Annotated in this window: 46 protein-coding genes, 2 tRNA genes and 3 pseudogenes; 30 read left to right on the top strand and 21 right to left on the bottom strand. The window is 35.5% G+C overall.

Annotation, left to right across the window (positions count from 1 at the left end; translation table 11 throughout):
* The 5 genes and pseudogenes from ACFILU_RS07720 to ACFILU_RS07740 form a co-directional block, all read left to right on the top strand.
* Nucleotides 1-276 (top strand): annotated as a pseudogene (locus ACFILU_RS07720) (exonuclease); the annotation flags it as partial.
* Nucleotides 277-386: 110 nt separating this feature from the next.
* Entirely contained in the window at nucleotides 387-878 is a 492-nt protein-coding gene (locus tag ACFILU_RS07725; RefSeq protein ID WP_375675490.1) for a hypothetical protein, read from the top strand.
* Nucleotides 875-1,330 carry a hypothetical protein gene (locus ACFILU_RS07730; protein ID WP_375675491.1) on the top strand — a complete coding sequence of 152 codons (456 nt, stop codon included), beginning with the start codon at nucleotides 875-877 and terminating at the stop codon, nucleotides 1,328-1,330. The genes ACFILU_RS07725 and ACFILU_RS07730 overlap by 4 nt, the downstream gene beginning before the upstream one ends.
* Before the next feature lie 75 nt (nucleotides 1,331-1,405).
* Entirely contained in the window at nucleotides 1,406-1,654 is a 249-nt protein-coding gene (locus tag ACFILU_RS07735) for a hypothetical protein (RefSeq protein ID WP_375628770.1), read from the top strand.
* Nucleotides 1,655-1,656: 2 nt separating this feature from the next.
* The gene (locus ACFILU_RS07740; protein WP_375675493.1) at nucleotides 1,657-2,700 is read left to right on the top strand and encodes a tyrosine-type recombinase/integrase; all 1,044 of its coding nucleotides are present in this window, start codon (nucleotides 1,657-1,659) and stop codon (nucleotides 2,698-2,700) included.
* 1,569 nt (nucleotides 2,701-4,269) lie between these two features.
* Here the strand turns inward: ACFILU_RS07740 and ACFILU_RS07745 are convergent.
* Nucleotides 4,270-5,490, bottom strand: coding sequence for an MFS transporter (locus ACFILU_RS07745; RefSeq protein ID WP_375675494.1), 1,221 nt, complete (start codon nucleotides 5,488-5,490; stop codon nucleotides 4,270-4,272).
* Complete coding sequence (locus tag ACFILU_RS07750) at nucleotides 5,487-5,960, bottom strand: hypothetical protein (protein WP_375675495.1); 474 nt, start codon at nucleotides 5,958-5,960, stop codon at nucleotides 5,487-5,489. Before ACFILU_RS07750 ends, ACFILU_RS07745 begins: the two co-directional genes overlap by 4 nt.
* Nucleotides 5,961-7,103: 1,143 nt before the next feature.
* Here ACFILU_RS07750 and ACFILU_RS07755 point away from each other — a divergent pair.
* From ACFILU_RS07755 to ACFILU_RS07770, 4 genes and pseudogenes are all read left to right on the top strand, one after another.
* Nucleotides 7,104-7,529, top strand: coding sequence for a DUF5930 domain-containing protein (locus tag ACFILU_RS07755; protein ID WP_375675497.1), 426 nt, complete (start codon nucleotides 7,104-7,106; stop codon nucleotides 7,527-7,529).
* A gap of 872 nt (nucleotides 7,530-8,401) precedes the next feature.
* Nucleotides 8,402-8,656: pseudogene (locus ACFILU_RS07760) on the top strand (late control protein); the annotation flags it as partial.
* 206 nt (nucleotides 8,657-8,862) lie between these two features.
* Nucleotides 8,863-9,558, top strand: a pseudogene (locus tag ACFILU_RS07765) (phage late control D family protein); the annotation flags it as partial.
* Nucleotides 9,515-10,975 carry a replicative DNA helicase gene (locus ACFILU_RS07770; protein WP_375675498.1) on the top strand — a complete coding sequence of 487 codons (1,461 nt, stop codon included), beginning with the start codon at nucleotides 9,515-9,517 and terminating at the stop codon, nucleotides 10,973-10,975. The pseudogene ACFILU_RS07765 and the gene ACFILU_RS07770, both read left to right, overlap by 44 nt.
* Nucleotides 10,976-11,155: 180 nt before the next feature.
* Here the strand turns inward: ACFILU_RS07770 and ACFILU_RS07775 are convergent.
* Nucleotides 11,156-11,232 (bottom strand) — tRNA-Met (locus ACFILU_RS07775).
* Between the two features lie 163 nt (nucleotides 11,233-11,395).
* Between ACFILU_RS07775 and ACFILU_RS07780 the strand changes: the two genes are divergently transcribed.
* Entirely contained in the window at nucleotides 11,396-12,352 is a 957-nt protein-coding gene (locus ACFILU_RS07780; protein ID WP_273790823.1) for a Gfo/Idh/MocA family protein, read from the top strand.
* A 49-nt stretch (nucleotides 12,353-12,401) separates the two neighbouring features.
* Nucleotides 12,402-13,520: a DegT/DnrJ/EryC1/StrS family aminotransferase gene (locus ACFILU_RS07785; protein ID WP_375631199.1), complete on the top strand. Its 1,119-nt coding sequence runs from the start codon at nucleotides 12,402-12,404 to the stop codon at nucleotides 13,518-13,520.
* Between the two features lie 325 nt (nucleotides 13,521-13,845).
* Here ACFILU_RS07785 and ACFILU_RS07790 read toward each other — a convergent pair whose 3' ends face one another.
* Genes ACFILU_RS07790 through ACFILU_RS07800 form a run of 3 tightly spaced genes read right to left on the bottom strand, consistent with a single transcriptional unit; the run spans nucleotide 13,846 to nucleotide 15,112 of the window.
* The gene (locus ACFILU_RS07790; protein ID WP_375660011.1) at nucleotides 13,846-14,112 is read right to left on the bottom strand and encodes a hypothetical protein; all 267 of its coding nucleotides are present in this window, start codon (nucleotides 14,110-14,112) and stop codon (nucleotides 13,846-13,848) included.
* On the bottom strand, nucleotides 14,102-14,488 hold the full coding sequence (locus tag ACFILU_RS07795) for a hypothetical protein (RefSeq protein ID WP_375631197.1): 387 nt from the start codon (nucleotides 14,486-14,488) through the stop codon (nucleotides 14,102-14,104). Before ACFILU_RS07795 ends, ACFILU_RS07790 begins: the two co-directional genes overlap by 11 nt.
* Before the next feature lie 27 nt (nucleotides 14,489-14,515).
* Nucleotides 14,516-15,112: a DUF1134 domain-containing protein gene (locus tag ACFILU_RS07800; protein WP_375675500.1), complete on the bottom strand. Its 597-nt coding sequence runs from the start codon at nucleotides 15,110-15,112 to the stop codon at nucleotides 14,516-14,518.
* A gap of 213 nt (nucleotides 15,113-15,325) precedes the next feature.
* Between ACFILU_RS07800 and chpT the strand changes: the two genes are divergently transcribed.
* A complete protein-coding gene (chpT, locus tag ACFILU_RS07805; RefSeq protein ID WP_273790820.1) occupies nucleotides 15,326-15,964 on the top strand; it encodes a histidine phosphotransferase ChpT in 639 nt (212 codons plus the stop codon).
* A 223-nt stretch (nucleotides 15,965-16,187) separates the two neighbouring features.
* Here the strand turns inward: chpT and ctrA are convergent, their stop codons facing one another.
* Nucleotides 16,188-16,889, bottom strand: coding sequence for a response regulator transcription factor CtrA (gene ctrA, locus ACFILU_RS07810; RefSeq protein ID WP_273790819.1), 702 nt, complete (start codon nucleotides 16,887-16,889; stop codon nucleotides 16,188-16,190).
* A gap of 565 nt (nucleotides 16,890-17,454) precedes the next feature.
* Here ctrA and ACFILU_RS07815 point away from each other — a divergent pair.
* On the top strand, nucleotides 17,455-17,841 hold the full coding sequence (locus ACFILU_RS07815) for a flagellar export protein FliJ (protein WP_273790818.1): 387 nt from the start codon (nucleotides 17,455-17,457) through the stop codon (nucleotides 17,839-17,841).
* A gap of 130 nt (nucleotides 17,842-17,971) precedes the next feature.
* Here the strand turns inward: ACFILU_RS07815 and ACFILU_RS07820 are convergent, their stop codons facing one another.
* Entirely contained in the window at nucleotides 17,972-18,247 is a 276-nt protein-coding gene (locus ACFILU_RS07820) for a DUF1153 domain-containing protein (RefSeq protein ID WP_273790817.1), read from the bottom strand.
* Nucleotides 18,248-18,638: 391 nt separating this feature from the next.
* On the opposite strand from ACFILU_RS07820, the gene mnmA reads away from it, so the two are divergent.
* A complete protein-coding gene (mnmA, locus tag ACFILU_RS07825; protein ID WP_375621388.1) occupies nucleotides 18,639-19,862 on the top strand; it encodes a tRNA 2-thiouridine(34) synthase MnmA in 1,224 nt (407 codons plus the stop codon).
* 280 nt (nucleotides 19,863-20,142) lie between these two features.
* Here the strand turns inward: mnmA and ACFILU_RS07830 are convergent, their stop codons facing one another.
* Nucleotides 20,143-20,952: a TrmH family RNA methyltransferase gene (locus ACFILU_RS07830; protein ID WP_375655117.1), complete on the bottom strand. Its 810-nt coding sequence runs from the start codon at nucleotides 20,950-20,952 to the stop codon at nucleotides 20,143-20,145.
* A gap of 768 nt (nucleotides 20,953-21,720) precedes the next feature.
* Here ACFILU_RS07830 and ACFILU_RS07835 point away from each other — a divergent pair.
* Complete coding sequence (locus ACFILU_RS07835) at nucleotides 21,721-22,629, top strand: cation diffusion facilitator family transporter (protein ID WP_375631194.1); 909 nt, start codon at nucleotides 21,721-21,723, stop codon at nucleotides 22,627-22,629.
* A 1,298-nt stretch (nucleotides 22,630-23,927) separates the two neighbouring features.
* Here the strand turns inward: ACFILU_RS07835 and ACFILU_RS07840 are convergent.
* Nucleotides 23,928-24,767 (bottom strand): DUF1460 domain-containing protein, encoded by an 840-nt coding sequence (locus tag ACFILU_RS07840; protein ID WP_375675501.1) that lies wholly within the window; start codon nucleotides 24,765-24,767, stop codon nucleotides 23,928-23,930.
* 768 nt (nucleotides 24,768-25,535) lie between these two features.
* On the opposite strand from ACFILU_RS07840, the gene ACFILU_RS07845 reads away from it, so the two are divergent.
* Nucleotides 25,536-26,756, top strand: coding sequence for an MFS transporter (locus ACFILU_RS07845; protein ID WP_273790812.1), 1,221 nt, complete (start codon nucleotides 25,536-25,538; stop codon nucleotides 26,754-26,756).
* Between the two features lie 872 nt (nucleotides 26,757-27,628).
* Here ACFILU_RS07845 and carA read toward each other — a convergent pair.
* Complete coding sequence (carA, locus tag ACFILU_RS07850) at nucleotides 27,629-28,825, bottom strand: glutamine-hydrolyzing carbamoyl-phosphate synthase small subunit (RefSeq protein WP_375675502.1); 1,197 nt, start codon at nucleotides 28,823-28,825, stop codon at nucleotides 27,629-27,631.
* A 257-nt stretch (nucleotides 28,826-29,082) separates the two neighbouring features.
* Between carA and ACFILU_RS07855 the strand changes: the two genes are divergently transcribed.
* Nucleotides 29,083-29,535 (top strand): GatB/YqeY domain-containing protein, encoded by a 453-nt coding sequence (locus tag ACFILU_RS07855; RefSeq protein WP_273790810.1) that lies wholly within the window; start codon nucleotides 29,083-29,085, stop codon nucleotides 29,533-29,535.
* Between the two features lie 677 nt (nucleotides 29,536-30,212).
* Here the strand turns inward: ACFILU_RS07855 and ubiC are convergent.
* The 4 genes from ubiC to ACFILU_RS07875 all read right to left on the bottom strand — a co-directional run bounded on the left by ubiC (nucleotide 30,213) and on the right by ACFILU_RS07875 (nucleotide 35,905).
* The gene (ubiC, locus tag ACFILU_RS07860) at nucleotides 30,213-30,719 is read right to left on the bottom strand and encodes a chorismate lyase (protein ID WP_375621383.1); all 507 of its coding nucleotides are present in this window, start codon (nucleotides 30,717-30,719) and stop codon (nucleotides 30,213-30,215) included.
* Nucleotides 30,720-31,815: 1,096 nt separating this feature from the next.
* Entirely contained in the window at nucleotides 31,816-32,067 is a 252-nt protein-coding gene (locus ACFILU_RS07865) for a GlsB/YeaQ/YmgE family stress response membrane protein (protein WP_273790808.1), read from the bottom strand.
* 858 nt (nucleotides 32,068-32,925) lie between these two features.
* Nucleotides 32,926-34,617 carry a Na/Pi cotransporter family protein gene (locus ACFILU_RS07870; RefSeq protein WP_375664072.1) on the bottom strand — a complete coding sequence of 564 codons (1,692 nt, stop codon included), beginning with the start codon at nucleotides 34,615-34,617 and terminating at the stop codon, nucleotides 32,926-32,928.
* Between the two features lie 70 nt (nucleotides 34,618-34,687).
* Nucleotides 34,688-35,905: a mechanosensitive ion channel family protein gene (locus ACFILU_RS07875; protein WP_375631190.1), complete on the bottom strand. Its 1,218-nt coding sequence runs from the start codon at nucleotides 35,903-35,905 to the stop codon at nucleotides 34,688-34,690.
* Nucleotides 35,906-36,040: 135 nt separating this feature from the next.
* On the opposite strand from ACFILU_RS07875, the gene dnaG reads away from it, so the two are divergent.
* The 3 genes from dnaG to ACFILU_RS07890 all read left to right on the top strand — a co-directional run bounded on the left by dnaG (nucleotide 36,041) and on the right by ACFILU_RS07890 (nucleotide 41,456).
* Nucleotides 36,041-37,978: a DNA primase gene (gene dnaG / locus ACFILU_RS07880; protein WP_375631189.1), complete on the top strand. Its 1,938-nt coding sequence runs from the start codon at nucleotides 36,041-36,043 to the stop codon at nucleotides 37,976-37,978.
* Between the two features lie 390 nt (nucleotides 37,979-38,368).
* Entirely contained in the window at nucleotides 38,369-40,384 is a 2,016-nt protein-coding gene (gene rpoD, locus ACFILU_RS07885; protein WP_273790804.1) for an RNA polymerase sigma factor RpoD, read from the top strand.
* A gap of 610 nt (nucleotides 40,385-40,994) precedes the next feature.
* Nucleotides 40,995-41,456, top strand: coding sequence for a YcgN family cysteine cluster protein (locus ACFILU_RS07890; protein WP_273790803.1), 462 nt, complete (start codon nucleotides 40,995-40,997; stop codon nucleotides 41,454-41,456).
* Between the two features lie 27 nt (nucleotides 41,457-41,483).
* On the opposite strand, the gene ACFILU_RS07895 is transcribed toward ACFILU_RS07890, so the two are convergent.
* The gene (locus ACFILU_RS07895; RefSeq protein ID WP_273790802.1) at nucleotides 41,484-42,227 is read right to left on the bottom strand and encodes an SIMPL domain-containing protein; all 744 of its coding nucleotides are present in this window, start codon (nucleotides 42,225-42,227) and stop codon (nucleotides 41,484-41,486) included.
* 170 nt (nucleotides 42,228-42,397) lie between these two features.
* Between ACFILU_RS07895 and ACFILU_RS07900 the strand changes: the two genes are divergently transcribed.
* Both ACFILU_RS07900 and ACFILU_RS07905 read left to right on the top strand, forming a co-directional pair.
* A tRNA-Ile gene (locus tag ACFILU_RS07900) sits at nucleotides 42,398-42,474 on the top strand.
* Nucleotides 42,475-44,183: 1,709 nt separating this feature from the next.
* Nucleotides 44,184-44,366 (top strand): hypothetical protein, encoded by a 183-nt coding sequence (locus ACFILU_RS07905; RefSeq protein ID WP_273790801.1) that lies wholly within the window; start codon nucleotides 44,184-44,186, stop codon nucleotides 44,364-44,366.
* On the opposite strand, the gene ACFILU_RS07910 is transcribed toward ACFILU_RS07905, so the two are convergent.
* Complete coding sequence (locus ACFILU_RS07910; RefSeq protein WP_007347852.1) at nucleotides 44,290-44,604, bottom strand: helix-turn-helix domain-containing protein; 315 nt, start codon at nucleotides 44,602-44,604, stop codon at nucleotides 44,290-44,292. The two genes, ACFILU_RS07905 and ACFILU_RS07910, sit on opposite strands and share 77 nt — an antisense overlap.
* A 756-nt stretch (nucleotides 44,605-45,360) precedes the next feature.
* Here ACFILU_RS07910 and ACFILU_RS07915 point away from each other — a divergent pair.
* The 3 genes from ACFILU_RS07915 to ACFILU_RS07925 all read left to right on the top strand — a co-directional run bounded on the left by ACFILU_RS07915 (nucleotide 45,361) and on the right by ACFILU_RS07925 (nucleotide 46,447).
* Nucleotides 45,361-45,645, top strand: coding sequence for a hypothetical protein (locus tag ACFILU_RS07915; RefSeq protein ID WP_375645318.1), 285 nt, complete (start codon nucleotides 45,361-45,363; stop codon nucleotides 45,643-45,645).
* 267 nt (nucleotides 45,646-45,912) lie between these two features.
* Nucleotides 45,913-46,224: a hypothetical protein gene (locus ACFILU_RS07920; protein ID WP_273790799.1), complete on the top strand. Its 312-nt coding sequence runs from the start codon at nucleotides 45,913-45,915 to the stop codon at nucleotides 46,222-46,224.
* 52 nt (nucleotides 46,225-46,276) lie between these two features.
* On the top strand, nucleotides 46,277-46,447 hold the full coding sequence (locus ACFILU_RS07925; RefSeq protein WP_375631186.1) for a hypothetical protein: 171 nt from the start codon (nucleotides 46,277-46,279) through the stop codon (nucleotides 46,445-46,447).
* A 531-nt stretch (nucleotides 46,448-46,978) separates the two neighbouring features.
* Here the strand turns inward: ACFILU_RS07925 and ACFILU_RS07930 are convergent.
* Both ACFILU_RS07930 and ACFILU_RS07935 read right to left on the bottom strand, forming a co-directional pair.
* Complete coding sequence (locus ACFILU_RS07930) at nucleotides 46,979-47,158, bottom strand: DUF1508 domain-containing protein (protein ID WP_273790798.1); 180 nt, start codon at nucleotides 47,156-47,158, stop codon at nucleotides 46,979-46,981.
* A gap of 390 nt (nucleotides 47,159-47,548) precedes the next feature.
* Nucleotides 47,549-48,088, bottom strand: coding sequence for a helix-turn-helix transcriptional regulator (locus tag ACFILU_RS07935; RefSeq protein ID WP_273790797.1), 540 nt, complete (start codon nucleotides 48,086-48,088; stop codon nucleotides 47,549-47,551).
* 360 nt (nucleotides 48,089-48,448) lie between these two features.
* Between ACFILU_RS07935 and ACFILU_RS07940 the strand changes: the two genes are divergently transcribed.
* Complete coding sequence (locus tag ACFILU_RS07940; protein ID WP_375658186.1) at nucleotides 48,449-49,501, top strand: DUF475 domain-containing protein; 1,053 nt, start codon at nucleotides 48,449-48,451, stop codon at nucleotides 49,499-49,501.
* Nucleotides 49,502-49,942: 441 nt separating this feature from the next.
* Here ACFILU_RS07940 and pncA read toward each other — a convergent pair whose 3' ends face one another.
* Together pncA and ACFILU_RS07950 are read right to left on the bottom strand one after the other, a co-directional pair.
* A complete protein-coding gene (gene pncA / locus ACFILU_RS07945) occupies nucleotides 49,943-50,551 on the bottom strand; it encodes a bifunctional nicotinamidase/pyrazinamidase (RefSeq protein ID WP_273790795.1) in 609 nt (202 codons plus the stop codon).
* 46 nt (nucleotides 50,552-50,597) lie between these two features.
* Nucleotides 50,598-51,134, bottom strand: coding sequence for a hypothetical protein (locus ACFILU_RS07950; RefSeq protein ID WP_375666928.1), 537 nt, complete (start codon nucleotides 51,132-51,134; stop codon nucleotides 50,598-50,600).
* 161 nt (nucleotides 51,135-51,295) lie between these two features.
* Here ACFILU_RS07950 and ettA point away from each other — a divergent pair, with 161 nt between their 5' ends.
* From ettA to ACFILU_RS07970, 4 genes are all read left to right on the top strand, one after another.
* Nucleotides 51,296-52,945, top strand: a complete 1,650-nt coding sequence (gene ettA / locus ACFILU_RS07955; RefSeq protein ID WP_375675503.1) for an energy-dependent translational throttle protein EttA — start codon at nucleotides 51,296-51,298, stop codon at nucleotides 52,943-52,945.
* 672 nt (nucleotides 52,946-53,617) lie between these two features.
* Nucleotides 53,618-54,556, top strand: a complete 939-nt coding sequence (locus tag ACFILU_RS07960; RefSeq protein WP_375675504.1) for an ArsR/SmtB family transcription factor — start codon at nucleotides 53,618-53,620, stop codon at nucleotides 54,554-54,556.
* Between the two features lie 685 nt (nucleotides 54,557-55,241).
* Complete coding sequence (locus tag ACFILU_RS07965; RefSeq protein WP_375660735.1) at nucleotides 55,242-55,463, top strand: hypothetical protein; 222 nt, start codon at nucleotides 55,242-55,244, stop codon at nucleotides 55,461-55,463.
* 1,697 nt (nucleotides 55,464-57,160) lie between these two features.
* Entirely contained in the window at nucleotides 57,161-57,538 is a 378-nt protein-coding gene (locus ACFILU_RS07970; RefSeq protein ID WP_375631184.1) for a hypothetical protein, read from the top strand.
* Nucleotides 57,539-57,671 lie beyond the last annotated feature (133 nt).

A 57,671-nucleotide genomic window follows, 5' to 3' on the forward strand; every position in this document is an offset into this window, starting at 1 on the left:
CCACAATCAACCACGCATTTGCGCTTCTTTATATATGACGAAATCAAGCCTGAATATATCGCACAGATGCAATTCCAAATGGCGTGCACAGGACGCAAATGGTGTCATTTCATGAGCTATAATCCAAACTTTGTAGGTAGATCTACTGGTTTGAGAATGAAAATCAAACGCGTCCACCGTGATGAGAAACACATTGAAGAGATTAATAAAGCGGTCGAAATTTTTTTAGGGGAAATAGAACAAGAGATGCAAAAGATTTTGACAAAAGCCGCTTAAACCTATGGGGGTGCTCTCTCCTCCCAGCACCCCCGCCCTTTCCTAACAACTTTCAACACATGCGTGCTTCACGCTACGGGTGGATTGTACGCAAATCAAGGAAATAAACCATGGAAAAGAAATACGAACTTACTGATGAAACAACTGAGGTTGATGGCAAAACTCTCCACCGCATTCGTGCCTTACGAGACTTTGGTGGTATTAAAGCAAACGACCTAGGCGGTCTTATAGAACATGAAGGCAACTTATCCCATGAGGGCAATTGTTGGATTTGGTATAAGGCTTGTGTTTTTGGAGATGCACGTATTTATGGCAAAGCAGAAGTTTTCGATGAACCATGCATTTACGGTCATGCAGAAGTTTACGGTGATGCATATATTTGCGGTGAACCTAGCGTTTTTGATAATGCAGAAGTTTATGGCAATGCACAAGTTTACGGTGAGGCATACATTTACGATAGGGCGCGTGTTTACGGCAATGCGCAAGTTTACGGTGATGCGCATGTTTACGGTCATGCAAAAATTTACGGTGATGCGTGTGTATGTTGGGACGACTGGATTGATGGCGATAAAAGAATCTCAACTGGAGAAAAGACCAGATGAAAAAATACGAACTTACTGATGAAACAATTGAGTTTGATGGATACATTACGCTTTACCGCATACGTGCATTAAAAGATTTTGGTGATGTTAAAGCAGGCGACCTTGGCGGCTTTGTAGAGTATGAAGACAATTTAAGTCAAAAAGACGATTGCTGGATTTATAATGATGCCAAGGCGTATTGTTGTGCCAAGATTTACGATAGTGCTAAGGTTTATGATAAAGCACAAATTGGTGATTGTGCCGAGATTTTTGGCAATGCAAAAATTTATAATAACGTCAAAATATATGATGGAGATATTTTTGGATACACACAAATTTATGGAAATGTGATTATTGATGCCGATTCAAGAATTTATGGCAATGTAAAAATTTATGATAATTCAGAAGATTGTAAACAAACTATGACCGCCCAGAACGGCGACTCTTCAACAAAAGACGACATTCCTTTCTAGCAACACAAACCAACTTTTAACACCAGCGTGATTCACGCCACGGGTGAATTACATCTAAAATGAAGGGGAATAAACATGCCACACCGCTCACCTACTATCACGCAACCAGCTATTGCTCGTGCTTTAAGAGAAGCTAAAAAACAAGGATGTGAACTCATAGAAATCAAACCTACAGGGGAATTATTAATTCATATCAATAAAACCATAACACCAACAACGATAGATAATACTTATAGCATTGACGATTTTCCACCGCTTGAAAACGAGCAAGAAGACTACGAGACCAGCAAAAGCTGCCCCTCTGTCGACGGTATAAAGTTTTAGCCATGCCAAAACGCCGTCCACCGCATCTTGTTCGTGAACGTACACGCCATGGTAAAGTTATATGGTATGTACGTATTGGTCATGGACCACGGTTTCGGATTGAAGGAACCTATGGAACGCAAGAGTTTGTTGACAATTATACGCTGGCTATTAAACAAGCGCAAAATGGCTCCTCCAAAACAAAGAGGCGTACCAGACTCACAGAAGGGTCTTTCGATTGGTTATTGCATCAGTATTTACAAAGCATGCAATGGCATAATCAATCAGAATCTACTAAAAAAGTTAAATATCGAATTCTGAATAATGTTTCTAAACATATCGGTGATCGTGCATATAAAAGCATAAACAAACAACACATTCTTGAAGCCGTAGATAGAAGGCGAGAGACCCCCGCGGCGGCAAGACATTTTTTGACCTCTTTAAACGGTCTTTTTAATTGGGCGGTTGATAATGCCCTTTTAAATAGAAATCCTGCCTTTAATATAAAAGCACCAAAATCTTTAAACAGTGAGGGATTACTGCCATGGCTAGAAGAGGACATAGACAAATATTATCACCGTTGGTCACATGGTACACATGAACGCGTCTGGATTGATGTTCTTCTTTATACAGGCTTGCGTCGTGGTGATGCCGTTCGTATCGGCTGGAAAGACGTCAAAGATAATATCATTTATCTCAAAACAGAAAAGAGCCAATTTAAAACAGATGTTTTTCTTCCTATTTTACCAGAACTAGAGGAAACCCTTAAAATTGGTCCTATAGGTAATGAAACATTCATTTGTGGTAAAGGTGGAAATAAGCTTGTCAAAGAAAGTTTTGGTAATCTGTTTCGTAAAGCTTGTAATGCAGCAGGTATTAAAAAATCAGCGCACGGATTGCGAAAATTAGCAGCAACACGTGCAGCCAATGCTGGTGCGACAGTTTCGCAAATGAAAGCGCTTTTTGGCTGGACAGAAGATAACATGGCATCCCTTTATACCAAAACAGCCGATAGAAAACGCCTTGCAATAGAAGCAATCAAAAAGCTACAAAAAGGTTCGGGATAGACATAAAAATAAGTTAAAAGAATCAAAGGAATCAAAACTCCCGAACTTTTATATAATCTATTGATTTTATATAAATATAACGCTCTCTTCCTCTCCGCCATCTATTGTTATAAAAGCAGTTGATTGTGTATAGGAATTTTGTTTTCAGTGATTTGTGCTCATTTGCTTTTCTACTAATCTCAATTTTGTGAAGTTTTTTGATTTCTTTTCTTGCTAGACGTTTTCTATCAGCTACTCTGCTATAGAGTGGTGCTATTTTATCTTCCTTCCATCTAAATTTATGTGCGAAATTGTAATACCTGTTATTAGCAGCGCGTGTGGTTGCTCATTTTCTTAATTCCTGTGTTGATTTTTAATTTTATGTTTCATGAAACAAGTTACAAAAATTTCTTTTCTAATGGTGTAAACTAAAGCAAAACCAATGGGGGATATTTTAAGCGCAAGATGTTTCATGTAAATCGCTATTGTTGATAAAGGAGAAAGCGAAGCTCTGTTATAGCAATCACATTGACGTTGCATATTTTTTAGCTAAGGATTGCTTATTTATTTTATGGATATAGGGAGCAGCATGAACGTTTGTAAGAATAAGCGGCCGTAAAGCTAGATATGTTACGGATTTGGTTCTGCAAAGTGTTTTTGATCTCCCTATGTCGTTTCAATCGTTTGGTGGCATATTTATTATTTTATGACGTTGTTTTGCTAAGCTTTTGCTTTTGCTTGTCAATCAACACCTATTCCTTATACAACGGCATATTTGAGATCAATATTTAAGATGGTTTACTGCTTTATCGGTTATGTCAGCTTTTATATATCAAATAGGGGAGAAAATATTGTATATATCTGTTAGCGAGTTATTTCTAAAAACGGAAGGATCTTTTAATTTTGAAAAAAATATGAAAGCGGAAAAGATGGAAATGAGCTCCCATTTTTATCATCATCTTATTAATTCAGTTTTACAACTTTCATGAATCTCTATGGTCGTGTCTTTTAAATAATGAAGATTGCGTATCTCACGCTTTTGTTTATCCCGTTGGGATTATGCCTCTCATATAAAAAGCATGTTCTAAACACAAATATACTTGTGTTGCCAATTTATGCACTTGTTTTAAAGAGATATCTTTGCAATGTGTATAAGCCATTTTGCGACGCCACCTCGTAAATGGTATAAAACACAAAAGTTTCTGTGAGACACATAAAGCCTTATAAAGCCACACCATTTGTATCCTTATGAAGATGCAAAGAGGCATATTATATATCTGCCTTCCTGTTGTTATAGATTTTAACTATGAGAGTTCATAAAAGGCATTTTTTCTTTTCTAAATCGTTTTTATCTATACGGCTTTCTCCACTTATGATGTGCAAGCAAATGATTTTGGTTGTTTCAACCATAAAAATAGATTGGAAAAGAAAGAATCTTACAATATTCAAGTTTGGTATATTATGATTATAAATCAATGTGTTGCTTTATATTTGCATTGTATATTGAAAGTTGGATGTGGCAATGCTCTCAAAAAAGTATCGATTTCTTTTAGAAGAAAACATTGTGGGTGAAATGTTATGGTTTTCCTCTCACAGAGACTTTTGAGAGTGTTTCATCCATCTCATGACAACCAAACCACACATGAAAAAAGTAATGGTCGGTAATATTAGGTAGTAAGACGGAGAAACTTTTGCAGGAAGAAAAGAAATAATACTCAATACTGTAATTGAAAATATTCTTCCGCTAAAAGAGACAGCACCAACAACACCGGAAATATGCTGCGTTTGTTTTTGGTTAAGTTCTGAGAAAAATAAGCTTTTTGCACCGATCGGTACAGTGCAAATAAATCCATGGATTAAAGAGAAGGCGATGACTGATGCAGCAGTTTGATGGCTATGAACTGAAAAATAGAGCGCTATGCACATCAGCGCAGAAAAGAAGGAAAAATATTTTATAGAATTCTTATATTTTTTATCAAGAACATGATACTTAGACATCAGTAAATTTGAAAAATATTGTGCTGAAAAGGCTCCAATATGGCAGCACATCAAGACGAGCATTTGCGAACCGTTGAGGTGATGAATTTTCCCCCCTGAAAGTATTATCGGTTGCCAGAAATGATAAATAATCTGAATACCAGCGCTAAAAAGGCACATAAGGAAAATAAACCATGCTCCTCCTACTGTGTTTTGAAAGATCCAGAGCGTTTCCTTGGCATTGTGCAAGATTGTATTTGTTTTGGACGTTTCAATTGTCGTTTTCTTTGCTTCAGGAACAATAAGGAATATCAAAAAAATAAATCCCATCATGAGGCATGAGATGATATATCCCATAAAATATTGTCCAGAGTAATAGATCGTTCCAATGCCTATAATCCCACTGAGAATACTTCCGAAAGAGTTAACTTGGTGGTAGAGATGAGCATAATGCGAAAAATGATCCTGTTTATCGCCTAGAGAATGGTAAATCCATCCGTCAATGGCGCTGACAATGATGCAAATGCCCGCTGCATAGAGAATTTGCGCAATAATAAGTGCTGTCATATTGGGAGCTTGAAGGCATAGAAGATAAAATACTCCTGTCATAAAGACCCCAGCCATAACGGAATATTTACGCCGATATCTGTCAGATAAAACAGCGCAGGGAAAATCAAGCAGCAGAATAGTGGTGGAAAAGACAACCTGAAGCAGAGCTAATTGCGCCAGACTAACTCCCATGGACATTAAAAAAATAGCATGGTAAACACCAATGAGCATGCGGACAGCATTATAGGAGCCATAGTTGAGAGCAAGGGCGCGTGGTCTGTTCATTGTGTTGTTCCATAGATTGTACAATAAGAATTTCCACTGAAAAGAATATTTTTCTGTGAAAAGGTAGCGGTTTCATATCCCCATTCAGGGATCGGTGGAAAACTGTTTTCCATAACCACCCCAAAATTAAAAAGGTCCCTTAGTCTATATGAGACTTCAAAGCGTATTAATGAGAGCAAATGATGCAATTTTAAAGTGATTATGAGGAGCAACATAAGCCTCATAAATGAGATTGTCATCTTTTGAGGGGGGGTGCTTGTGGGGCTGTTGCTTTCATAGCAATCATTTTGTCTAGATCTGTAAAATGATCCTAGGACGGCAAGATCATTGACATAATTAGAACTTATAGAGGCTTGTTTATTTTTTATATACCATTTACTGATCCATTCTCTTTGCTGATCAGGTGAAATAGCACAAATGATCCATAAATCGGTTTTTGGTAATTTTTTGATATCTTTTTTTATAGTCATCAACATTTGTAATCCCCCCCTTTCTTTCTGACTGTTTCTCCGTATCACTTTACGTCTAAAAAAGTTTTTTTCAGAATTCATCTTTACTTTATTTATTAAAAAGATTGTCTCGCAAGGTGCTTTTTAATCCCGTCATTACGATTAAGAATTAAATTTCTGATATATAAGAGGAAGGGTGCATGATACATTGTGACTAAATACATAAATCCCTCCGTATCCTGAAATGACGATTTCCTTTTGCAAAACAGTATCTTGAATGGAAGCTCGATAACCGTTACGTTGATTATGGAAATGATAACCTAAAAGAGTGCTTATGAGTGCTTGAAGATATTCTTTAGATATTACAGACAGGACAAGAAAATAGTTTAAAAAAATCAAACGTAGGATGAAAGCTTTCATCTTATGATGGGTAATGGTGAATTTTAAACTTCATCTACTGTTTTTTTGAGCTACTGTGCTGTAAGAAAGATCAAACTCCCCCAATTCATGTCTCTAATTTAGATCATTGATCATAAATATTATATACTGTCTTTTCAAATTATAACTTTGCTCATTGTTTGTCTTCACTGATTAAATCAACATTTCTCTAAAAATGCCGCTTGAGAAAAATGCATTCTATCAGTTTAATACTCTATGATCTTTTAATTAATTTAAGGAAGATAGCATAAAATATACGATAAAAAATGAATAAATTTCAATCTTTGTAAAAAAACACAAACTTTTTACTGCTGCTGATAAAAAACAAAGCTATATTAAAAGTAGCTTTATACCCTTCAATATCATTGGTTGTGTTTATCTGTTTTGTCTACTCATTATTTCACCATTGTTAATATGATTGTTAATCAAAATATCATTTTTGAATTATTTATAGCATCGTATTAAACTCTTTTAAAGTCATGGATAAAAGATTAAATTACTCCTCTAGAGATATAAAACTAGATAGAAAATTCCATGGCTACTCTGTTGAATAAATTAGTTTTTATAGATTTACTCTATGTGTAGCGTATTTAATTGTTGTACAACTTATCATTTTTTATTTTTATTATAGATTATTTAAAATAGATTTAATAAATTTTATTATGAATATTTTGATATGAATTTATATGTCTATTTAAATTGTTGTGTTCAGAGAAAAATAAAAAAATGTTTACAAAAAAAGTTCTGTTTAGAGAAGGCTTATTGCTTATCATATTTTTGCTACCATATTTTTTGTCTACCTCGCATGGCTATACGGGTATAGATAAATTATTTTGTTCCAAAGTGGTTAGGGAGCGCGATGATGCTGTTCAAAAGTTGGATTCAGTCAAGTTTGAAAAAGAAAATGCTGAACGGGGATGGAACGATACCATGAAAATATTGAATATGATGATAGACGACTTGAAGAGAATAGCTCTTGAACAGCAGGAACTCTATTTGGCATTGCTGAAAAATATGCCAAACAACAAACAACTTTCTTATAAATATCAAACAACTCTAAAACGCAATGATGCGGTTTTTGAGCGGCTCGAGAAGGCTTTTACTTTATTTGAGCATGTTGAAAAGGACAGAAGCCTTTCGAGGGCTAGGTGAAGCAAATAAGCATAAAGATCAGTCTCAAATGTTACATTACTTAGAAGTGATTTCTGAACATCATGGACATGTTGATGGACTCAATAAAGAACTTGAAAGGCTCAATCACGAAGTTGATAGTTTAAACAATAGGCTTCAAAATTTGAAGAAAATATCTCGATAAGAAAACAGAAAGTTGTTCATTGATGCAAATGAGGAAGAATGCATGAGATCATGAATAAAGATTTCATTGAAAAAGGAATGAACGATGGGATTTGCAATAGTACTCATCATATCCGTTATGGTTATTATAGGGACTCTTTGTTTTTTGTGTAACAGAAACTGTGAAAGAGCGGAAAGAGATAGATGGAAAAGATATGGAGAAGCACCAGAAACACGCTCCGAAAATGAAAGAAAAAATGAGACCAGTATGACAATACAAGAAACATAACCATTTCATGAGACACTTTAAAATCCAGATAATAAGGTTTTGGGAGTCTCTTCAGCATTTGATAAAGAATCTGAAGTTTTCGCGTTTAAAGAAGTTATGGTCCTTTCATCGAAGGAATATAAAATAATCATCTGCATATTTGTTATCATTTTGGCAGTGGACTTTGTTATCCAGATGTTGGATAAGGTCATTATCCAAGTATTGGATGGGGGCAGAGAGTTTGATATCTTTACTTTTATATGTATTTTTAGCTTATTTATTTTGATCTGTTGTTTTATGGCTATCCCGATTATTTTAATTTTACACAATACGATTGAGGAAAAAATTGAAAAAAATACTTCAGCAATATAAACAGATTTGAAATGAGAGAATCTTACAATATTCGGGTCTCTCATTCAATATACAAAACAGTAAATTATCATTATAAATCAATGTGTTGTGTAATAAAGCCGATACATTTGAAGCAGAGTTTGATGATAGTGGCAATGATTTAGAGGTTCCCTCAAGCAATAGTGCGCTACAGGTGATCTTTGGTTATGAGAACAGCATCAGTGCATTTATGGGGTGTTTTGTTGTCGAATCGGTTGTAAGTTGTGGTGGCAGTGATGGAGAGATTTTGCGCCTTTGTGGCAAAAGTGCCTCAATGCGTAAAGAGCTCAAAGAACAGGTGAGTGAGCATTTTGATCACAAAACTGTTGGTGAGATTGTTGAGACACTTGCCAAACGCCATGGCTATCAAGCAAAGGTCAGTCCTCAGTTCACTCAACAAACTTTGCCTTATGTGATTCGTACAGATCAATCGGCTGTTGATTTTTTAACCCGCCTTGCCGATCGCATGCGGGCACGTTTTTTGATCAAGGACAATAAGTTTTTGTTTTTAAGCGGAGATAATTTACCAGCATTAGCAATCNACATTTTGACCACCAAACCATTGGTGAGATTGTTGAGACACTTGCCAAACGCCATGGCTATCAAGCAAAGGTCAGTCCCCAGTTCACTCAACAAACTTTGCCTTATGTGATTCGTACAGATCAATCGGCTGTTGATTTTTTAACCCGCCTTGCCGATCGCATGCGGGCACGTTTTTTGATCAAGGACAATAAGTTTTTGTTTTTAAGCGGAGATAATTTACCAGCATTAGCAATCCATAAGCACGACTGTTCCAACTGGGAATTTACGTTAGAGCCACGTACGCAATATGGCACCATTGAAGCTTCTTATTTTGATCGCTCAAAAGGGCAGCAATGCCAAGTCAAACATCAGACAGGGTTTAGCGGTCCCGTGCGGCGTTTACGGACTTGTTACACTTGTGAGGAGGAAGCACGAGCTGCTGCTGCTTCCGAGTCGGACAGGTTGTGTCGTGCTGTAGGCAGTGGTTCTTTGACCCTTGAGGGACGCCCTGAAATCATGGCGGATCAACCTCTTTTATTGCAAGGGTTTCGTGGGCAAATCAATGGGCCATGGAAAGCCGCGACCGTCACCCACTGCTATGAGAAGCAAAGCGGATACACCACAGAAATCACCTTTGAGGCACCAGACAAGGGAAAAGAAAGCAATGAGAACACTGAACATGCTAAAAACAGAAAATCCAAGAGATAACTTTGCTTCTTCTTTTCGTCAACTTCCCCATAATATTGAAGCAGAGCAGGCATTACTTGGAGCAATCCTGATTAATAATAATGCACTCGATCGCGTTTCAGACTTTCTCAAAGCAGAACATTTTTTTGAAACGCTACACCAAAATATCTTTGAGATTGTCTTACAAATTATTCAAAAGGGTCATCTTGCAAACCCCATTACAATCAAGCCCTATATCCAAATGGAAGAAAAAATTGGAGATATTACTGTATACCAGTATGTTGTTCGCTTAGCCACAGAGGCAGTCACTATTATTAACACTGAAGATTATGGACGCGTTATTTACGATCTTTTTATCCGCCGGTCTTTGATTAATCTTGGCAATGAAGTTGCCAATACAGCCTTTGATGCTCCTGTAGAGCTCACGCCTACCCAACAAATTGAAACGATTGAAAATCAGTTATTTGAGCTCGCCGAAAAAGGAAAATATGGGGGTGGGTTTGAAAACTTTGATACAGCCATTGCAAAAGCACTTAACATGGCAAGCGCTGCAAAAAAGCGTTCCTCACAGCTTTCTGGGATAGCTACCCATATCAAAACCCTTGATGAGAAAATGGGGGGGCTACAGCCATCTGATTTGATTATCATAGCGGGACGCCCTGGTATGGGGAAAACCTCTCTGGCGACCAATATTGCTTTTAATATTGCCAATGCTTGTAAGCGTGATAACAGCCAAGAAAATGAAGGGGGCATTGTTGGTTTCTTTTCACTTGAGATGTCAACAGAACAGCTTGCAACTCGTATTATCTCAGAACAAATAAAGGTTTCTTCTTCTGATATGCGTCGTGGTAATATCTCAGAAGAGCAATTTACCAACATCATTTACGCAATGCGTTCCTTACAAACAATCCCTCTTTATATTGATCAAACGGGGGGTGTATCCCTTGCACAATTGGCCGCCCGTGCAAGGCGTCTCAAACGACAACATGGTCTAGATGTCTTGATTATCGATTATATCCAACTCATGACAAGCGGTTCAAAGCGTTCATTAGAAAATCGCGTTCAAGAAATTACAGCCATTACCACCGGATTAAAAGCACTTGCAAAAGAACTCAATATTCCCATCATTGCTCTGTCACAACTTTCGCGTCAAGTTGAAAACCGAACCGATAAACGTCCACAACTCTCCGATTTACGTGAATCTGGTTCAATTGAGCAAGATGCCGACATTGTTTTGTTCGTTTATCGTGAAGAATATTATCTCAAAAATGAAGAACCCAAAGAAGGCACTGCTGAGTATAGCAAATGGCAAGATGCAATGGAGAAAGCCAAGGGTAAAGCCGAGGTTATTATAGCAAAACAACGCCATGGTCCGACAGGAATCGTCCCCCTTGCCTTTCAATCCGACTTTACATGCTTTAGTGATCTGGAAAAATAGGAGCAGAAAAATGCGTTAAAGAGAGCTTTAAATACCCTTTGAAAGGCATTTGAAGACCCTTTGAGAACATCTTTAAAACTCTTTAAAAAAAATAAATTGGTACAAAACCTAGTGGCAAAATATACAAAACCCGCTGGCAAGCTACACTGCTGACAAACTACACACACAATAAAAAAGTAATGGTAGCGGAGGAGGGATTTGAACCCCCGACACAAGGATTATGATTCCTCTGCTCTAACCTACTGAGCTACTCCGCCAAAATAAGCAATCATAATTGTCAATAATTACATCTTTTGCGGATATAAGGGGTAGAATAGTAAGATGTCAAGCATCGTTTTTAAGCTTTTCTCTTGTCATTCTATATTATCCTCGATATGTAAAAGTGTAATTTTATATGATAAAGTAAGGTAAGGCATGAAAATGGTGCCACGTGTAGCGGTTTTAGGATGCGGTCATTGGGGTGAAAATCATATACGGACACTCCACTCTCTCGGAGCTTTAGCAGCAGTTTCTGATATTGATAATGATCGTGCTGCTAGTTTTGCAACACTGTATGGTGTAGAGGTTGTTACACCAGATGATCTTTTTACTCATCGAGATATTGATGCGTTGGTATTAGCGTTGCCGCCACAATTGCATACGCAAAATGTGCTCCGTGCTGTTAAAAATGGTAAAGATGTTTTGGTGGAAAAACCAATAGCCTTGAATGTTTCTGATGCTAAACGCCAAGTTCAGGAGGCTGAGGCCTATGAGCGAGTTTTTATGGTGGGCCATATTTTACGTTTTCATCCGGCTTTTGAAAAAATGTGTGAATTGGTGAAAAACGGAGATGTGGGAGATGTGCGATATATTTATTCTCATAGATTAGGCTTTGGAAAATTTCACACACACAGTGATGCTTTATGGGATCTTGCCCCTCATGATCTCTCAATGATTTTGGCGTTGACAGGATGCGAACCTTCCGAAATTCGCGGTGAGGGGGCTGCTGTCGTTGATCAGATTTCTGATTTTTCTCATATTCATATGATTTTTCCAAATGGTGTGCGTAGTCATCTTTTTACTTCACGCTTAAGCTCTTATCGTGAGAGGCGTTTAATTGTTGTTGGAACAAAGGCTATACTCGTTTTTGATGATATGGAACCGTGGAGTCGTAAATTGGCAATGCACCATTTTGCTGTTTGGAAAGAAAATCAAGAGTGGGCTTTTAGCATGGATGAGCTGAATTATATTGATGTTTGTGAAGACTTGCCGCTTACTTGCGAATTACGGCATTTCCTTCATTGTATTGAAACGCGTCAATCACCTCGTACAAATGGTGATGATGCTATTGCTGTTTTACGGATTTTAACAGCTGCTGATGTCAATTATGATAGATAAAAGAGATAGGTAGCGCTTTTGCATTCTTGTGATGATCAATGGAGTTAATATGCAATTCATCGACCTTGGGGCGCAGCGTGCGCGTATTGAAGATAAAATTAATTCTGCAATTGCGCATGTAGTCGCTAGTGGTAAGTATATTTTGGGGCCAAAAGTAACAGAATTTGAAGAGAAATTGGCAGAATATCTTGGCGTTAAACATGTGATTGCATGTGCTAATGGAACAGATGCTTTGAAGATGCCTCTTATGGCTAAAAATATTGGTCTAGGGGATGCTGTTTTTTGTCCTAGTTTTACATTTTCAGCAACGGCTGAAGTGGTTGCTTTGGTGGGGGCTGAACCTGTTTTTGTCGATGTTTTACCTGATACATTCAATATTGATGTTGAAAAACTTTCTCACGCTATCGAAATGATAAAAAAAGAAGGACGTCTAAAGCCAAAGGCTATTATTGCTGTTGATTTATTTGGGCTTTCTGCTGACTATGTGCAAATTGCTCAAGTGGCTGCCAAGGAAAATCTTTTTGTAATTGAAGATGCTGCTCAATCTATGGGGGGGAGAAGCGGTAATACTATGTGTGGTGCTTTTGGTGATGTGGCTGCTACAAGTTTTTATCCTGCAAAACCATTAGGATGTTATGGCGATGGAGGCGCTATGATGACCAATGATGATCATTTTGCAAAACTTTTACGCTCTATTTTGTTTCATGGTAAAGGTGAAACGCAATATGACAATGTACGTATTGGTATGAATTCGCGCCTAGATAGCATTCAGGCTGCAATTTTACTAGAAAAGTTTGTGATCTTTGAAGATGAAATGGAAAAGCGTGTAGAAATTGCTCAACGCTATTCCAATGGCTTAAGAGATATTGTTACAGTTCCAGAAATAGGAGAAAATATTCGTTCTGCTTATGCACAATATACGATTAAGGTAAAAGAACGGGATAAATTAAAAGATTTTTTACAAAAAAATTCTATCCCTACAATGATTTATTATAAAACTCCTTTACATCAACAGCCAGCTTATAAACACTTCCCTTATGTAAAAGATTCCCTTTCTGTTTCAGAGTCTTTGGGAGAGTGTGTTTTAAGTTTACCAATGCATCCTTACTTGACACAAACGGATCAGGATATGATTATCAAAAAAATAAGAGATTTTTATCACTCTTGAGAGCGTATTTTTATCCTTAAAATTATGGTCAAATCTCTATTGGTGATCCATCTTAGAAGGTATTTTTTGTTAGAGTGTGTGACCAATGTCTTTGGTATTATTTGCTTTCTAGAACCTATGAAATGTTGTTCTTTAGAGCGGAGATATGATTAGCAAGTGAATCTGCTAGACAAGAAGATATTTTTTAACAGAACGATATAGGCTAAAAAACTTTTTCCTTTAGCTTAGCAGAAAAGTCACGTTTAATAAAAAGGATTTGGGTTATGAAAGTTACAATGAACCTTTGTTGATTTTACTCTTCATTTAAGGTGTTTTAAAAGATAACTTATTTAACAGGGCTTTTGGAGAGAAAAGTTATTTTTTTGCGAATACGTGAGGCTAGGTCATTTTTGTTTTTTGATTTTTGAATCAATGTGTTGATGGGTGATGTATTCCCCTCTTGTAGCGCTATTTGAGCTGCCAATGTTGCTGCAAGTTCTTTTGTTTCTTCACGGAGTTCTTCCAGCAATTGGTGGTTAGCAGTCGGGTCAAGCTCATGAGTTTGGATTTTTTGTAAGCGTTGCTGATAGAGTGCGATTTTTTCACGCATCATTTTTCTTTCCTTTGAAAGTGTGTAGTGTGGCGATATTTTGTTTGATTGCTATCGCTTCTTTGGTGAGAGTATCTTTTGTGGGGAGGCATAGCCGATAAAATTGTTCTGTTACTTGGCTCAGTTGTATTTTTTGTTGGGCATATTTTTTTTGCAAAAATTCATACTTTTGTTGGTTGTTTGCTAATTCTACAGCATGTTGTGCACGAAGAAAATCGTGATTTGCTTCTATTTCCGCGAGTGATAATGGCATTTTCGCACAAACATCTTTATACGCAAAATGAACGGCTTTCCGCCAAATAAAAGGAGATAAAAGCACCAGTAACCAAGAAGTGAAAGCAACTCCGAGTATAAAAAAAAGAAATGATTGAATAAGCATAATACCCCTTTTCAAATAAGAATACGTTTAAAACGGATTCCATGTCGGTTTAGGTGTTAATTTTAAATATCCTACATTGATACCAAGGCGTGCGCCGACTCCTGTACGTATTGGGATTAACAAGGTATTATGGTATTTTAGGACATGAAAACCAACACCTGCAATTAAATAGGCCGAACCTGAAATACCACCATAGCGTCTCCATAAATTATTTATGCCATTAAGATTGTAAACTAAGATCATTAAACGGGAGCCTTGGCCGCCAAAATCCCATCCTACTGAGGGACCTTGCCAAAAAACTTTATGTTGACCATAGCTTTTGGTAAAAACCCTTCCTTCGCCATAGGTTAATCCAGCAAAAAAGGCACCAGAAGCTTCTTCTCCTAAAATATAGGCATTGGGATAACCGTATTTTGAAAAAATATTTTGAATTGCAACAGCCAAACCACTGGCTGTTTTTCCAAAAAAAATATGACCAGAATCAATAATTTCTTGGAGTGAATAATGAGGCTCGTTTTGCTCTATTGGTTTTAGTTGAGCATGTGTGGTGTTTATGGTGATGAATAAAAGGAAGATTAAAGATATAATATTTCTGTACCAGTATTTGAGCAGAGAGAGAGCCATGGAGTTTTCTCCTTTTATTAGTGATAAACAAAAAGATAATATTAGAATTTTCATGCTATTCAAATAAAAAATAAGATATAAGGTTATTTAAATTCTTGAATTTATTTCTGATTTTTTAGCATGATTGTTAATATTTCCTATTATGCATCAGATGTTAAGAGTTTTTCTTTAAAATAAAGTTTGTTTTTTTGAATCTAGGAGTTTTCAATCATTATGACGTTAGATATTTCTTTGAAGCCTATGGATCTTGCTGCTTTGCTTTGTAGTCGTATTTGCCATGATTTGATTTCACCTGTGGGGGCTATTCAAAATGCAATGGAGCTTTATGATGAAGGAGGAGCTGAAGAAGATGCTTTACAATTGGTGCGTTTATCCGTTGCAAGTGCTGCTGCACGTCTACAATTTGCGCGATTGGCTTTTGGTTTTGCTGGTGCAAGTGGAGGACAAATAGATACACGGGCTGCAGAGCAGGTTGCTCAACAATATATGAAAGAAGAAAAAGCAACATTAAAATGGCAAGCTTCTTCTTTATTGTTAGAAAAAGATGAAGTTAAACTTTTGCTTAATTTATTATTGATTGCAAATGCAACAGTTTCTCGTGGTGGTGAAATTGTTGTTATGATTTTGCAAGAAGAAAATAAACGTTCTTTTCGATTTGAGGTTTTCGGTAGAACTCTCCGTATACCCCCTCATTTTCTTGCGTTATTCCGTGGAGAAGTTCAAGAAGAGCTTGTTGATGCACATGTCATCCAATTTTATTACACAATGTTACTTGCTCAGATGACAGAGATGAAAATAAATATTGATGAAAGTGATGGTTGTATTGTTTTAGAAAGTATAAAAAAGCTTTGAATAAGAGAGAAGCGCTTAAGCTGTGTTGGGAAAAGTGGCTTCGATTGAATTTATGAGCGATAAGGTTATATGTGTAAATTTGGTGTGGTTACTTCTTAAGCTTTAAGCGCTTTCTATATGAGATTTTTGGTGTGCGAGTTTTCTACTTTTAACAGAGAAAAGATCTCGGGAAAAAATCTCGGCCCGCTACACTCCGAGATTTTACAATGTGCATGTTCACTGCTTAAGCGGTTTTTCGTACGTTCTCTTCAACTGGATCACGTAAAACATAACCACGTCCCCAAACTGTATCAATGTAATTTACACTAGAAGAGACTGCTTCCAATTTTTTCCGCAATTTACAGATAAAAACATCGATAATCTTTAGTTCTGGTTCATCCATTCCACCATAGAGATGATTGAGAAACATTTCCTTGGTAAGGGTGGTACCTTTGCGTAAAGAGAGAAGCTCTAACATTTGGTACTCTTTACCGGTTAAATGAACAGGGCGCCCTGCAACTTCGACAGTTTTTGTGTCAAGGTTAACGGTGAGATCTCCGGTAACAATAACCGATTGTGCATGTCCTTTAGAACGACGAACAACTGCATGGATACGTGCAATGAGCTCATCTTTATGAAAAGGCTTCGTCATATAGTCGTCTGCTCCAAAGCCAAAACCACGAACCTTGTCTTCAATGGCATTCATACCAGAAAGGATTAAGACAGGAGTTTTTATTTTTGCCAATCTTAGAGTCCGCAAGACATCATACCCTGACATGTCAGGCAAATTCAGATCAAGCAAAATGATATCATAATCATAGAGTTTTCCTAAATCGATACCTTCTTCACCCAGATCAGTGATATAAACATTAAAGTTAGCCGACTTTAACATCAACTCAATGCTTTGAGTAACTGCTCTATCATCTTCAATTAATAATACGCGCATTTTAGATCCCTCACTTTGCTCCTTCACGAATCATAAGGAGCATTTCTATTTTATATCAGTTAGCAAAACCACTGTTATAAAAACAATTCATTAAATCAAACACTTATAACAAAGTGTTTATGAACATTTTAGTAGTACGCGTAACAATCACTACTAAATTCCCCACTATCCATGATAGTGGTTAACAAAATATTTTTATTTTTGAAAGAGGCTACAAAATTATTTTAGAAAAATCCCATATTTTTTAACATAATAAACAAAGAAGGGCTTTTTCTATAAACTTTAACTTAAAAAAAATTTGTAAAAGAGCGTTATAAATTACTTTTTTACAATTTCAGTGTTTATTTACTGAGCTTTAAACCTCTTCATTTATAATGGGGGGAAAAGTTAAAGAAATAGTTATTGCTCTTTAAAGCAGATTGTATTTTCAGATGCTTTAATGCAAGGCAAAAATTATTATAATTTCAAGTTAATAGACTGTTTTTGTCGGATAGACATATAACTAAAAGATATTTATTGGGTGTGAATGCGAGTTTTGAGTTGGCGCAATCAAGGAGTAGTGAGTATGAAGCCACGAGAAAATATGGTGCGATTGAGGATGTTTCAAGTGCGTGGAAAGCGCCGTGAAATTGCACAGCTTGAGATGATGATCGCAGAATTTGAACGAATGGTGTTAGAGTTGGAAGCACAGATTACTCATGAAGAACGTAAATCTGGAAACAATGATGTTCACCATTTTGCTTATTCTGCTTTTGCGCGTGCAGCGCGGCAAAGACGTGATAATCTGATCAATTCAATTCGTGATTTAGAACTTCAAAAAACAAACGCTGAAATTGCTCTCCATGAAGCTAATACAGAGCTGCAACGTGCACAGCTTTTGGAAGCACGAGAAAAGAAGATTGTTGCGGATGATAAGGATATTTTGATTCAATCTAATTCAATGGTTGGCTAATAAAAGCAATTATTGAAGAATCCATTCTTTCAGGTTTATCTTTTGGATATAGTATAAAACAGCCAAACTTTTATCAAGTTTGGCTGTTTTATAGATTGCTTTATGTTATCAAATCGTAATCAATGGCAACTTAATGCCTGTAGTGTTGAATCTTGGTCGTTCGTAATCCCGCTAAACCGTGTTCATCGATTAAACTTTGCCATGAAAGAAATTCTTCTACAGTCAAAGTATAACGGTGGCACGCTTCGTCAAGACTTAACAATCCACCTCTGACAGCCGCAACAACTTCAGCTTTGCGACGAATCACCCAGCGCCGTGTTGTTTGCGGCGGTAGGTCGGCAATTGTAAGCGGACTTCCATCTGGCCCAATAACATATTTCATTTGTGTTTTTATCAAATTGCTCATTCGTATCCTCTACCTTTAGTCAAGGACTTGATTCGTTTATAGAGCATGAAATTTAAAAAAGAGCTAAAAGCGCTGAAAGAAAAAATTAATAAAGTGATTGGGTATGTAAAAAGAAGCTCAAGTTGAAGTGTGTAGAAGAGATTCTTGCAATATTTTACCGGAGTTTTCAAAAGAGCAAAAAAGGATTTCTCCTAAACGATTGCCATTATGCCTTATTTCCATCATTCTTTTTTTGTTTGCAGCAGCTCTTAAGAAAATAATGCCTATGGTTGTGGAAAGGATAAAAAAATAATATAAAGACAATCAATCGTGTAAAAGTGCTGAAGAGCGTGCATCAGAATGTCAACATATAGGTAGCCATTAAACAGAGCATTAAATAGAGAATGAATACATGTTTTTAAACAGTCTTGATTTACCAGGACAACCTGAGGATTCTCGCATTGTTGTTGCAATGTCGGGGGGGGTTGATTCATCGGTTGTTGCAGGTCTTTTGAAAAAGGAAGGGTATAATGTTATTGGCATTACGTTGCAGCTTTATGATCATGGGGAAGCAACGCATCGGGTGGGGGCGTGTTGTGCAGGACAAGATATTGAGGATGCACGCCGCGTTGCAGAAACACTAGGAATTCCTCATTATGTTCTTGATTATGAAAAGCGCTTTCGTGAAGCTGTTATTGATCCTTTTGCAGAAAGTTATGCTCATGGAGAGACCCCAGTACCATGTATTGCATGTAATCAAACGGTTAAGTTTGCTGATTTATTAGCAACGGCACGCGAATTGGGGGCAGATGCTTTGGCTACGGGACATTATATTCGTTCGCGTTCCAACGGAGCGCATCGAGCACTCTTTCGTCCTCTCGATAATGATCGTGATCAGAGTTATTTTCTCTTTGCAACGACACAAGAACAGATTGATTATTTGCGTTTTCCACTTGGTGACCTTCCAAAAGCCCGCGTTCGTGAAATGGCAGCAGAAATGGGCTTTGTGGTTGCCAATAAGCATGATAGTCAGGATATTTGTTTTGTTCCACAAGGAAAATATTCAGATGTTATCGCAAAACTGCGTCCAGAAGCAGCTAATCCTGGCGTTATTGTCCATATTGATGGAAAGATTTTAGGTAAACATTCGGGAATTGTTAATTATACGGTTGGTCAACGTCGTGGTATTGGGGTATCAACGGGTGAAGCGCTTTATGTGGTTTATCTCGATGTGGAAAATGCACGTGTTATTGTTGGACCGCGTGAAATGTTAGAAACGCATAAGCTTTTTTTACGTGATGTGAATTGGCTTGGTGATGAGTCGTTAGATAATTTCCCTTCTCAAGGTATTGAGGTGGCTGTAAAGGTGCGTTCAACGCGTCCTCCTCACCTTGCGCGCTTACATTATAAAGAAGGTATTTTTTCCGTTGATTTATTGGAATGTGAAAATGGTGTGGCACCAGGGCAAGCTTGCGTTCTTTATGATGGAAATGGTCATGAGGCGCGTATTCTTGGGGGAGGATTTGTAACACATTCAGAACGTGCAGCTGATACTGAAATGATGTTGAAGCGCGTTTTATGCAATCTCGAAACAAAAGATCCTGTTTCCTCAGAACTAAAAACAACAGCTTTATAAAGCATAGTAAATTGATTTATAATGATATTTTTTAATCTTAAACTTGAATGAGAGACTTCCGGAAGGTTTTCTCATTGAAAGTTTGTTTTATGATTGAATCCATCAAAATTATATCTTCTGCACGTCATAAGCGGGGTTAGGGTGTGGAAAGTGATGATAAAGAAAATGTAAAAATGTTTTTTATCAATGCTTTCAAAGGCTAGGGGACGGCAATATTATTGGAGACTGATAGATAACATACAACATTGGGTATGTTTTATAACTTGAAGTGTTATCATCTTTAGTGGTCAAAGTTGGTAAAATGAGCAAGTGCAATACCTGAGGCTGTGGCAACATTAAGGCTGTCAAAACCGTCAGTCATGGGAATACGTAAGGTGTTTGATTGTTGTAGTATATGGGGTGGTAAGCCATCGCCTTCTGTTCCAAAAATAAGTGCCATTCTTTTGGTTTTGTTGGCTTGCTTGAGAGTGTGTGAGGCAGAAGGGGAGAGTGCATAAAGATGAAAGTTTTCATCGTTTAGAGCAGCTATAATGTCATCTATATCAGCGTTTTGCGTATAGGGTACTTTTAAAGCAGCGCCGGCAGACACTCTTATTGATTTGCGATAAAGTGGATCGCATGAGGTTTTGTCGACAATAATGCCATTACTGGCAAAGGCTGCTGCATTACGAAAAATTGATCCCATATTATCGTGATTCGAGATACCACATAAAACAAGAATCAAAGCTTTTTCTGGAAGATGTTGTAAAAAACTTTGTAAGGATGGCAGTATTTTGCGTTTACCAATACCCAGAACACCACGATGAACATGGAAGCCGGTGATATTATCCATAACTTTTTGTGGAACGCAATAAATGGGACATAGAGGCTGTGTTTTTTCTAAAAGCGGTAGAAGTCCAGAGAGACGGTTTGCTACGATGAGCAGTGAGATGGCAGAAAACTCTTTCGAATGTAGTAATGCGGACAATGTTACTTTGCCTTCAGCAATAAATTGATGTTGCCGTCCAACAAGATCTTTTTCACGGATATTATGATAGGCTTTTAGGCGTGGATCATCTGTTTCATTGATTGTTGTGATATTCAAATGCATGCGAGATTTTTAGTGCTTTTTTCTTATGATTTCCAGATGTTAGAATTTATTTTATTTAAAAAAAAGAGATAAAAAAACATTATTTTAAAACTTATGGTGGAATTTGTGTTGACAATATACAACCATAGGTATAATGTAAAAATACTGATACGGAATCATATATTTTTTCTCGTATCGGGTGCAGTGTCTTGGGTCCCCGCTATTTCCCAAGTTCTGTATGCCCTTAATTTCTAAGGGAAAAGAATCTGGGTCCCCAATGCCCAGATTCTTTTTTTTTGAGGGTAATCATTGTTCTTCTTTTTATATCTAAATTTTTTAATAAATCATCTTTTAAAATCCAGTTGACCTGTAAAGTTACCGTAGAGTGCTAAGATATTTTTTCTAAGGTGCAACGATGGCTTATAGATGGGGTATAATGCACATCATAAGATAAAAAAATAATGCATGATCATGATAGATTTGAGCAAAAACAAGTTTTTCGTTTATGAGAAGTGAGATGGCTTTAAGTTATTCAGAAAACGATTAATAATGAAGGTTATGTGTTTGATTGCTCTTGGGAAAGCTCTTTTTTCTATTATTTTTTCTCTTCTTTATTTATTGATGCTGTTCGTGTAACTGAGCAGTTTTTACGATAATAATGGTGAGCTTAGGCGTTTATTGTATGATGAAGCTTCTGTAATATTGAGGAAAGATCGTCGTTATGCCAAAAGTATAATGATATGGTTGAAAATATTAATTCCCTATTTCGTGAAGAAAAGGATGAGGTTCATGGATGTAAAAATCAATATACAAAGCTTGACTTTATACTCTATTTTTATTGCGTGTATTGTTTTTGCTTTGAAATATTGGACATATCACATCACAGGTTCGGTTGCACTTTATTCTGATGCATTGGAATCAATTGTTAATATCCTTGCGTCATTGGCAGCATGGTGGGCTGTTAAAGTGAGTATGAAGCCAGCAGATCATGATCATCCCTTTGGGCATCATAAAGCGGAATATTTTTCCGCAATTCTTGAAGGGGTACTCATTATTATTGCGGCAATTGTTATTTTAAGAGAAGCATGGATAGCTCTTTCTACCGTTAAATTGTTGCAGAAACCTGGAATATGGCTTGTTATTCATCTTATTGCAACTGTCATAAATTGTATGTGGGGAATGGTTCTTATTTGGCAGGGAAAACTCCATCGCTCACCGGCTCTTAAAGCTGATGGAGTGCATTTTATAACAGATGTTTTTACTTCGCTTGCAATTTTAATTGGTTTGATTGCCGGTTTTGTCGGGGGATGGGGAGCTTTAGATCCAATTTTAGCGATAATCGTTGCCGTTAATATTCTCTTACAGGGCTGGAAGGTGATTAGAAATGCTGTTCAGGGGTTAATGGATGTTGGCGTTGAATTGAATGAAAGCATGCGGATTCGGGAGCTGATTTCTGCAAATGCATCGGGTGCGCTTGAGGTCCATGATTTGCGGACGCGTGTTGCTGGAAGGGTTACTTTTATAGAGTTTCATTTGGTTGTGCCTGCTGTAATGCAGGTAGGAGAAGCACATAAAATTTGTGATAAAATCGAAGCTGTTCTTCAAAAAGAATTTGATAATGTGCGTATTTCTATTCATGTCGAGCCTGAAGATGAGGCAAAATTGCCTCCCGGTACAACGGTAATCCCTTTTATATAAAAAGTTTTTTTCAAATTACCTGTTATGTTATGAGGACTGTTTTTTTATGATGGGGTGATTCATACCTCTCGAAAATACAATGATGCTCTTTTGTTGATTTAATTTTTGCATCAATCAAGTATACAAGGTTAAACAGAGTATTTAAGGCAAGATTTATTCTATTTCGTTAAAACACTGTCATTTAAGGTGTGGTGAGATAAGGCATATAAAATTTGATCTATTAAGTGTTTTTAGAGTATGGAGTAAATATTCAAAATAGGACTTGCCGGTGTATTCTTTTGTAAGTGAATCTCATGAAATGGTTAGCAGCTTAAATCCATTTAAGAAAACGGATCGTTTACAGACTGTCGGGAGTAGATGTTTCGTTTCTTAGGGCGAGGAGGAGTGAAGCCTTCGTAATAAGTTTAATGAGATTTAATTATAAATTTTGTATAAAAGTTATGAATAGGGTTTTAAAGTTTGTGATCATAGATTAATCGTCATTATTGTTGCTAATAAATGTGTTGTTTTATCGATACAATGTGTTCTGTTTAGAGTGTTCTTTATTGCATGAAGGATGGGGGACTCATTAAAAGATGAAAAAACAAAAATCATGCTCATAACTCTACTCTTTAAAGGATATTATTGTCGTTACTGTAGAAAATTGTAAAGCTGAACTAAAGAATGATGCTAAAGATAGAAACTGGTTTTTAATTGATGCCTTCATATTTTCATTCCAATCTGGCATCAAAATTTTACAAGGACTCGTACAGTACTGGTGCATCCTAATCATAATATGCTGCTATATCAGGGCTATTTTAATTTATAGATAATAACAAAAAGCAAAGACTTTATAAGGAAAAAAAAGCTATAAAGTCAAAAATTTATATGCAATAAATTAGAGAGGTAGATCGAATTTTTATAGAATACTTTATGAAATAACCACCAAACATATCTGGCTTTACTTTTACTTATTTTTACAAACGTTCGTTTGTGTCTTTTGCGTTATATTCGTAAAGATCAGATTAGCGGTAATCTAAAGATAACTCTTGGTTGAGAATATGAAAGGAAAGCGTGATACTATAATAGAGTTTTTTCTGTCTTTATCGTTCAACCAGTAAAAGTGATTACAAATCCGTAATTTCTCCAAAAATGATTTTGTCATACTTATAAACAAAGTTAGATCAAAACGACTTTTTTCTCTTAAAACTGTAAACAAATATATTGTATCCGTATAGCTTGAACGAAGTTAGATGTTTACCTGAATAACGACAGTATATATTTTAAGAATAGAGAAGATATTTCATATCGCTATGATGTTATTCAAGAGCTCTTAAAACAATGATTCCTGGTGTTTTTTCAACATAATTCATAAAAGGAGAATCAACGACTTTTTCGTTTTCTTTTCGTGAAGAAGCATTTCTTAACATTGGCCCTTTATCTGTCATGATAAAGAAGCCCACATGTGTTACATCCAATCCAGCAAGTTTCGTATAAATACCAATGAAATCACCAGACTGTAAACGACCTATAACCTCCTCATTAATAAAGTTACTTGGAAGATACGTTATTGTGCGTTTCACAACTGGCAACCCAGGTAGATAGCTTCCACCATCAGCTTTTTTATTGAGATATTTTTCTATTTTTACCGCATGGGGACTTATTTCAGCGGTAATATCAGTGGCGAGTTTATATTCTCTATAAGCCCAATCCGTAAAAAAATGTTTCCGATTTAAAAAATGAACATTACCGTTAATATAACGCGTTTTTATGACGTTATTTATGAATTCTGTTTGGGATGTTGATTTGCGCAATGCTTCAACATAATCCAGATAAGTGAAGCAATCTAAGCCTCTAAAATCAATAATCAGTTTTTCTGGTGTATTTTCTGAGCCATGTAACATATTTGCTTGGTAAGGTGTCCCTAAAAAAGCTTCAGAAAGAAAGTCAATTAGTGCCCCTTTTTCCTGATAATTTGTTTCTGAACGTTTTTTGAGAAGAGCATTTAATTTATTTAGAGTATAGGGATCTAGGTTTACGTTGGTTGTTTGTTGTGTTTTTATTTTATTTTCTACAGTACTCTCTTGTGAATCAGAATCCTGAACATCACATCCTGTTACCAACATTAATATGAGAATTAATAGGGATATTTTTCGCATTTTATACACCATTTTGAATTAAAAATTCATGACGAACTATTTCTAAAAGTGCTATTTTTTAAATGCTTATCATGATCATCGTTAGATTTAATGCTAGCATACAATCATTAAGAGTATCAATGAATATAAAGATAAAATCATGGTTTTTAAGGTTACACAAATTGCAAACGATATGAATCTTTTCTAAGATTATAGAATTAAAGGATTTTTCTCTATAATATACTTATTTTTTAATCAAAATTATTGTCAAATAAATATTTTTAAAAATATGATGAGCTTTTTACGTTGTTAAGCTATTCTGGTGTTGCTGCTTTAACTTTATAGCATATTCTGAGGGTAAGAAAATTTTTTAAGAGCTTATCTTTTAAAAGGTTTCAATTACTATAGGATATCTAACGTATCCAATGGAATTGAGATTCCTGAAAACGGTGGGATGAGAGGGGAAAATGATGTCTGATAAAATTCATCGTAATGTCTCTAAAACTATTGGAAATACTCTGTGTTTCATGAAATTTTGTTCATGAGTTTGTCGCACAAATATTTTGTTCGTATAATGCAAAAAAAATTTTTATTCTTTGACAATGAGATAGCAACTAAAGATACACCAATTAAAACGTAATTTTACAGTTTTATCTTGACTCTTACTTAAATTTTTACTTTGTTATTATTTCATATGTGAAAAGTATACGGTATATAATACTTTTAAAAGGAAAAGGGAGTTAAAATATAGCGGGGAAGTAATTGTATGCGTAAAATAGTGTGTATGTTATGCAAGACCAAATGCTCAATCCGAAATTTGTTCAGCGTGGGCTCATTTTAGTGTTCATTACTTTATTGTTAGATATTCTTTGTATTGCGATCATTTGTCCTGTTTTGCCTGAATATTTTTCTCAATTAACTGGAAAAGAGGTCAGTACATCTTTTGTAGAAAGAGGCAAATTACTTGCAGCTTATTCAGTGATGCAGTTTTTGTTTGCTCCTGTTATTGGCAATCTCTCTGATCGTTATGGTCGTCGTCCTATTTTGCTTCTCTCTATTATCTGCTTTGCTCTTGATAATCTCATATGTGCTATAGCATGGAGCTATTCTATGTTATTTATCGGGCGTCTTTTGTCAGGGATAAGTGGCGCTAGTTTTGCAACTTGTACAGCTTATCTTGCGGATATATCTGATGATAAAACCCGTACACGCAATTTTGGTTTGTTAGGCATTGCATCCGCATTGGGGTTTATTTTAGGATCGTTTATTGGTGGTTTTTTAGGTCAGTTTGGTCCGCGTATTCCGTTTTATTTTGCTGTTGGTTTTTCACTCATTAATTTTATTTTTTCTTGGGTTATGCTTCCAGAAACCCTTTCTTTATGGAATAGGCGCTTTTTTGATATTAAGCGGGCAAATCCCTTAGGTGCTTTTTGGCACCTGAAACAATATCCGATGGTTCTTTGGGTGTTATTGGTCTTTTTTCTTTATTGGTTTGCGGAATCTGTATGGTTAAGCATTTGGGCGTTCATTGCAAAAGAACGCTATGATTGGAGTTCTTTTTCTATTGGACTCTCCTATAGTGTTTTTGGGATAGGCCAATTTATTGTAGTCGCTCTCTTTTTGCCTTATTTTTCTAAACGATGGAGTGATTGGCATATTGTTATAGTGGGGCTTTTGTTTGCCTCCGTTGCTATGCTGGGCTATACATTCGCGACGCAGGGGTGGATGGTTTATATGGTTTGTATGTGTACAATGCTTGAATATCTTGTTCATGCACCTATACGTGCGATTGCTTCAGCGCAGGTACCGACAAATGTACAAGGAGAACTGCAAGGAGCGATGACATCTGTTATTTCATTAAGTTTAACATTTGGTTCTGTTTTTTATGTGTTTCTTTTTGAATGTTTTACAGATAAAAATGCACTGTTTTATTTTTCAGGTGCTCCTTTTGTTGGAGGCTTTTTTCTTCTTGTCGTTGCGACAGTTATTTTTGCCTTGCGGGTACGTTAATTTGTTGAGAGAGGCCGGTACGTACTATTTTGCTAGAAGAATGCACAAGATAAACAAAATGTATCATTTTATAGGCAGAAAGTTTTTTTGTGATATTTGTTTAACAAAGTGTTATATAAAATATCGATATATCCTTCTCATTTAGTGCAAATAATTTTTTTTATTTTGTGATATTGTTTGTATAGGGGAGTCCGTATTTTTTCTATTGCTTGCAAATTAATATCCAGTGCTAATGCAGCAGCATATTGAAAACAAAAGATTAAAACGTATCTGCGTTAGATGTATCAGTATTGTATGAACAATTCCAAATTTTATATGGCAAATTGGAAGTAAAATATTGCTTATATTTGTTGGCATAACTTCTGGAATCGAAAGAAAACCTCATTTTGGAAGAATATAAAGTTGTAAAATTGAAAAGATGTTTTCTGTTTTGCTATTACTTTTTTATTCGGCTTTACAGTTTTCAAAACCATCTACGGCAATATCTTTTAAAAAGTAGAGATTTGTTGCATTGTCTCACACTTTAATTTCTTTATTCTTTAGGAGGAGTTATGCTTCTCATGCAAAATAGAATGCTTAAAATTGTATTGTGAATCCAATGCTTATTCGAAGGTTAGACACTTTACTCTTTTTAAAAATAGTTTTTATCGATACACTTACCTTGCTTGGGGGAGAAGCCAATGATTTTGATGGATACGACCTTAAGAGAAGAGGAAGGAGAAAAATTTAAGCTATTCAGTGCGCTCTTTTTAGTTTCAGAATGATAAATAATAATACAACTTCAATAAGTTGTAGGTATAAAAATAATATAATTGTGCGTAGGAAGATGATATAATTTAAAGGAGAGAAGTTAAAAGGTGAGGCTTTTTATTTTAAGATATTTTTTTATAATTCATAATGAGATCACAAAAATGCTGAAAGAGGTAGTGGCTATCTTGTGGTCCAGGAGAAGCTTCGGGGTGATATTGAACAGAAAAAACAGGTTTTCCAATGATTCGAATACCACAGTTTGAACCATCAAAGAGAGAAATATGTGTTTCTTGAACATGTTGTGGTAAAGAGGAAGAATCTACGGCAAAACCGTGATTCATCGATACAATCTCAACTTTTCCAGTGTTAAGGTCTTTAACTGGGTGGTTGGCACCATGATGTCCTTGGTGCATTTTCACGGTTTTTGCACCAACCGTAAGAGCGAGAAGTTGATGACCAAGACATATTCCAAAAATTGGCAAATTATGATCAATTAATGTTTTAATCATTGGAATGGCATATTGAGCTGTAGCTGCGGGGTCTCCTGGTCCATTAGAAAGAAAAACGCCATCAGGGTTCATTGCCAGAATTTCTTTTGCAGTTGTGTGGGCAGGCACAACAGTAATGCGGGCTTTTTGTGTTGCCATAAGGCGAAGAATATTGCGCTTAATACCGTAGTCAATTGCAATGATATGAAGATTGTGCACATTGTTTGTACCGTATCCTTTATTCCAACTCCATGGTTTTTCATTCCATTGCATTGATGATTGAGATGTCACGTCTTTCGTAAGGTCAAGATTGACGAGACCGTGCCATTTTTGCGCACGTTTCTTTAAAGAAGGAATATCAAAGTTTCCATTAGCATCATGTGCAATGACAGCATTTTGTGCACCTTTTTCACGAATAAGAATTGTGAGTGCACGTGTATCAATACCACAAAGTGCAATAATTTTACGCGTTTTAAGCCATTGATGAAGATTTTCATTGGATCGATAATTTGAGGGATGTGTAATATCTGCTTTGAAAATAGCGCCAACAGCACCATGACAATTGAGAGGAGAGAGATCTTCAATATCTTCGCTATTTGCCCCTACATTTCCTATATGAGGAAAAGTAAAATTAACGATTTGTTGTGTGTATGATGGGTCGGTGAGGATTTCTTCATAGCCTGTGATGGCGGTGTTAAAACACACTTCAGCTTCAGCGATACCTGTAGCACCTGCTCCTTTGCCTTCAATAACGGTTCCATCTGCTAAGACTAAGAGGGCTGTCGGTTTTTTGATACTCCAAGGGTGGCTGGGTGAAGTTGCTTGTATCATAGTATGTATCCACAATTTATTCTCTGAAAGGTATAATGACCAACTTTACACAAAAATCATACCTTAACAGATGCTGTGTATATTATTCTGGTAACGTTTCGCTTGAAATAGGCAGTATAAGTACATTCCATGAAGAGGTAAAGTCTTGTTTTAGCTTTTCGAAGATCGAGTCCTTAATTATTTTTTTATCTTCCATTGCAAGATGGATAAAGATTGGTTAAAAGGCATATTCTTCTTGAACAAAATTGGATAAATTTATGTTGCGTAACCAGATTGATGGGGCTCTTAGGGCTGCTTTGAAAGTGCAAGATAGTGCGCGTCTTGCTACACTTCGTTTAATGAATGCTGCAGTTAGGGATCGTGATATTCTTTATTATGATGAGGGGAAGCTAGAAGTGGATGATCAGCAGATACAGTCTGTTTTCACTAAAATGCTTCAACAGCGTGAAGAATTGATGCGAGCCTATAAAGAGTCTGGTTGCTTGGAATTGGCAGAGAGAGGACAAGCAGAAATAGAAGTTATTCGTGAATTTCTTCCCTATCAACTTAAGGAGATGGAAGTAGAACAGGTTCTTTGTGAAGCTTTGGCACAAACAAAGGCTGAAAAATTACGCGATATAGGTAAGGTGATGGCATGGCTTAAGGAACGGTATGCGGGGCAAATGAATTTTTCTAAAGTGTGCAATAGTCTTCGTAAAAAATTGCAATAGATCTTGTTAATTCAATGGGATGGGAAAATATTTTTTATTGTGCGTCACCTTTATAAATCAGTAGGATTTTGATAAATATCATTTATTTTTTATATCCATACTATTATCAAAAAAATATTTTTTTGAAATCAACGAAGTTTTTTTGGAGCTCATAGAGCAATAAACATTCTTTTATGTATTATATTTTTCTGTTCTTCAAAGCTGTTAGATCATTAAAAAACAAAAAGGTTATAGAGTTTTTACTTTTAAAAAAAGATCTATTATTTGCACTGTTAAAAATTTTAAAACAGGATGATTAAGTTAATTGATACAGATTTCCAATTTTGGGGAGTGTATTATTGTCTTTTTTGCTGTTTCAAAGCATTTGTTTGATAAAGAGTTACCATATTTAGAGTAGTGATTATTCGGTAAGAAATTTAAATATAGATGGTTTTATCAATATGGCGTGTATCTTTTTAATTCAAGTGCTGGTTTTAATGATAAGAAAATCAGAATTTTAGAACGTTTTTTCTAGGGAAGAGATTTTTAAAGCTGAGTTTATGAAATAAAAGGATATTTTGAAAAGAAATCTTTGTTTTTAATGTGTTCTTGAGATAATTTTGAAATTCTTTTCTCTGATTAAATCCCTTATAAGCTATATAAAATCTATAAATTATGCAGAATAAAATGAGTAACCTCTATTTGTGGGGATACAGTGGTGAATCTGTTAAAAATAGTTCAGTTAGCAACAATGGCTTACCCGTTAACCGCAAACGGGAACGGCGTGCCCATAGTGCACCTTGTTGACCAATATGAATGTAATCGCGGGTTAATTTGTCATTGTTAAATAAATAATGTCCTAGAGGTACAGTTCCCAAATGCATCAAGGCTTGATTGTGTAGGAGGGTTTCTTGTGGAATTACAGTGCGTCCAAGGAGCCAAGGTTTATTATCTCCCATTAATATGATTTCGCGTAGCCAATAACGCGCACTTTCGGGGAGATGCTCTGCTTCTTCTGTTAATTTATCTTGCGTAATAAAACATTCGCGTTGTGGTTGAACTTGGAGGCAGGTACAATATTTCTTTAATCGAAGCGTCATCGAGCCCGATTCCATGAGCCAATCGCGAACGTTTTCTGGTATTGGAGGATTTTGATCAGAGAACCACGTTAGAGGCGGTAAGATGGAATCTTCAAGATCAGACATCGTTTTACTCCACAGCTAAAGTCTTATTCCATATGTTATGTTGGGTTAAATAGATAGCTCTATTGTAATACAAGGAGTATAAAAGCAGCAAGATTTTAACAGGAAGATATCAAAGGGAAAGTCGATTGCAAAGGTCTTTAAAAGAAGATATGCGGGAAGTATATATTATAGGATTATTTTCATTAAAAAAGCAAAATAAGGTATTATGTTTTATCCAAGGCGCTTTCACAATGCGTTACGGAAATTTCTTTATCGCATGAGAGCAATGGGAAAAATGTTTCGTACTTTAAAATTCGTTTGTAACGCATATAAAGAAGAGCTAAAAATTCATCTATGCAAGATGATATAAAGAGGAAGTTTTAAGAGGAACAAAACTTTATTTTATACTTTAGAAAGTGAAGAGGTATTCAAATCTTTTGAATTGAGATGTAAAGGGGATCGTATTCTTTATAATCAAGAAATTTATATTAATGCATATATTTTTGAAAACTTTAAAATACATTATATTGTTAAAATTGTTAAAAATTACTTCACATAACATAATTTGTAGTAATTCTATAATAAAGTTACATTAATATTATTTCATATTTATTTTATATACTATTTTCTTTCATAGATTAGAAAAAATTCTTTATCATTTTGTTCTTACCGTCTCTCTTTATTTCTTAAGATGCAAAAAAGCTCTTCGAGTTTTCTTGGTAAAAAGGGCATTGTTGATAGAGTGTAAGCTATTAAGCATTATACGGTAGAATTTTTAATCATCGTTAGTGATTTTTGTAACCTTATGAATTGTTATTACAGTGAGATATGCTGGATTTGCGCACGTGGTACAAAAATCAGTTCGTATTTCGTTAAAATAACGCAACATATCTCTCCTGATATGCGTAAGTTTATATAGGTATGAAATGGTGCGTTATAAAGTTCTTTACTGCATTTCGTTTTATAATACGGTGATGGTGTATGCCTAAAATCGCAGCTTAAGCATCTCACCATCATATCAAAATTGGTAACACCAAGTTACAAGAAAATATTTCAAACTCTGCTAGTTGTTTCCTAGTTTTGTATTGAATTCCAAAAGGTGTAAAAAATAAATACTCTATGATCGAATTTTTTGTCCTATCCATATAAGAATACAGGCTCCTATAAAACCTGAAATAAGATAGCCAAGCCAACCAGCAAAACTTACACCTAAAAGACTAAAAAGAAAGCTTGCTAGCGCAGCGCCAATAATCCCTAAGATAATATTTAACAATATTCCTGTTTGGCTTTTCATAATATACTGTGCAGCCCAACCTGCAATCCCGCCGATAACAATAGCTGCAATCCAGCCGATGTTTGCATTTTCCATGATACCCTCCTTTGCCTGAATTTAAATTGTAACTAGAGTAAACTTTGTAAAAATCAAGGTTTATTCCTTTTTTACCCAGTGGAAAGGATATTGCTTTTAGATATTTTACTTATTACTTTCCTTTATATGAAAATAATATTCACATTATGTATCATAATAATACTTAATAAGTATAAATATATAATACATTTTAATTTATAAACAAATTAATTAATTTAGAAATACGAATAAAATAATAAAATATTAGTGAAAATGTTTTAATAACTCATAAAGTGTATTTATAAGCTTTTTAAAGCTCTCTCGTAAATTGAAAAAAACAACTATGATTAAAGCAATAAGTAAAATGGATATTTAAAAGTTTGGAGCTTGCCAATTGATATCAATGATGTTTGAAATTAAAACTGCTTTGTTGACACGTTATAGCGTGGCTGTATAGGTTTAGCCTCTACAGATCTTGATATAAATATTGCATTTTTGTGGGGTTTTGCATTCCTTATAGAGCATTTCTGTTTTGCTGCTACTGTGAAGCGATCCCCTTTTTACAAGGCGAGTTTAGGTTGGAACTATCATACTCTTGACCTACTCTTTATGTGTTTAACAGTCTTGGCTTTGAGATGGTTAGGCATTTTTATGTCTTTCTTCAAGAGTTCTATTCTACATGCTGCTTTGTTTGTAATATGCAAGCAAATGACTTTGAGCAATTCATCATGAATAGATTTTAAATGAAAGAAATTTACGATGAAGAAAGCTCATTTAAATTGTCAAATAATAAGATGTTTTGATTAAATCAATATCTTGACCATATTCAAAATTGAATAATCGATGTGATGTGTGTTTTATTCAAGTTATTTGAAAAGTTTAAGTTTTTTCTGTTTGTTCTTCAGCAGGGGTGCGTAGACGAGAACTTTGAAGAAGTCCCTGTTCTTCTAAAATGGGGTAGATCATTGAGGTCAAAAGAGAGTTGATTTGTTTGAGGTCGCGCACAGTGTCGAGATGAAGACTGGATGATTCTACATTTTTGAGATCCCCTTCACGCAGACGTTTAAAATGTTTTAAACTCATCTCTTTTTCTAAGTTTCGTAGTTGATCTTTTTTTTGTACCAATAGGTGTGCAGTATGTGTATCACGTGAGACGAGAACGTTAAATGCTATATGCGCGTTGGCTAGTACAATGGCGTGGAAACGAAGGAGATCACTCCAGCCCTCGCTGCTGAACTGTAAACCTTTTTGTTGTTTCTTTTTAACCAGCATCAGCATATTATGAATAATGATATCGCCTGCTTGGTCTAATTTTATACAGGCGCCTAGAAGTTCTTGCGTTTGAAAAGCTTCTTCGTCAGATAATTTTTGTCCCGCTAATCGTGCAAGATAAAGTTTGATGGCGATATGTTTTTTGTCCAATATGGTGTTGAGTTGGTTGAGTTCACGAATAATATTGGGATCAGGATTTTCATAAAGTCCCATGATTTTTTCTAGCATGATGTCTACAAGATCACAAATATGAATGACTTCACGCATGACATTTGAGAGAGCGAGAGTTGGGCGTTCAAGAACACTGTCATCAAGAGCTGTTTGATCGGATAAATTGAGCGTTTTGTTAGCTTGCATTTTTTTTGCACTTATATTCACGATCTGAGTGGTTAATTTTAAAACCCATTTTGAAAGTGGTATTCCAGCAAGGAGAATGAAAACATTAAAAATGATATGGGCGTTGATTACTTGAGTAGGGGCGTTATTGCCAAGCCATGTGATGGGAGGGTGAAAGGAGAGAAATAAGATAAGTATAAGGATTGAACCGGCCCCACGCATGAGTAAGTTTCCTAAGGGAACGAGGCGGGTATTAGGAGAGGCGTTGCGCGTTAAAAGTGGTGCTATAAGAGAAGAGCCAAAGTTGACACCAAGAACCATGACAACACAGAGTTGCGTATGAATAAGATCGTAATTGGCAAAATTGACCAGCAAAATGATTCCTGCGATGGATGAATGTAAGAGGTAGGTTAAGCCAGCAGCCAACAAAAAAGAGGAAACAGGATCGGTTGAAAGATAACGAATGATGCTAGGCAAAATTTCGCTTTCACGTAAAGGTTCTGTCGCTGTACTTATCATCTCTAAAGATAAAATCAAAAGACCAATACCGATGACAATACGTCCTATTTGACGCCATTCACGTTTTTCTGTTGTCATGAAGATACAAGTGCCAATTAAAAGACACAAGGGCACAACAAGAGTGAGGTCATAGGTGAGAATTTTTACAACGATTGCTGACCCTAATTCTCCTCCACGTACAGCCATAAGTCCTGCTACTCCAGAGACAAAACCAGATTCAACGAAAGAACCAACGAGGAGCGTTATTGCTGTAGAGCTTTGTAAAATCATTGCTGTAAAAAGTCCAAAACTTACAGCAAACAATGGTTTTGAAATGACGTGGCACATTTTATATTTAAGTCTGTCACCATAGGCGCGTTCAATTCCTGTGCGCACCATGCGTGTGGCCCAGAGAAGTAAAGAAATAGCGCCGGCAAGATGAAGGAGTACCAATGAACCATTCATGATACTTTATTCTTTCTTTGTTGTTGTGAATGTGGTTACTTCAAAATTAATAAATTGAAGTTTATTGTTTTTATTTCACTTTTGCTTTTAATACTTGATTAAAATCATAACCGCTTGGATTTTGAAAAACCTTTAGACCAAAACAGGGCAGAATAGAATAAAGGTGATCAAAAATATCGCCTTGAATTTGTTCATAGTCTATCCAAACGGTGGTGTTCGTAAAGCAATAGATTTCTAAGGGTAAACCATTTTCTGTAGGAGGTAATTGCCTTGCCATATAGGTCATATTAGGGTTGATATTTAGATGCTGTTGTAGATAAGCAAAAACATAAGCACGAAAAGTTCCAATGTTGGTTAAACGGCGCGTATTGGCTAAGACATCATGATTTTTATCTAATTGAGCATTCCATTGATCAATTTCTGCTACTTTTTGCGTGAAATAATTTTCTAATAAATTAAATCGAGAAAGATATTTTTGTTCTTCTTCTGTGAGAAAATGGATACTTGATTGATCAATAAAAAGGGAGCGTTTGATGCGTCTGCCACCTGATTCTTGCATGCCACGCCAATTTTTAAAAGGGTCGGTCACAAGTTTACGGATAGGAACTGAGGTGATGGTGTTGTCGAAATTTTGAACTTTAACAGTATGCAAGGCAATTTCAATAACATCACCATCGGCACCGAGATTGGGGATTTCAATCCAATCTCCAACGCGAACCATATCAGTGGATGAAATTTGAATACCGGCAACGAGAGAAAGGAGCGTATCTTGAAAAATTAACATGAGAACCGCGGCCATTGCACCAAGACCGGAGAAGAGAATAAGAGGGGAGCGGTCAATCAATGTAGCGACCATTAAAATTGTTGCAACAGCAAAAAGTGCAATTTTAGCAATTTGAATATAACCTTTTATTGGTTTTAGTCGTGCTGTTGGTCGTTGTTCGTAAAGGATGTTAATGACATTGAGACAGGAAGAAATTGTCAGGACAACAAAAAAGATAATGAAGGCGTTGGCAACATTACCGATGACAGTGCTAAATGCATCGGGCAATGTTGGAATAAAATTAACACCAATTGAAAGAATAAAAGCTGAAGTGATATTTGCCATGTATTGAATAGCATTATTAATATCGATCGTTGTATTTTTGGGGAGAAAAGAAGAGAGTTTTTTTGCTCCGTGAATAAGTAATTTTCGTCCTAGAAAGTTCACTAAAAGGGCAGCTATAGTAAGAATAATAAGCCAAGAAATAGCCTCTAACCACGGATATTGAACAATAAATTCGATCACTTTTTTATTCTCCATTTCTAAAAATATATGCAGTTGAGGGTTTTAAATTTTACAACTGCTTAAGAGGAAGTATTGGAATTATGCTCTAAAGTCGTTAAATATGCAAAAAAGAAATTTCAAACTCTGTGAGAGATAATGCGTTTTCCGCCCGATTTCCTTAATGAACTGCGTACGAGACTCCCAATTTCAACAGTGATTGGGCAACGGGTGGATTTTGATCCTCGAAAAAGTAAGCCTTCACGGGGAGACTTTTGGTGTTGCTGTCCATTTCATGGTGAAAAAACGCCAAGTTTTCATTGTGATGATCATAAAGGGCGCTATTATTGTTTTGGTTGTGGTGTAAGTGGAGATATTTTTACCTTTTTGTGTGAGCTTGATGGATTGCACTTTTCAGAAAGTGTAGAGCGTTTGGCTGATTTTGCGGGAATAAAACTCCCTATTTTGGATTCACAAAGTCATAAACGTCAACTGGAAAAAGCTGACCTTTATGATGTGATGAAAATTGCTACAGATTTTTTCCAATATAATTTACGCGATAAAGAAGGTACGCAAGCACGTCGTTATTTGGATGCACGTGGTGTTACACCAGAGCTTGTAGAGCGTTTCCGCATTGGTTTTGCACCGGTAAGGCGTACAGCTTTGAAAGAAGCTTTGAGTGCACGGGGCATTTCAATAAAGCAAATGGAAGAATGTGGGCTTCTCTCAGTGCATGAGGAGAGCGCGGATTCTTATGACCGATTTAGAAATCGCATTATGTTTCCTATCGAAGATTTGCGCGGACGTGTGGTGGCTTTCGGAGGGCGTGCATTAGAGAAAGAGACACGAGCAAAATATCTCAATAGCCCTGAAACAGTGCTGTTTCATAAAGGAAATATACTTTATAACGCGGCAGCAGCTCGCAAAAATAGTCGCTTTGTTGGCGATGAAAAAATTCATTCACTTCTTGTTGTTGAGGGGTATATGGATGTCATTGCATTGACTAAAGCTGGTTTTGAAGGAGTCGTAGCGCCCTTAGGGACAGCATTAACGGAAGCGCAAATTGAGCTTTTATGGCAGATGGGGAAGGAGCCCATTTTGTGTTTTGATGGTGATGATGCTGGTTTAAAAGCTGCTTTTCGTGTTGCTGATCGTGTGTTGCCTCTTTTAAAGGCTGGAGTTTGTGTACGCTTTGTTTTGTTGCCACAAGGGAAAGATCCTGATGAAATTGTTTGTGCTGGTGGAGCACAGCTTTTTTCTTCTTTTTTGCAAAAGGCAATTCCTTTGAGTGAGCTTTTATGGTGGCGAGCTACCTATGGAAAGCATTTTGAAATTCCAGAGACACGAGCAGCGCTAGAAAAACAACTGAAACAACAAATTTTTACGATTAAGGATGAAGATGTCCGTCGTTATTATTTGCAAGATGTAAAAAAACGCCTTTTTGATTTTTTTCGTCCCTCTTTTTCGAAAAAAAAGGGGGGAGGGCGATATGATCAATCTTCACCAAATAGGACCTTTAAAGATCAAACCTTTTCTCTGTTAGCAAATTCTGAAATAGTACGAAATTCTTCGCAATCTATTCCTTTGCGTGAAGCAGTTATTTTACTCACTTTAGCTTACTATCCTGAGTTGTGGTATGAAAATTTTGAAATTCTTTCTGAGTTAGAATTAAAAAATACTCAATTGATAACTCTTCATCAAGCTATGTTGGAAATTCTTGGGGACCAACAGCTTCATGATAAAGAGACGATGGTTGCATTCTTAGAGAAAAGAGAACAAAAAGCTCTGTTAGAGCGTATGAAACATCTTGTGCAAAATATTGGTATGCGTATTATCCTTGGTGGAGCCCCTATAGAAGATGCACGTGCTATATTAAAACAAGCTGTCTACTTGCATCTTCAAGAACACCACCTACATAAGAGATTACAGGATATTGAAGAGCAACTTGTAGAAAATCCTAAGAGTGAGGTTTTTGATCTGCTTCGTGAGGTAAAAAATGAGCTGGAGCAGATGCAGGCAACAGAAGCGTTAATTGAAGGGTTTGGAAGTTGGTTGGATGAAAAAATAGACGGGAATACACAAGATACGATAAAATGATTCGCTTTTTTAATGCGAATCAGTCACTTAAATTTTAGATGAGGAACTTTATGTGGAGTGACATTTTTGTAAAGATGACAATTAAATTTTAGAAAAAGCGGGTAAATTTTAGGAAAAGCGGGAAATTGGTTCTTACGATAGGGTACAGAGATTATCTCAGAAGGGCTGAGAGGTGTCGGGGAAACTTCTGGAGTTTTCCCGCGTTTTTGTCTGGATGTCGAGTTTGTCTGGATGTCAGGGCATATACAAAATGTATTCTTTCCAATAGTAATCTCTTAAAAGGAAGTATATATGAGTAACTATTGGTAGATTTTAGTGAGAACAAACAAACTGGTCACATGGAAACTATGGTTATATGGAAACTGTGAAGTGATCGAGTGGAGTTATGGTATGGCAACAAAGGTTAAACAGAAAGATAATGCAGAAGTAACAAGCCAAGCGAGTTTGGATAGTCCTCTTCTTGATTTTTCTGATGATGCCATCAAGAAAATGATTAAGCTTGCCAAAAAAAATGGTTACGTAACAATGGATGAACTCAATGCAGTTCTTCCGTCTGACGAGGTTACATCCGAACAAATTGAAGATATCTTGGCGATGTTCTCTGAGATGGGGGTTAATGTTGTGGATGATGAGGATGAAGTTGAGTCTGAAAATTATGAAGAAGAAGTTACGGTAGAGGGTGGTGATTTAGTAGAAGCCTCTAGCCACGCAATTGCAACGACAACGAATAAACGCGAAGTAACAGATCGTACGGATGATCCGGTGCGTATGTATTTGCGTGAGATGGGAGCTGTTGAGCTTCTTTCGCGGGAAGGCGAAATTGCCATTGCTAAGCGTATTGAAGCAGGGCGTGAGACAATGATTGCGGGACTTTGTGAGAGTCCTTTGACTTTTCAGGCTCTTATTATCTGGCGTGATGAGTTAAAAGAGCAGCGTATTCTTCTTCGTGAAATTATTGATCTTGAAACGACTTATGCTGGTCCAGAAGCAAAGCAGGCTCCTATTATTGAGCGAAGTGAAGTTGATAAGACGGTAGAAGAAAAAATGTCTTCTGGTATACGTAATATGGGGGAGAGCGCAGGAGAGAGAAATATTGAAGACGATGATGAAGAAGACGATGACGATGTTAACTTATCGCTTGCTGCAATGGAAAATGAGCTTTGTCCTCAAGTTATGGAAACATTGGATTTTATTGCTCAAACCTATGTGAAATTACGAAAATTACAAGATCAGCATGTTGAAAGCAGTTTGGCAGAGCGTAAAGAGGGGGCCCTTACTTCTTCTCAGAAGAAGAAATATATTCAATTAAAGGGTGAGTTGATTCAAGCAGTAAAATCTCTTTCTTTAAACCAAAATCGTATTGAAGCTTTGGTTGAACAGCTTTATGACATCAATAAGAGATTGATTCATAATGAAGGTAAGCTGAAACGGATTGCCAATAGCTATGGCATTGGCCATGAGGACTTTTTAAAAGAATACCAAGGGCGTGAATTGGACGCAGATTGGATGAATTATATTGCTGCCTTGCCTACACCTGGTTGGAAAGAGTTTTCGGTGCGTGAAGCAAAAGAAATCCAAAAACTGCGAAGTGAGATACAAAATCTTGCGCAAGAAACGGCTATTTCGATTGGTGAATTTCGTCGGATTGTTATGCAGGTGCAGAAAGGTGAACGCGAATCAACTATTGCGAAAAAAGAGATGGTAGAATCTAATTTGCGTCTTGTCATTTCAATTGCAAAAAAATACACTAATCGTGGTTTGCAGTTTCTTGATCTTATTCAAGAAGGCAATATCGGTTTGATGAAGGCTGTGGATAAGTTTGAATATCGGCGCGGCTACAAGTTTTCAACTTATGCAACATGGTGGATTCGTCAGGCTATTACACGTTCAATTGCAGATCAGGCACGTACAATTCGTATCCCTGTTCATATGATTGAAACAATTAATAAAATCGTTCGTACCTCGCGTCAGATTCTCCATGAAATTGGACGAGAACCAACACCAGAAGAATTATCTAGCAAGCTTTCTATGCCGTTAGAAAAAGTACGAAAAGTTCTTAAAATTGCAAAAGAACCTATTTCTCTCGAAACGCCTGTTGGTGATGAAGATGATTCCCATTTGGGTGATTTTATTGAGGATAGGAATGCGTTATTACCAATTGATGCAGCTATCCAAGCTAATCTGCGAGATACGACAACACGCGTTCTTGCTTCATTAACACCGCGGGAAGAACGTGTTTTGCGGATGCGTTTTGGAATAGGGATGAATACAGATCACACGTTGGAAGAAGTAGGACAACAATTTTCAGTTACAAGAGAGCGTATTCGTCAGATTGAAGCAAAGGCACTTCGTAAATTGAAACATCCTAGCCGTTCACGAAAATTGCGCAGTTTTCTCGATTCTTAAATAAAGGAATTCTTGTGCATTTTAATAACTTCCTCTTTCTTCTTAATGAAGGGGGAGGTGCGTCATGTTGTACTTGGATACTTTCTTGAGAAAAACATGGGAAGAATTTGAATAATCTAGAAAGTTTGCGATGTTTAATGTTTTTCTTAGCTTTGGGGCTTTATACTTCTCTGTCTCAAAAGAATAGATATAGGGCAAAGGGTGTTTATGGAGTAGAGACTAGGGGGGCTTTCAAGAAATGAACGATAAAAAAATTACCTTGCGTATAGCGCAGCTCGTTTTTTAAGAAATGGGATCTATTAGGAATAAACTTATATTGCAACATACGGACTTTTTGATGAAAAATGTGTATTCTTTTGCGGGATTTTTCTATCATTTTAGGTGACTCATTTTATTCTTTGTCAGTTTATAAAGGGATGTTTCAATAGGTTATGTTCATTTATATGCGCTATTTTTGAATATTCTCTTTTTATTCAGATAGATTTTAAGAACATGGTTTAAAGTATACATTGAGTTGAATCTTTTTAAGAGACAGAAATAGATGAAATTATAGAAATTAAACGTTTTATTTTTATAGATCGTCTTAATTAAAAAAGGTGTGTCTGAGTTTATGAGTGGAGAACTCCCCTTTTGGAAAGTAAAAAAATTAGAAGAGATTTCCATTTCTGAGTGGGAGAGCCTTTGTGATGGCTGTGGCCGTTGTTGTCTCCATAAAGTTGAGGACGACGATACGGGTGACCTTTATGCAACCAGTATTGCTTGTCGTCTTTTAGATGGGGAAACTTGCAGGTGTCGAGATTATGCTCATCGTAAATCAATAGTACCAGATTGTATGTCGCTAGACATTACGACAGTTAAAACAGCGCGTTGGCTTCCAGAAAGTTGTGCTTATAGATTAATTTATGAGGGAAAAGATCTTCATTGGTGGCATCCATTAGTATCAGGAGATTGTCAGACGGTACATACAGCGCGTATTTCTGCACGCGGACAAATAGAGGTTTACGAAGACGAATTATTATCTGAGGAAGAATATCTTTATCACATTACTGGTCTTCTACGTGAAGGCCAGTAATGTAATTTTTATACAACTGTTTGTGACTTAATCGATCGCAAAGACTACAGTGACGCTCACGTTATAATTTAATTCACCACCTGCAAAATTTGTATTTGCGTAGCTGACATCTGCTGCTCTACTCATGAGACGTGGTGTTGGGTGATAGTAATCATCCTTTTCATTGATTTCAATAATTTTTCCTAATTTTAAATCGGCCGCTTGCGCTATCGTTTGCGCTTTTTCAATGGCTTCAGTAATGGCTTTTTTACGTGCTTCTTGATAAAATGGCTTGGTATCTGCGTTGGTAAAAGTAATGCCGTTAACTGAATTAACACCTAGTGACATCGCTTGATCAAAGATTTTACCAGCATTGGTAAGATCACGAATGCGTACGGTTAAAGAATTTGAAACATGATAGAGTTTTTCATTATTCTTTTTTTCGTGCTGTTTATCAGAGGTTGACTGATAAATGGATAAGCCTGATGTTTGCAAATCATTTGCTTGGATACCATTGTTTTTAAAAGCTTTTATAATATCATTGATGGATTGATTATTGGAAGCTAATGCCTTTTGGGCAGTTTTATCATAGGTAACAACGGCTAGATTAATAATTGCCATATCCGGTGCGGCTTGACTTTCTCCGATTGCTGTCACTGTAATTGTTGCATTTTTCATTTTATTTTCTTCAGCATAAGCACGTACAGTCAACGATGTGGTTAAGAGTGTAAATGCTAATATAACTGTTTTAACCAGAGAACCCTTCAGTGGTTGAATTTTCTTTTCTATCATATCTATACCTTTATATTTGTCAGTTAGTTATTCTCTCATTTTTAAGAGTTTTTGTAAAGAAATTAGAGCACTGAAAAAAAAACCAATAGAAAAGAGAAAAAGATGGGTTATAATCTTTGTCAGCTCTTGTATCATAGGGCATTTTAGTTTAGAGAGAAACAACCTATGTGGGGCCTGTAGCTCAATTGGTTAGAGCCAGCGGCTCATAACCGCTTGGTTGGGGGTTCGAGTCCCTCCGGGCCCACCAATAGGGAAATATCCAATAGAAAAATGGATCGCTTATATAAAAGTTTTGAGATTCTACCTTTTTCGTTTTTTTTATTTATTTTCCTGTTTGTTCTAAAATCCTTTAGTCGTTGTTTGTTTCATTTTTTTCTCTCAGTCACTTTAATATTTTAATATAAAGTGAGGGTATATTTTTTTAGTCTCATCAAAGAAGTTCTCTCATTTGCAACATTGTAGCATTTTGATTAACTGATATGTGTCGCTATTTACTTGCTTAATTCATATACTGTTTTGTACTTTTCCTGTGTGATGTGCTTCATAAAATAGAAGACTAAAAGCTTCATTAGATAAATTTATTTATACTTGTTCTGCAAATAAACAGATCTCAATAAAACCAATTTTAAAGATTGGACCTATTCAGAACAAATGGCTCAAAAAACATTTAGTGTAAATTTGCTTTTTTCTAAGTGATGTTAATGTCTTTTAGACGTTCGAATAGCATCATCGTGATGAAAGGTTGTATATAAGAGAATGTGATTTATAGGCGTTCATATGTATCATGGGGTCAACGATGATAACATTTGTTGATATTTTTTTTCCCAAGAAAGGAGTTCTATTTGATTTTTGAGAAATATTGTTCATAGTGACGGAGGCGTGTTCTCTGAAAAGAATTTCATCAATTGTTCTTTGAAAAGTCAATTTAGGGATTGTTTCTATCGCTTTGCATCATCCAGATTCTATTGTAATAAGCATTTTATTATTCTGTAAGAAATGTTTTCTATGATATTAAAAAATTCGTTAAAATGCCATTTTCTATCTTTGTGTATTTTTTTCTTAATATTCAAATTATAGAGTTTTCATGTGAGCCGAATTATTATTGAAGAGCAGATGTCTTTTTTAATTTTACTCTCATAAGGGATTGGCAATATTGCGGTAAACCTACCACTTTTTTGTATTGCTAACCTTTTTCTCGTATTGATCGTGTAGAGAGTTTTATCTTTGTTATGAGTTTTCTCTCTTATGAAAAAGTATTGGCAGAGAGGGGGATTTTTTTTGTAAAAGTACACTTCTTCTTCAAAATCATACTTTGAAAATATAATTCTTCATTTGCATAAGGGAATTTCTCTCTTGTTGTAAATCTGTATACAATTTACGTACAAAGATTGTGCGTGGTGATTCGTTTTATTTTTTAAGAATATCATTTTTGCTCATGATAGAGACTTATATTAGTATTTACAAGGTGTGTTTAGAGGGGAGGTTACCTGTAAACGTGTTACAGAGTTTTAGGTAGTGTGGCTCTGTTTATAAGAATTTATTCCTATAACATTGTTATATTCTTGCTTTGCAATATTGTTTAAAAAACATAGATAGTGCTATGTAGCATAAAATTGTGATGTATGTTTTCAAAAAGCTTTTTCGTGTTCTCTTATATAGAGTTCAGGAGTGTCTTCAGGGATATTTTCACATTAGTTTTCATTGGTCCGAATCGCAAGATCTGCATAACATTATTCGCGTTTTTGATAGATTATACCAATTTTCATAAGTAAGGTCTGGATCGTGTGATGCCTTTTGTTTCACCATGGTACATGACTAATAGAACTTCATCTGATTTTGTAAAATAAGTTTGTACACAATTGCTTCCATACTGCCTATTGCAAATATTTTTTTCTAAGGTATGAGATATATTTGAACGCTTTAGCGTTATATAGTTTGACTACATGGAGTATGACTATGAAGAATGATAAAAAATTTGAAACAACTTTATCTGATATTATTGTGAAATGGGAGTCTTTATCGACGTCTCAAAAGCAAGCGATATTGGATAAAGTAGAAAATTCTACAGATTCTGCTCATTCAACAGAACATTTAAGGCTTCAATCTTCTTTTTATCTCCAGACGAAATCAAAGTTATGAGTTTTAAATCTTCATCGGAGATGTTGAAACCAGTTATTACATATATGGCACTAGCATTTCCCAGTGTGTTCAAAATAGCCATGAGTTTATCTACAGAAGGCCTCTTTCCCCCATTTATCATTTGTTGGACGTAATTTTGTCCACAGCCTGCAGCTCTGCTTATTTCAATCATTGTTCGTCCGTCACTTTTTATCAATTCAACTAAGCGTTGGAACCAATCTTTTTCAGTCTTTGTCATTTTTAGACCTTTACATATTTACGCTATAGCGTTAATATTGCGTTGCGAATCCAGAATATATGATACAAGGAGCGTGAAAATATCCATGTGTAGCTCTTCGCTAAGGAAGCATATAGAGTTGTTTTTAACTAATAACAAAATGTCCCCATACACTTTCAGATTCGAATCAATAAAAATGGTTGCTTAGTTCCACGGTTGTGAAAAAGTAAATGTGTATACCAGAAAGGGCGATACACACTCGTATGTTTATGAGATTTCACTGTGATAGTATACGTAGCAGCATTATAAATCAAGATATACCCCAGCATCAGAATTTGTAAAAAAAATTCTGCGTTGAGGTAGTATGTGAATATAACGAAGCTTTAGAGCCTTAAGAGATAGGATAATGGCTGTAGAAAAAATGTAAATTCATAGGCAAAGAATACTGATTTCTCCTTTATTGTAATAAATTAGATCACTATCAGATGGTATATCGTATATATGCATTAAAAAATTGGGAAATATCAAAAAAGTGATCTTGGATATTTTATTAAATAGGAAGGTAATCTGATCCACAAAGGTGGTTGTTTGGTGGAATTATACATTCGATCAATGCCCTTATGGGGATGAGTGTGTTTTTATGATGCTGCGGTTTATAATGAAGTCTGTGTTTACAATGATATTGTTATTTATAACAATGCATTAACATATGGTTGTGTAGTCGTTCGTAAGAGTTTGCATGTTTATGAAAAATAAGCACTTTATCGTTATTTGAATATGAGTGGAGATGCATATGTTTACGCTAATGCGGTCTTTTTTGATCAAGTTTTGAATGTTCAATGTATTGAATTTTATGGTGATACTCGTGATTGTAGAAAGGCTCGAGTTTATAATGATGCTTTAGTTTATGGTGATGTAAAGATTTGTGGGAAGGCAAAATTTTACAGAAATGCTGTGCTTTATGACAGTGAAGATTTTTGTAATAATGAAAAACTTTCATATAGCCGCATTCCACATGGCGTAAAAAGGAAGATAGGAACGATTTGGGCAAGGCTTTTATGATTGCATTGCGTCGTTAGTTTTATTTGACGTTCCTTATTTTTTGTATTTTGTGTCAATAAATGTGTCGCAAATAATTGGTGTGAGTGTAGATTTAGCCGCTTTCAGAGATTTGTTTGCGCCATTGATCAATGCTTTAATGGAGAAAATAAAAATGCCGAGAGTGATTGTTCACACTTGGAACATGCAATTTATTGCATTCTTTTTTTGATTGAGGATGAAACAAATTGGTCAAGATGATCACTTGAGCGACAATTAAGGGAGATCCAAATGAGTGTAAACGAAATTTTATTGGGAGCAATGGTTGTTGTTTTGTTGTGCAGCGGGGTTATATTTCGGTTTTCTTTATATTATCGCAGTCAAGTGAAAATTTTAAAAGAGGAATCTAGAAGAATAAAGCATGAGTTTTTAAGAGATTCTATGAAGATGACTGAAGAACGAGATAGAGCTATTAGAGAGCAAAGTATGGTGATTAAAAGACGTGACCAAGCAATTGAAAAACTGAAAAAACAAATTAAGCAATATGAAAAAAATGAAAAGAAATATAAAAAAATGCTTAAATCTGAAGATGATAAAGAGTGATTGTATTCATATTTTGCATTAAAGGGTTTGAAAATGTGTTAGGAAGATTGGAATGACGAGAGAGATAAACTTTAATGAAGCCAATTATGGTGCTGATGGAGATATTGTATTAGAAGAGAATATTCAAGTTTACTCTGATTTTATGAAAACATTTAAGTTTATAAGACAGAGCGTCGTTGGTCATAAAATAAGAGTTTATGATGATAAACCAGTTTATAGGTAGGCTGGTTATTAAAAAGCGCGTCTATACAATCCAGCAATTTTATATTATTGCTGGAAACAATTTTGCACGTTCCTTTTAGATGTAAGGTATAAATGCTACGATAGTTTCAGCTAATAGGTATAAAAAATTGCATGATAATAGGAAGAAAGAGATATTTGCTTTTTATGAAGATGAAATGGGTAAGTCAGTTATGATTATCAGATACAGAAGAGGAATATGAACGTAAAAGATATTAATATCTTGTAGAGTAATTATATCTCTCATTGATGTTTATCTTCTCTTCATGTGCGTTTATTTTTTATGAAAAATACAAGACTTAAGAGATTTTCTTTTTGATAAAGGCTATAGAGATTTGTGTGTGATTGAAAATAAACACATAATCTGTAAGAATATGACTGTTATTTGTAAGCGTCAGAAATAATACAAAAAACGCCCTCTCATTGAGGGAAAAACAATCACTGTTCATTTGTCACAAAAACAACTCAACATACCATTATACAAAATAAATGCTTGTTTTAATGGTAAAGAACGTTAGGATTGTAGTTCTCTAATAAGAGCCTTATGTGTAACTTCTTTTATTTGCTCAATATTGATTAGGATATCTTGTTTTGTTGGATAGCCTTTACTAGAAAAAGCAATTTTTTGTGCATCTCCTGAGATTAAACGCCAGTACCATTGATTGTGAACTCCTTGAAACACCTCAAAATACATGTTTCTCACCTCATAAAATAGCTGATAATTTTCAGGATAAATATTTAACTAATCCGTTTGTAAACATTAATGTATGTCTCTATAGGAAGTCGTCAATATATTCCCCTTAAATTTTCTGACTTAAAAAAATAATTTCTATGAGAGCTATTATTCTTTTAACAAGAAAAAATTTCTTGTCAATAAGATATGAATGAGAATTTTATACTATAAAATTATTTTTTTAAGTTAAAGACACTATACTTTCACTTACAACGCAAATATTTTTATTGTCGTTACAGAAACAAAATTTATAAATTATACAAAATTTCACCAGCACGGATAAAGTAAAAACACTTTTCTCCATACTGGTAGAGTTTAATCATTTCTTGTTTTTTCTTTTGAAATAGACGTTTATTGATTAGCTATAACCTCTTTTTGGGATACGCTTCGAATGAGTAAATCAATGAATAAGCTAAGGGTGTAAGAATTGGCCATTTTAGCTTTCATATCGATAAGAGAGGTTGTAGTTTTAGGGTTAAAACTATTTGATAAACCTTGTCTTGACAAATATTGCTGCAATTTTTCATAAGAACTGTCGATTTTTTCTTGATTTAGTTTTTCGTTACGATCACTATCGGCAAGTGTTTCTTCCAGTCCCTCGATTTTTTTAATAAAATAATTCCAGTCAAAATCACCTTTTGTATATTCGGTGTCAAACATTTTTCCTTGTCCAGTTAAAAGCCAATTAATATTGACACCGTATAACGTGCGGTATGTTTGTAAGACACTAAGATTGGGTTCTCTCTCTCCACGCTCATAAAAAGCAATGGAATTTTTTGTCATGCTAAAACTTTTAGCTAAGGTTTCACGTGATGGATCGCCTAAAGCAAGACGTACATAACGTAAACGTTTTCCAAATATGGTTTTTGATTCAGTTTCAGGACGTGCCACGAATTATCTCCCTCGGTAAATCATCATGGTATAAATCATTAAATAATAAAAGCACACTATGTATTAATATTCTATGATATAATGTCAATATTATAGCTTTAATTTCTTTTTATTTTTTTATTTTCGTGGATAGAAAGCAATCTTTCACTTATTGTATTGACAATTGATATTCACTTCAAAACAAAATTCCTTGTTTGCTACATTTGTTTCTTGCTTTTTTTGAGAGAATTTTCATGTAACTTTACCATATATATTCTATACACCTCTGCATTAATAGATGCAACTTTAAAGAGATGCAAACTTTGGATTTGTACTGGGTGTGCTTTAGATGAAGTAGAAAATAAACTTTGAGGAATGATCATGGCCCTATTACGCTATTTTGGGTTTGCTTTTTTTTTCACGATTATTGGTGTCTTTTTAGGAGGGGTTATTGGTTGGTTTGAAACGGAAAGTATTACTGGTTTTCTTAAATATTTTTTTATTTGCGTTGTTTTAGGAATTTTGGAAATTTCTTTATCTTTTGATAATTCTATTATCAATGCGCGTGTTCTTAGTAGAATGAGTCCATTGTGGCGTCGTCGTTTTCTTATATGGGGCATTTTGATAGCTGTATTTGGGATGCGAATTGTTTTTCCATTATTGGTGGTTGTCGTTGCTGTTGGGATTAATCCAATTGCGGCAGTCAAATTAGCGATATGGGAACCACATCGATATGCTGAAGTTTTAACCGATGCGCATATGGGGATTGCTGCTTTTGGAGGAACTTTCCTTATGATGGTTGGCTTAAAATATTTTTTTGATTCTGAAAAAGAGGTGCATTGGCTTAATGTTATAGAGAGACCTGCTCAAAAGTTTGGGGCGCTTGTTGGAATTGATATTGCAATTGTTTTGATTTTGATCTTATTTGTTTCAGGTCAGATTGACGCAGAAAATAAAATAACTTTTTTATTGGCAGCCCTTTATGGACTTTTGACCTTTATCGGTGTTGAAGTTGTTGGTCATCTCTTGGATACTCCTCAAAAGACTTTAACAACAGTAGCTCACGGGGGAGTAGGGGCGTTTCTTTATTTAGAAGTTCTTGATGCTAGTTTTTCTTTCGATGGCGTGGTTGGTGCTTTTGCCTTTTCACATAACCTTTTTATTATTGCGATAGGTCTTGGTATCGGTGCATTTTACGTTCGTTCTATGACAATTATGTTGGTTGAATCGGGAACATTATTGCATTATCGTTATTTAGAGCATGGTGCTTTTTATGCAATTCTAGTTCTTGCAGTGATTATGTATCTGCAAACGATTATATCGGTTCCTGAAGTTTTAACAGGACTTGTGGGAATCTGTATTATTGGAATGGCATTATATTCTTCGATTCGTTTTAAGAATCGTCAATTGTATAAACATGTTGTGTCTAAGTAATGGAGATTTTCACGCTTTTGTTGATCGCATATCTTTGAGTAAAAAGAGGTCTTTCATGCAAAATAAAATACTATTTTATTGCTTATTTGCGTTTTTTTAAAGTTGAGTTCATTGCATGATACTACCCATGAAGGGAATAATGTACAATCTCTAGGATACTTTTTGACCTAAATATAAGACAGAAAGCTGATGTTATACTTTTTACCAGCTTTCAATATTATGACAAGCTCTTGCATTTAATGGGGCATAAGAAGCATTCTTACTGTTTTTTTGAATGATTTATTCATACATTGATTCTCTTTGTAACGTGTAAGAGAATGTTTTTGAAACAGGTTTGAAATGAGAGAATGTACGATATTCTGGACTCTTACTTAAATATGTGTAAAATAATTTATCCTTTATAAATCAGTGTATTATAATGGTAGATTAGAGAAGGATATTTTAAGAGACCATTAAAAGTTCTATACCAGCTTCGTTCATCGTTTTAAGCATAGTGTTTAGTGATCCGTTTACATCAATACCAGCACAGGCATTTAATGAAACACTGACTTTAAAACCGCATTGCATAGCGTGAAGAGCAGAAAATCCGACACAAAAATCAGTTGCTAAGCCACACATAATGAGCTTAGTAAAACCATGTTCTTTGAGATAAACTTGTAAACCTGTTGGTGTTTTTTGATCATTTTCAAGAAAAGCAGAATAGCTATCCATTTTTTGATTATAGCCTTTTCTAAGGATAAGTTGTGCCTTTTCTACTCTAAGAGATGGATGGAATTCTGCTCCTTGTGTTCCTCGTATGCAATGATCAGGCCAAAGTATTTGAGGACCATAGTCAAGAATGACTGTATCATAGGGCTTTTTTTCAGGATAGCAGGAAGCAAAGCTGCAATGGTTTTTGGGATGCCAGTCTTGGGTTAAGATAACGTGGTCAAAATGATTTATGAGATTATTGACGGCGGGTAAAATAGCATCACCTTGTGGTACGGCAAGTGCTCCACCTAGTAAGAAGTCATTTTGAACATCAATGACGATTAAGGCTTTTTTTTCCATAAATATATTCCTATACGAGATGAGCTTTTATCGTATTTTTAAAAAGCTATATGTCGTCTTGAAGTTTTGAAATGATGTGCTGGATATTGATATTATTTTTATAATTATCAAGCCAAAAGAGGGGGATGGATAAGTTTTTACAATTGGTTTTATAGTTTTTTACGAATTGTAACCACGTACCAATGGGAAGTGCACTGTATTCATTTGTTGCTACGTGTTGATGCAAAGCTTTCATGATCATTGGGCTTGGGACGTCAGATCCCATAAGGCGGCGGTCGTTTTGTAAACGTAATTTAAGCCATATCAAGGCAAGGGGTGAGGTCCATTGCTTTCCGTAGCAAAAAATCGATGAAAAAAGAGAAGGATTTTTTACTGTGTAATATAAAGCCCATAAAGCGAGAAAAGAAGGCGCATAGAGAATTGCTTTTCTTTGTGGTACCATATTACATTGATAAGTTGGTTTAATACGATAAAAATACAATGTTATATCTGGTATGGAAAAGAGAGGTAATGTTTGATAACAGGTTTCAGGTACAGCTAAAAAGATTTGCTTTTTGCTTTTTAGGGAGATGTTTTTTTGCATTCAGGACCATACTGGGGCTTGTGAGATTAGAAAAAATGTACCAATATAAAGCGAAAAGCTTTTGATACGATGTAAGTGCTATTTACTGTACAGTTTCAAAAAGCAAAAGCAGTTTTTTCAAAATCCTAATCTTTAATATCGCACAATATAAAGAGAAATTTATGGCACGTCAATTTATCTATCATATGGCTGGGCTTAACAAGTCTTACGGCAATAAAAAAGTTCTAGAAAATATTCATTTGTCTTTTTATCCAGATGCAAAGATCGGTATTTTAGGGCCAAATGGTGCGGGGAAGTCAACTATTTTACGTATTATGGCTGGGCTAGATAAGGAATATACGGGAGAAGCATGGATTTCTGAAGGAGCACGCTGTGGTTATCTACCACAAGAACCTTTGCTTGATGCGAGCAAAGATGTGCGTGGCAATGTAATGGAAGGTGTTGCAGATAAACAGGAAATTCTTGAGCGTTATAACGAATTGATGATGAATTATAGCGAGGAAACGGCTGATGAAAGTGCACAGCTTCAGGACATTATTGACAGTCAGAATCTTTGGGATTTAGAAAGTCAAGTGGAAATGGCTATGGCTGCTCTTGGTTGTCCGCCAGCCGATGGGGATGTAACAAAACTTTCGGGTGGTGAGAAGCGGCGTGTTGCACTTTGTAAATTGCTTTTGTCAAAACCTGATTTATTACTTTTGGATGAACCGACAAACCATTTAGATGCTGAAACGACGGCTTGGCTTGAGAGGCATCTACGTGAATATCCAGGGGCTGTGCTTTTGATAACCCATGATCGTTATTTTCTCGACAATGTAACGGGTTGGATTTTAGAGTTAGATCGCGGTAGAGGTATTCCTTATGAGGGGAACTATTCTGCTTATTTGGGGGCTAAAGCCAAGCGTTTGGCTCAAGAAGGCCGTGAAGAGGCAGCGCGTCAACGTGCTTTATCACGTGAGCAAGAATGGATCGCTTCTAGTCCAAAGGGGCGACAAGCAAAGTCAAAAGCTCGGATTAAGGCTTATGATGAGTTGGTTCAAGCAGCACGTGAGCGCCGTCCTGGAGAGGCGCAAATCATTATTCCTATTGGAGAAAGATTAGGACAGGTTGTTATTGAGGTTGATAATCTCTCTAAAGCTTATGGTGAACGTGTATTGATTGATTCTCTTTCTTTTAAACTTCCTGCTGGTGGCATTGTCGGCGTTATTGGGGCCAATGGTATGGGAAAGTCGACCTTGTTTAAAATGTTGACGGGACAGGAACAGCCCGATTCAGGTCAAATACGTATCGGTGAAACAGTTCACATGAGTTATGTGGATCAGAGTCGCGATTCCTTGGTGGGGGATAAAACTGTTTGGGAGGAAATTTCTGGTAGAAATGACATTATTAAATTAGGTAAATATGAGATGAATAGCCGCGCTTATTGCGGGGCTTTTAATTTCAAGGGGGCAGATCAGCAGCAGAAGGTGGCAAATTTATCAGGAGGGCAGCGCAATCGCGTACATTTGGCGAAACTTCTAAAAGAGGGGGGGAATGTGCTTCTTCTTGATGAACCGACAAATGATCTTGATACTGAAACATTAGGTGCATTGGAAGATGCATTGGAAAATTTTGCTGGTTGTGCAGTTATCATATCGCATGATCGTATGTTTCTTGATCGATTGGCAACACATATTTTAGCCTTTGAAGGTGATGGTCATGTAGAATGGTTTGAAGGTAATTTTGCTGAATATGAGGCTGATAAAGTTCGTCGTCTTGGGGCGGAATCTCTTAATCCTAAGCATGCAAATTATAAACCTCTTACACGCTAGAAATTTTTTCTTATCTCAACTTTGTTGGAATAATAGTGTACTTTATTGCGTTTGTTATTTCATAAATAAAGTGTGTGTACTCTGTGTAAGTTTTTATTCATTAAACAAAGAGTAAGAGACACTTTATGAAATTATGACCTAAATAGGGTTATTCTACTCATGATATATAACCGGTTATTGCTTGTAAAATTGCAATGAAAAGGAGGGGATGAAGAGTATAGTACTATTTCTACGAATGCTCTGGTCATTGAGCATTATTATCTTTACTTAATAAAAATGCAAGTTGGCACTATCATGTTATTTATTTTTTCTCAATGGTATGCAGTTCTTGTTTTGAGGTGGGTATAAAAGATATTTTTATCCATATGTCCCCTCCGTTTATGAGCTGTAAGAGAATGATTTGGATTGATTTATCATGAATAGATTTGAAATGAGAAAAATTTACGGTATTCCGGTTTTTTATTCAAGTTAAAAATGAATGAATTATTATTATAAATCAATGCATTCTCATTATAACGAGCTGCAGGGAGATAAGATCTGTTCGTTTTTTACATTAGCCTATTTTTTCATAGTATGATAAAATAGAGAGAACAAAATAGATGAGAATATGCGTTGTATGCTTGACTTTTTTTCCTATAAACAAATGTTTATAGGAATGTTTAGGGGATAATTATGCAAAAAAGTGCAAGTTTAGATGCAATGATTGTGCTGCTGAAAGCGGTCGCAGAAGTAAGCCATTTACGTGTTCTTACGCTCTTGCGTCATGAAGATTTAACAATTCCTGATTTTATTTTTATTCTTGATCAGTCGCAAGCGTGTATATCACGATATTTACGTTTCTTGTACGAAGCTCGATTGATTGAGCTTTATCAGAAGGGAGATAGCCTTTATTTTAAGCTTTGTCATGATTTTTGGGGTAAAGACATTGTGATGGGTGTTCTTTCGGCTTTGCCAAAGCATGATGTGTTGTTAGCGCATGATTTAGAACGTTTGAAGGATGTCAAAAAGCAGCGTCAAAAAACGAGGAAGAAGCATTTCTTACAAAATACGTTGCAATGGGATGTATTACGGTCATCCTATATGGCAGATCAGGGTGTAGAAAACGCTTTACTTGAAATCATTGGCGATAAACCATTTCAGACGATGCTAAATATTGGAAGAGGTGGAGGCTCTATCTTAAAATTGTTTTCTAATCTTTATACGCATGCGGTTGAAGTCGTGCTTGATAGCAATGTTTTGCACTTGTCTGTTGGAGATACAACTTTTGATTTAGTTATTCTTCATTGGGTTTTACATTTTCTTGAAAATCCTGAAATATTTCTTCATGAAATATCAAGAGTTTTGCGTCCTCATGGCCGTTTATTGATTGTGGATTTTGGTTATCATGAAATTGAGCCTTCATATTCCGATCAAGCGCATATGCGTCTTGGATTTTCGGCTTTACAAATAGAACAATGGCTTAAAAATGCGGGACTTGTTCTAGAACAAACGGTTTGTCTTACTCCTATACAAAATGAAAACAGTGAGGAGGGTATGGTTACGCTTTGGCTTGCTCGTGATCCGCGTTTATTGGTTGACGATATCAAAGATAAACAAGTAGATTTTGCATAAATCGCGTTTGTTAACGTGCTTTATTCTCTGATTTTTCTCAAGGAATAGCGTAGAGATAAAACTTTATTCAATCATTGATAAGCTATTGTTTTTTACATTTGTATTATGTTTTTATATGGGAGTATTGGTGTTTTATAGCGGCGTGTAGGCTGTATAATGAAAGCACCTTCTATAGAGTTAAGCCTATGAGGATCATTATTTAAGGTGTTCTTGATATCATATTTATGTTATTAGCCAATATATTGATTTTAAAAGATCATTGATTTTTTTAGACTCAATGAGAGGTTTGAATACAGGAATATTTTTTCATTTCAAATTTCCTGTTTTAGAATCCAAAAGAGTCTGTTTGTCTGTTACAAAAGAAGGTATTTATCTTAATGATAACGTTTGTAAAAAAAATACATCTTTGCGGCTGCAATATTATATTGTGCCGCACAATATAATATAGTGATGGCTCATACCTTCATAAATGTCAAAGGTGGTGTGCCCAATAGATCTTAAAATATTTCTTTAAAACAGGTTCTTAGATAAGAAATGCCTTGGAACTTTTAGTGAGGAGTGCAAAAAGATGCTCTAAAAAGACGAAAAAGTAAAAAGGTGAGACAATGCATGATTTTCATTATTTAAAATACAGCGTTATGAGCGTGTTTGAAAGTCGTAAAGGCAAATGAAAGGGATGGTAAAGATGGCAATAGTTTTATCTTTGGGCTTTTATGTTTCTTCCAAAATGAATGATGGCTTTTTTAAGATTTCTCAACCAGACGTAAATATTTTTACTCTAATTGGGCGTATAAAAGCTGGGATTTTTCACATGGCTCTCATTTGCTCTAATCTTTATCTCAAACATATTGCTATGTTTAGAGCAGGTGTTGATTTACAAGTAATAGAAAAAGTAAAAGCTTGGTAGATGACGCCATAAAATTACTCATAAATTGGTAATGGATTGGAGTGATATTCTGAATTTTAAAAACATTTTGTACAACAACGGTTATAATAACGCATCTGGCTTTACGTTTATTTCTTCCTATAAGCATTCATATATGGTGTTCATCTATGTGTTTTGCATTATATTCATAAAAATAAGATCGGCGATGATCTATGGATAGTCTGTGGCTGAAAGTAGGAAAGAAAAGCGTGATATTACACTAAAGTTTCGTATCTCTTTATCATGAGAAGTTATGTAGGTTATTAAATAAGTCCATTGTTCTTGCCAAACGTATTTTCTTTCTTTTTATGTTTGCCGCTCATCTTATGACGCAGTCCGTGGGTATAGCGTAAAATTGATAGGGCACCATCGTCTTTAGTTTAAGTGAAAGTTGTAAGCCGGCATTATCGTTTTATGTTTTTTATCCATACGCTTCTTCTTGTTTGTGATGTGCGATAGTATGGCTATTCATTGATTCAATAGACGAAGATTGAAAATAAGGGAACCTTACGTTCTTGAGATCTCTCATGTAAATTGTAAATGATGAGTTATGATTGTAAATCAATGAATTGTTTACGTTAGAAGAACAGACTATACAATTTTTTATCACAGAAACTACTGTGTGTATTATTTTACGGGATCATTTAAATGATAGAGATTAAGAGAAAATGTCTGCATTGATTTCGGTTTGTTATGTTAAAATGCGTTAGAGACTGTTGGTTATTGTAAAATGATTTATCGTTATTTGGAATGACGATGGGGCGTGATTCGAAACAAATACCTTCAGAGTTCTCATTTTTTCATAAGATTAAGCAGTTTAAATTCTTCATTGATTGTTACATGAGGGATGTAACAATATTTTAATGATCATTTACAGAAATTTTTTATAAAAATAGATAAGATTTTATTTCTCTAATTTATTGTTTTATATGAATAATTCATAGATTTCTTGCAAGAAGATGTTTTTCATTTTTTACGGTTATTTGTGTAAGATTTTAAAAATCTACGTTTTTCTTTTTGTGGTGATTGCTGTTGGAAAAATGATTCTACTTTTACGTAGTTTGATTTTTATAGGGTGGATACCTAGAAATTACTGTTTTTTTTAAATTATGATCATCAGAGTTATGAAAGAAACTATTTAAAAGTTATAATGATCGTAGATTCTAATTGGTGCTTCTAGAAATAAAATTGCTTCAAATTGGGTCATTTTGAACTTTTTTTGCCTAAATTTAAACATTTTTAAATAATTTATAATTCTTTTATGTTTTTTTGCGTAGAAGATGATAAGAATTTCTTGTTGTTTAAAAAATTTTATTCCATAGCAAGAATATTGCATCGGCTATCTTAGTGGTTGATGTAAGAGGACAATCGGGGAACCTCCTCCCCCCCCCCCCGCGTGGATCCCCTAGATTGTCTGGCCTGACTGAGGATTTCCTCAGTCAGGCTTTTTGTAATTATTTTAGGAAATGTAAAGTGTTATTAGGGGGGAAGTGTAAGATCTGTTATTGTTTCGCCTATAGTACCTAAATACATAGAGGGGCGGGTCTTATTGGGCGGAGAGTGTTAGCGTATTCATTTTTAATAATTTGATTTTTCTTTATTGAGGCATTGTTGAATGCTATAAGGGGAATCATAAAAGGAATCTATGTTTGTATTCTGTGATCTTTAGGTAAGAGATAATGGGATCTTTTTCGCATCGTATTATTTTTATTTTATTCGTATTTTTTATTTTTGGCGCTGTCTTTTTTGCTTCTCGAAGTGGTGTTGTTTATCAGTTTTTTTCCGGTCGTTCTTCTTTTTCTTCTCAGAAGCTTGATGTAACAGAGGAGGAGTTGTTAGAGAGATTGTCCGTGTCTTTTCCAGATATTATCAAGCATCTTTCTAAGATGGACCCTCAACAGCAAGAGTTGTTTATTGCGCAGCTGCGTCGTGATGTAATTGCGCTTGCTGCTAAAAGTGGTCAGAGTCGTGAGCAGGCTCAAAAATCTGGTGAAACTGTTGCTATGGCTCTCTCAAAAGCGATTTCTCGTCCTTCCATTGCTAATGCTTATTTTTAGCTATTTTTTAATTGCGCTTTTGGGTTTTAAAGGAGAAAGAGCTTTTCGTGAAGTTTTGAAAAGTGCGAGGAGATAATCAATTTGTAAGATAATTAACAAATTTATCTTACTCAAAAGGTATGCAGTCAGAGTA

This window comes from Bartonella sp. CL100XZDX, from assembly GCF_042195375.1.
Lineage (GTDB): Bacteria > Pseudomonadota > Alphaproteobacteria > Rhizobiales > Rhizobiaceae > Bartonella.

Coding starts and splice junctions, on each gene's coding strand:
- ACFILU_RS07725 (WP_375675490.1), top strand. CDS start 387: ATGGAAAAGAAATACGAACTTACTGATGAAACAACTGAGGTTGATGGC.
- ACFILU_RS07730 (WP_375675491.1), top strand. CDS start 875: ATGAAAAAATACGAACTTACTGATGAAACAATTGAGTTTGATGGATAC.
- ACFILU_RS07735 (WP_375628770.1), top strand. CDS start 1,406: ATGCCACACCGCTCACCTACTATCACGCAACCAGCTATTGCTCGTGCT.
- ACFILU_RS07740 (WP_375675493.1), top strand. CDS start 1,657: ATGCCAAAACGCCGTCCACCGCATCTTGTTCGTGAACGTACACGCCAT.
- ACFILU_RS07745 (WP_375675494.1), bottom strand. CDS start 5,490: ATGAACAGACCACGCGCCCTTGCTCTCAACTATGGCTCCTATAATGCT.
- ACFILU_RS07750 (WP_375675495.1), bottom strand. CDS start 5,960: ATGACTATAAAAAAAGATATCAAAAAATTACCAAAAACCGATTTATGG.
- ACFILU_RS07755 (WP_375675497.1), top strand. CDS start 7,104: ATGTTTACAAAAAAAGTTCTGTTTAGAGAAGGCTTATTGCTTATCATA.
- ACFILU_RS07770 (WP_375675498.1), top strand. CDS start 9,515: ATGAGAACACTGAACATGCTAAAAACAGAAAATCCAAGAGATAACTTT.
- ACFILU_RS07780 (WP_273790823.1), top strand. CDS start 11,396: ATGGTGCCACGTGTAGCGGTTTTAGGATGCGGTCATTGGGGTGAAAAT.
- ACFILU_RS07785 (WP_375631199.1), top strand. CDS start 12,402: ATGCAATTCATCGACCTTGGGGCGCAGCGTGCGCGTATTGAAGATAAA.
- ACFILU_RS07790 (WP_375660011.1), bottom strand. CDS start 14,112: ATGATGCGTGAAAAAATCGCACTCTATCAGCAACGCTTACAAAAAATC.
- ACFILU_RS07795 (WP_375631197.1), bottom strand. CDS start 14,488: ATGCTTATTCAATCATTTCTTTTTTTTATACTCGGAGTTGCTTTCACT.
- ACFILU_RS07800 (WP_375675500.1), bottom strand. CDS start 15,112: ATGGCTCTCTCTCTGCTCAAATACTGGTACAGAAATATTATATCTTTA.
- chpT (WP_273790820.1), top strand. CDS start 15,326: ATGACGTTAGATATTTCTTTGAAGCCTATGGATCTTGCTGCTTTGCTT.
- ctrA (WP_273790819.1), bottom strand. CDS start 16,889: ATGCGCGTATTATTAATTGAAGATGATAGAGCAGTTACTCAAAGCATT.
- ACFILU_RS07815 (WP_273790818.1), top strand. CDS start 17,455: ATGAAGCCACGAGAAAATATGGTGCGATTGAGGATGTTTCAAGTGCGT.
- ACFILU_RS07820 (WP_273790817.1), bottom strand. CDS start 18,247: ATGAGCAATTTGATAAAAACACAAATGAAATATGTTATTGGGCCAGAT.
- mnmA (WP_375621388.1), top strand. CDS start 18,639: ATGTTTTTAAACAGTCTTGATTTACCAGGACAACCTGAGGATTCTCGC.
- ACFILU_RS07830 (WP_375655117.1), bottom strand. CDS start 20,952: ATGCATTTGAATATCACAACAATCAATGAAACAGATGATCCACGCCTA.
- ACFILU_RS07835 (WP_375631194.1), top strand. CDS start 21,721: ATGGATGTAAAAATCAATATACAAAGCTTGACTTTATACTCTATTTTT.
- ACFILU_RS07840 (WP_375675501.1), bottom strand. CDS start 24,767: ATGCGAAAAATATCCCTATTAATTCTCATATTAATGTTGGTAACAGGA.
- ACFILU_RS07845 (WP_273790812.1), top strand. CDS start 25,536: ATGCAAGACCAAATGCTCAATCCGAAATTTGTTCAGCGTGGGCTCATT.
- carA (WP_375675502.1), bottom strand. CDS start 28,825: ATGATACAAGCAACTTCACCCAGCCACCCTTGGAGTATCAAAAAACCG.
- ACFILU_RS07855 (WP_273790810.1), top strand. CDS start 29,083: ATGTTGCGTAACCAGATTGATGGGGCTCTTAGGGCTGCTTTGAAAGTG.
- ubiC (WP_375621383.1), bottom strand. CDS start 30,719: ATGTCTGATCTTGAAGATTCCATCTTACCGCCTCTAACGTGGTTCTCT.
- ACFILU_RS07865 (WP_273790808.1), bottom strand. CDS start 32,067: ATGGAAAATGCAAACATCGGCTGGATTGCAGCTATTGTTATCGGCGGG.
- ACFILU_RS07870 (WP_375664072.1), bottom strand. CDS start 34,617: ATGAATGGTTCATTGGTACTCCTTCATCTTGCCGGCGCTATTTCTTTA.
- dnaG (WP_375631189.1), top strand. CDS start 36,041: ATGCGTTTTCCGCCCGATTTCCTTAATGAACTGCGTACGAGACTCCCA.
- rpoD (WP_273790804.1), top strand. CDS start 38,369: ATGGCAACAAAGGTTAAACAGAAAGATAATGCAGAAGTAACAAGCCAA.
- ACFILU_RS07890 (WP_273790803.1), top strand. CDS start 40,995: ATGAGTGGAGAACTCCCCTTTTGGAAAGTAAAAAAATTAGAAGAGATT.
- ACFILU_RS07895 (WP_273790802.1), bottom strand. CDS start 42,227: ATGATAGAAAAGAAAATTCAACCACTGAAGGGTTCTCTGGTTAAAACA.
- ACFILU_RS07905 (WP_273790801.1), top strand. CDS start 44,184: ATGAAGAATGATAAAAAATTTGAAACAACTTTATCTGATATTATTGTG.
- ACFILU_RS07910 (WP_007347852.1), bottom strand. CDS start 44,604: ATGACAAAGACTGAAAAAGATTGGTTCCAACGCTTAGTTGAATTGATA.
- ACFILU_RS07915 (WP_375645318.1), top strand. CDS start 45,361: ATGAGTGGAGATGCATATGTTTACGCTAATGCGGTCTTTTTTGATCAA.
- ACFILU_RS07920 (WP_273790799.1), top strand. CDS start 45,913: ATGAGTGTAAACGAAATTTTATTGGGAGCAATGGTTGTTGTTTTGTTG.
- ACFILU_RS07925 (WP_375631186.1), top strand. CDS start 46,277: ATGACGAGAGAGATAAACTTTAATGAAGCCAATTATGGTGCTGATGGA.
- ACFILU_RS07930 (WP_273790798.1), bottom strand. CDS start 47,158: ATGTATTTTGAGGTGTTTCAAGGAGTTCACAATCAATGGTACTGGCGT.
- ACFILU_RS07940 (WP_375658186.1), top strand. CDS start 48,449: ATGGCCCTATTACGCTATTTTGGGTTTGCTTTTTTTTTCACGATTATT.
- pncA (WP_273790795.1), bottom strand. CDS start 50,551: ATGGAAAAAAAAGCCTTAATCGTCATTGATGTTCAAAATGACTTCTTA.
- ACFILU_RS07950 (WP_375666928.1), bottom strand. CDS start 51,134: ATGCAAAAAAACATCTCCCTAAAAAGCAAAAAGCAAATCTTTTTAGCT.
- ettA (WP_375675503.1), top strand. CDS start 51,296: ATGGCACGTCAATTTATCTATCATATGGCTGGGCTTAACAAGTCTTAC.
- ACFILU_RS07960 (WP_375675504.1), top strand. CDS start 53,618: ATGCAAAAAAGTGCAAGTTTAGATGCAATGATTGTGCTGCTGAAAGCG.
- ACFILU_RS07965 (WP_375660735.1), top strand. CDS start 55,242: ATGGCAATAGTTTTATCTTTGGGCTTTTATGTTTCTTCCAAAATGAAT.
- ACFILU_RS07970 (WP_375631184.1), top strand. CDS start 57,161: ATGGGATCTTTTTCGCATCGTATTATTTTTATTTTATTCGTATTTTTT.